We start from the raw sequence: 55,290 nt of genomic DNA on the forward strand, positions 1-55,290 counted from the left end.
GTCCTTCGGGAATGGCGCGAGAGCGACATCGCCCAACTGCTGCCGCTGCGCAACGACGTGCCGACGCAGCTGCAACTGATGACGCGCCCGCGGCCAAACTCGGCCGCGAGCGTGCGCGACTGGCTGATCGCAAAATCGAAGCAGAGCGACCTGGTGCTCTTCGTCATTGCCAGCCAGGCGGACGACAGCGTGCTGGGCTACCTGCAGTTGAACCACATCGATGCGGTCAACCGACACGCTTCGCTGGGCATCTGCCTGGCGTCGTCCGCGCAAGGCAAGGGCCACGGGCGGGCCGCATGCGAAGCCGCGTTTGCCTACGCCAGCGAAACGCTGTGCCTGCGCAAGATCACGCTGGAAGTGCTGGCCGAAAACACGCGCGCCATCGCGCTGTACGAGAAGCTCGACTTCCGCACCGTCGGCACGTTGGCCGGCCACTACCTGCAAGACAACCGCTGGCACGACGTTGTCCTCATGGAACGGATGCTGGCGTCATGAAGGTCGTGATCACACAACCGATGCTGTTCCCATGGGTCGGTCTGCTCGAGCAGATCATGCTGGCCGACGTGCTCGTCAATTACGCCGACGTGCAGTTCTCCAAGGGCAGCTTCACCAACCGCGTGCAGATCAAGGAGCCGGCCGGCACGCGCTGGATGACGGTGCCGCTGGAGAAGTTCCACCTCGGTGCGCGCATCGACGAAGTCAAACCCGCCACCAACGTCGACTGGCGAGCGCAGCATCTGCGCATGCTGGAGCAGGCCTACGAGGCCGCGCCGCATGCAAGCGACATGCTGGCGCTCGTGCGCTCCGTGTACGAAGCCGACTACACCAACATGGGCGCGCTGGCACTGGCGTCCATGCGCGCGGTGTGCCGTTATCTGGGCATCGACCTGGACAGCAAATTTGTCGACGCGCCTGAACTGGACATCCCCGGCCGCAACACCGACCGCGTGCTCGCCATCGTGAAGAAGCTGCAAGGCGACACCTACATCACCGGACACGGTGCCAAGAACTACCTGGCCCACGCCGAGTTCGAGCAGCAAGGCGTTGCCGTCGAATACATGAATTACGCCATGCGGCCGTATCCGCAATTGCATGGCGCGTTCACCCCCTTTGTCAGCAGCCTGGACCTGATTGCCAATCATGGCCCGGCCGGCAAGCAGTACATGTGCCCTCAGACCCTCCACTGGCGCGAGTTCATCCAATGAGTGAAATCGAAGCAATCCAACCCGAAGCGCCGCAAGACGTGGCGCCCGTGAAGCAGGCGGAGGCCATCCAGCAGGTTGCGCTGAGCGTCTGCATCCCGACCTACAACCGCGCCCGCTATCTCGAGAATCTGCTTGCAGAACTCGTCTCGCAGATTGGCGAGCTGAAGTTCAGCTATGAATTGCTGATCGGCGACAACTGCTCGACGGATGCCACCGAAGAAGTCGTGGGCCGTTATCAGGACAAGCTGAACATCCGGTATTTCCGCCGCCCGTCGAACCTCGGCTCGGCGGAAAACCTGAACCAGCTCTATCGCAGCGCGCAGGGCAAGTACGTGCTCTATCACGCCGACGACGACCTGCCGATCCTGGCCGAGATCAACAACAACATCGACATCTTCGAGCGCAACCCGGGCGTGGATGTCATCTTTGCGCCGTGGTTCATTCACGACCTGCCGACGCGGCAGGACGTCACGATGTTCTATCGCCAGGACGACAACTACCTGATCGAGCAGCACGATTACGCCAAGCTGCTGGCGCTGGTGTTGTCGCACCACCTCTTTCCGGAGATCTACCTGGCGCGCCGCGAGGTGATGGACCGCATCTACTTCAGCGCGCCCGAGCCGGCGTTCTACGCGTTCGTGCATGCGGCGGAAATGCTCGGCTCCAGCGCGGTGTACTTCAGCAAGACGCCGTTCTATCGCTCGGTCTCGCGCTACTTTGCCGACGAGACCCGCGCACAGGCCGGCAACGAAGAAGTGAAACACGCGTGGGACCGCTATCGCGGTGGCCTGGAATACCTGTTCGGCAAGTTCTCGCACACGCTGCCGGCAGCCGAGCGGCCGGAGTGGCTGAACGCCATCAACCAATTCGTGCTGGCGCGCATGAAGGTAGCCCTGCGCCTGCGCACGCATGAAGGCGGCAACTGGATCGACAACTACTACATCGCCAACCGCGTCCGCGCGCTGGGTGAAGTGTCCGATCTGCCGGCACCGTATGACCTGTACCGCGTCAATGCCGCGTTCGAATACGTGACCAAGCTCGATCCGTTCAAGCCCGAGCCGCCGAAGTACGCCACCTTGCGCCGCGCACCGCTGCAGGTCTTCCACCACGCGCACGGCTTTGCCGACACCGAGTTTCTGGTACTCGACGACGATGACGCCATTCCGCATCACACCATCGTCGTCACGCCGATCCCGATGGACATTGCGGTGCCGGCCGGCCGCGAAGTCCGCTTCGTGTCGGAACTCGAAACGCTCGCCAAATTCCCCTGAGTCACTGGTCACACCCACATGGATCTCTCCAACGCCCATTCCGTGGTCTCGCTGATGAACAGCGTGCTGGCGCCGTCCACTGTCGGCAGCAGCAGCGCCAGCGGCGAAACCGGCAAACCCAGCGTCGACTTCGGCTCCGTGCTCAAGTCGTCGCTGGACCGCGTCGACGCTTCACAGCAGAAAGCCGAATCCATTTCCCGCAGCTTCGAAATGGGCAATAACGACGTCGACCTGCACGACGTGATGCTCTCGCTGCAGAAGGCCAACATCGACATGCAGACGGCCGTGCAGGTGCGCAACAAGCTGGTCTCGGCCTATCAAAGCATCATGAGCATGTCGATCTGACATCACGCTGCCCCGCCGTTTTCCCCCTCACGGAGAAGGGTTTGCGGTTTCTCTTGTCATTTATATTGCACGCAATATAATTGCATCATCGATTTTTATCGATCTCCCGGCCGACATGTCGCCGACCGGGTTTCCCCATAAGAGGACCCGACCATGAAGACGCTTTACCAGACACAAGTCACCGCTGAAGGCGGCCGCGCCGGCCATGTTCGCAGCGCCGACGGCACGCTCGACCTGCCCCTCTCGCTGCCGCGCGAGCTTGGCGGCGCAGGCGGTGCCGCCACCAATCCTGAGCAACTGTTTGCCGCCGGTTATGCCGCCTGCTTTGAAAACGCTGTGCTGCATGTTGCACGTGCCAAGCAGATCAAGCTGGCATCGACTTCGGTCACGGCCACGGTCGGCATCGGCCCGCGCGAAGACGGCGGCTTTGCGCTGACCGTGTCGCTGGCGGCCACCCTGGGCGGCGTCGACCAGGCGACGGCAGAGGCGCTTGTGGCTGCCGCGCATGGTGTATGCCCCTATTCGCATGCCGTCCGTGGCAATATTGACGTCCAATTGAACACGGTCACGCGCTGAGCCCTTTCCGGGCCGATGCGGCACTCGCCGCTCGGGCGCCAGACCGTCCCCCCGGGAGTTTTCCGTGAACGACGTGCTGGCGCTCGATCAGCAGCTCTGCTTTCCTTTGTATGCCGCCGGCCATCTGCTGACGCGGCTCTACCGCCCGCTGCTGGATGAACTGGGCCTGACCTATCCGCAATACCTCGTGATGCTGGCGTGCTGGCAGCAGGCGCCGTGCGCCGTGGGTGACCTCGGCCGCACGCTGTACCTCGATACGGGCACGCTGACGCCACTGCTCAAGCGCCTGGAAGAGCAAGGCCTCGTCACCCGCACGCGCGATCCCGATGACCAGCGCCGTGTCGTCATCGAATTGACCGGCGCCGGCCGCGCACTGCGCGAGCGCGCCGCCAAGGTGCCCGAAGCCCTCGTCTGCAAGATTCCGCTGGAATTGGACGAGATCGGCGCCACACGCAACGTGCTGCGCAAGCTGCTCGACGCACTGGCCACGGCGGACGACCGCGAATGAGCGCACCGTCTGCTTCCGCCGATGTGGCGCTGGTGGTCATCGCCCGCAACGAAGCCGCCAGCATTGCGCGCTGCCTGCTCAGCGCCAAGCCGTTTGTCGATCGCATGGTGGTCCTGGATACAGGCTCGACTGACGACACCGTGGCCATTGCCGAGTCGTGCGGCGCGCTCGTCAGCCACGTGGCGTGGACGAATGACTTCTCAGCCGCGCGCAACACCGCGCTGCAGGCCGCCAATGCCGACTGGAACCTCATCCTCGACGCAGACGAATGGCTGGAAAGCGGCGGCGAGCACCTGCGCACGCTCAGCGGCGCGGAGCCGTTCGTCGGCGTGGTATGCGTCAAGAACGATACCGATGCAACCGAATCCGCCAGCCAGTTGATTGCGTGGATTCCGCGGCTGCTGCCGCGTGGCGTGCACTACACGGGGCGCATCCATGAGCAGCCGGTGTCGTCCTTGCCCGCGGCGCGCGTGCCGATCGTGGTGCGCCACGACGGCTATACCGCCGCGAAGATGCAGAAGAAAGGCGAGCGCAATACGCAACTGCTGCTCGATGAACTCGCGCATCGGCCGGACGACCCATACGTGCTGTATCAGCTCGGCAAGGAAACCGAGCTGCATCACGAAGACTACGCAAAGGCCGTGACCTACTACGCGCGCGCCTTCAGCCTGGCGGCGCCAGATGCGCCCTACCGTCGCAACCTGGCGCTGCGATATGTGTACAGCCTGGGCAAGGCCGACCGCGTTGAAGAGGCGCTCACGCAAGGCGACGTGGCCATCCAGACGTGGCCGGATTTTCCGGATCTGTGCTTTGCGCTGGGATTGGTGTTGCTGGATGCGGCGGCCAAGCAGCCTGATGAGGCAGGCGCCCGGTGGCTACCGTTGGCAGAGCAGGTCTTCAACCGCTGCCTTGAGATCGGCGATCAGCCGGAGATGGACGGCAGCGTCATCGGCCGGGGCAGCTTCCTCGCTGCCCAGCAACTGGCCATCGTGTACCAGATGCAGAGCCAAGCGCTCGCACGCAAGTCCGAGCACTATCTGACGCTGTCAAAACAGCTGCAGGACGCGTCGATTCAATAACGCGCCATGCTGCCGTAGGCGTTGCTTGCGGTGGTGGCGCGGCGCGCCGTGTCGATGCGCTTCTGCAGGCGGTCCAGGCGCGGATACACCATGGCGCGCACGCGGGCGTCATCTTCCAGAATGCGCACGAGCAGCGTGCGCTTGCGCTCCACGTCTGCGCGCGAAAGCTGCGGATGCGGTTCGGAACGGCGCAGCGCATCCACATAGGCGGCGCTTTCGCGTTCCAGCGTACTGACGACTTCCCAGTTACCCACTTCGGCCGCGCTGACCATTTCAGCGGTCAGGCGCGCAATGGCTTCGTAGCAGGTGAACAGACTTTCGCTGTCCTTGATCGGGATGTTGCGGTGCATATTGGCTCCAGTTGGGCCGAATTCAGTCAAAGGTCGTTCTTACAAACGACCGGCAGTCAGCTCACAACGCTCAGGTGGCTGTTCGCCACGGCGGCGGCCGGTTGGCCGGTCTGGCCGATGGCGAGCCACGCATCCTGCAGCGGGACCAACAAGGCGTCCACCTCTGCGAGGATCGTCAGATCGTTGTTGCCGTTGGCCACCAGCAGGCGGCGCAGCATGTAGTCGTACAGCGTGTTCAGTTGCACGGCGATGTCGCCGCCGCGCTGGTGATCAAGGCTGGCCTGCAGGCCCTGACCGATGATCGAGATCGCTTTGTCGAACGCCCGCACCTTGGCCAGCACGTCGCCGCGCTGGATGGCGGCGCCGGCCAGGTTGATGGCGGCGCGCGCGCCTTCGAACAGCATGGCGATCAGGCGGTGCGGATTGGCGTCAACCACGGACGTCTCGATGCCGACTTGCGCATAGGCACCGATGGCACGGCGTGCAGCGTACATGGAAAAGGTCCTCGCTGTGGTGTGTTTTATTTTGGGTTGTGCTCTAAACCTGAAATTGGCTTAGTTGTTGCTCGACGTCTGCTTGGCAATGGCCGCGAGCTGCGTCGTCAAATAATTGCTGGTGTTCGTCATGCTGGCCACCGCTGCCGACAACGCGTTGAACTGCGTGTAGTAGAGCGCCTGCTTGTTATCCAGGCGCGTCTTCATGGCGGTGATCTGGTCGGCAAGCGAGGTGAGCGAACTGTTGATCGCGTCGGTCTCGTTCTGCACCATGCCGCTGGACGACAGCAGGTTGGTCATCACCGTGTTGAGCTGAGCGGCGTAACCGCGCTGCACTGTGACCGTGCCGCGGGCACCCAGCGGGCCACCCGCCACCTGCACGGTCAAACCGTCGGTGGCAGAACCGCTGATCCCATACAGGTTCTGTCCCGAACCGGTTGCAGCAACGCCGTTGATGGTGCCTTGCACATCCACACCGTTGGTCGACGTGGGGCTTGCGCCGAAGAGCGACGAAGCACCGTTGCCCGACACCGACACCGCCGACACCGAGCCGAACTGGCTGTCGGTAATGCTCAGCACGCCGCCGGCATCGGCCGACACCGATGCGTTGACCTTGGCGTTCTGCAGCGTGGTCGATGCGTTGATCTGACTTTGAATCTGCGCAGCGAGTGTCGCTGCGGTATAGCTGCCGGCCGCCAGCGTCACGTTGACGGACATGCCGCTGATGTTGAACGCGAGCGTGTCGTTCACGCCTGCAGTGATAGTCGTGTTGGCGGCCGCCGAACCCGTGAGCGTGCCCTGCGTGGCCAGCTGCGTCACGTTCACGGCGTAGCTGCCGGCCTGCGTGGAGTCCGAGAACGTCGGCACGCTGACGAGCGAATCGGTGGCCGTGCCGGTGCCGGCAAACAATCCGGCCACCTGGCTGGGCGACTTTGCAATGGCAGCCGACAGCTTGGTGTTGTCGACCGACAGCGTGCCGTCGGAATTCATCGTCACGCCGACACTGCCCAGGGACTGGTAATTGCCGTTGCCGACCGCCTGGCCCAGCACGTCGGTAATCTGGTTGATGAGCGTCTTGGTGCTCACATCGCCAGCCAGCGGCCCGTTGTTGGCGCTATTGGCGGTGTCGATCTTGGTGAGCGAATTCAGTTGCGTGCGCAGCGCGTTGTAGCCGTTCACGAAGTTCGTGACGGCAGTGGTGGTGGCCGTCGGGTCGTTGGCCACCGTTACGTTCGTGCTGCCCGTCTTGGACAGCGTGAACGACGTGCCATCCACCACGTTCGACAACGTGTTGGTCGGGCTTTGCACGGCAATGCCGTTGATGGTGGCCAGGGCGTTCTGGCCCGTGGTCACCTCGGTCATGTTCTGCGTGCCGGCCGGGTCTTGCGAGAGCAGCGATTGCAGCGTCGAGTCGCCCGACACCGAAATCTTCATCTCCGAGCTGGAGCCCCCTGCGGTGGACGTCAGCACCAGGCGGTACGGGTTGCCGCTGCCGTCGTTCACGATGCTGGCCGAGACACCCATGTTGGCCGAGTTGATCGCATCACGGATGCCCGCCAGCGTGTTGTTGGACGAATCGATCGTGATGGAGCCACCGGCCAGGTTGCCGTTCTGCGTGAAGGTCGAACCGGTGTATTTCCCGCCCGAAAACGACCCGCCCGACACCGAGCCGAACGAGAACGAAATCGTGGTCGACGCACCGCTGCCGATGGCCGTCGTGGTGGACGTCTGGCCTTGCGCCGCCAGCACCTGCGATTGCGCGAGCTGCGTGACATTGACCGCGTAGGAACCCGCAGGCGCCGAGCCCGTCACCGACGCACTCAGCATCGACGAGTCGTAGCCGCTGGCCTTCATCGCGCTGTAATTCGACGCGCTGGTCAGATTGGACAGCGCGGTCTGGAAGGTCGACAGCGCACTCTTGAGCGAGCCCACGGCCGACAGCTGCGTCTGGTACGAGCTTTGCTGCGTCTGCAGCTGCGTCAGCGGCTGGCTTTCCACCTTCATGAGGCTGGTCACCAGCGAATTGACGTCGATGCTCGTCCCGATGCCGGGAATGGAGATCGGCGGAACGTAGTTGCTGGTTGAGGAGGTGGTAGTGGTAGTCGCCATGATCGGGTCCGATAAGCATCTGCGCCGGCGGAAGTCTCTCTACACAACGGCACGGGCTGCAGCTTCTTTAGGGCAGGTTATGCAGGCGCCACCCACGAAAAAGTGGGGTATCCGACCAACGAAAAAAGGCCGACGCCCCGAGGAGCGCCGGCCCTTGGCCCAACCGCCGGAGCGGCCGGACTGCATCCAACTTACTGATTAGCCCTTCAGCAGGCTCAGGATGCTGTTCGGTGCCGAGTTGGCTTGCGCCAGCATCGCCGTACCCGCTTGCTGCAGGATGTTCTGACGGGTCATGTTCGACGTTTCCGAAGCGTAGTCGGTATCGACCATGGCCGACTTGGCAGCCGACAGGGCGGTGTTCGACGAGGTCAGCGTGTTGATCGTCGAGCTCAGACCGCTTTGCTGTGCACCCAGGTCAGCGCGAGCTGCCTTCAGGCTGGCCAGGTCGGCGTCGATCTTGGCCTGGGCTGCCGTTGCGTTGGCGGTCGAAGTCACGCTCGTGCTCGACAGCGTACCGAAGCTGGCCAGGTTGGCGTTGGTCACGGTAGCGACGTCGGTCGCCGAGTTCTGGCCGTACTGGAACGTGGTCGAGGTGACCGAGCCGTCGAACAGCTTGGCGCCGTTGTAGTTGGCGTTGGTCTCGATGTTCTTGTTGGCCGTGGCCAGCTGTTGGTATTCCTTGTCCAGGTTGGCCTGGTCGGTGGTCGACAGACCGCCGTTGTTGGCTTCCACAGCCAGTTGGCGCATACGTTGCAGGTTGTTTTCAACCTGGCCCAGGTACGAGTCGGCCGTTTGCAGGTACGACTGTGCGTTGTTGGCGTTCTGGATACCTTGGGTTTGCGAGTTCAGCGTGGTGGTCAGGCTGGAAGCCACAGCGTAAGCAGCGGCATCGTCCTTTGCGCTGTTCACACGCAGGCCGGTCGACAGACGTTGCAGCGACGTTTGCAGAGCGGACTGCGATTGCGACAGAGCTTGCTGCGTTTGCAGGGACGAGATGTTGGTATTGAGGCTGAGGGACATGACGGCTCCTAAGTTTCCCGATGGTTTGTTGCCCGTGTTTGCTAATTCCGGCTAGGCCGGGCAACGTGACCTGCAACTTGAAGGGGATCAGGTCTGCGTTGTACTCAGGTTATCGGTGGCCTCTGAGGAAAGTTTAGGGTCGCCTTGACAAATTTGTGCGTCGGCGGCGGTTTGGGCTTGCGGGCGCCTGATGTCCGGCCCCCCTCCAAAAGAGGCGGTGCGCCTGCTTCTTGGCCTGCAGGGCCTCGGCTATACTCGTTCGACCAGTTCATAGGCGCCAGCATCCTTCTCTATATAGAGCGCCACACACGGCACAGATGGGGAGTTGCAAGCCCGCCAGTTCGGCCCAACAGCCTGCCGGTGGAAAGAAGAGCTCGAAGCGAGCCCGCGTTTGACCCGCAACACCCACCATGCTCAATGTCTTGATCGTCGAACCGCACGATATCGCCCGTGTCGGCCTGCGCCAGATCCTCAAGGATTCGCGCCTGGCCCGGCAGATCGAGGCCGTACCGGACCTGCGCGATGCGAATAACGACCTGCTCGCGCAGCGCGAGTGGGACGTCATGCTGTTCTCGGTGGAATCGGCCACCGGCGACGAATTCCAGACCATCAAGACCGTGCGCCAACAACATGCGCGTCTGGCCGTGCTGGCACTGGGCCGCCACCCCGAAGCGCTGCTTGCCGTCCGGGCGCTCAAGGCAGGCGCCGCCGGCTATCTGCCGATGGACGCCAGCCAGCCGCAGCTGCTGGCTGCCGTCAACGCCATCTCCAAGGGCAAGAAATACCTGCCTTCAGACTTGGTGGAAGTCCTGGCCGACAACCTGAACGTCGACTGGGACAAGCCCCGCCACGACATCCTCTCCGACCGCGAATTCCAGACGCTGCGCATGCTCGGCTCCGGCCGCACGCTGGGCGAGATTGCCGAGGCACTGCAGATCAGTGTCAAGACAGTGAGCGTGTATCGGGGGCGCGTGCTTTCGAAAATGAAGCTGCGCAACAACGCCGAGCTGACCATGTACGTGGTCAGCAACGGCCTGCAGATCTGAGCACGCTATAAGAATCGCGGGACACGCTCGCCGTAGCGGCGGGCGTTCTCGCGCACGAGGTCCTGCACCGCTGCCGGTTCCAGCGGCCGCGTGAGCAGATAACCCTGAAACTCGTCGCAGCCGACTTCGCGCAGGAATTCGAGCTGGCCGGTAGTCTCCACGCCTTCGGCCACGGTCTTCATGCCCATGGCCTGCGCCATCATGATGATGGCCCGCGTGATGGCCGCGCGCTCGGCCACATGCGGCAGGTCTTGCACGAACGACCGGTCGATCTTCAGCGTATCGATCGGGAAGCGGTGCAGATACGACAGCGATGAATATCCGGTACCGAAATCGTCCAGCGCCAGCGATACGCCCATCGCGCGCAGCTCGGTCAGCAGCGCATGCAATGACGGATCGTCGCGTATCAGGATGCCTTCGGTCATCTCCAGCTCGACCGCGTTGCCGGGCAAGCCGCTGGTCGATAGCGCGCCACGCACCATCGCACTCAACTGCCCCGAGCTGAACGCCTGTCCCGAGAGGTTGATCGACATGCGCAAGTCCGGCAGCCCGATGCGGCGCCAGCGTGCAAGCTGGTCGCAAGCGGCACGCAGGATCCAGCGGTCGATCTCCACGATGAGGCCGGTTTCTTCGGCGTCCTGAATGAACTGGCCGGGCATCATGCGGCCGAAATCGGCCGAGTTCCAGCGGATGAGCGCTTCCACGCCGACGATGCGGCCGCTGCGCACATCCACGCGCGGCTGGTAGTCGGCGTAGAACTCGTTGCGGTCGCTCGCGCGGCGCAGGCCCGATTCAATGCGGAAGCGGCGCGAGACACGGTCGTCCAGGTCGCTCGTAAAGGTCTGGAAGTTGTTGCGGCCGCGCTCCTTGGCCAGGTACATAGCGGCGTCGGCCTTGCGCAGCAGCGTGTGCGGGTCGTCGCCGTCGTGGGGTGCCACGGCAATGCCGATCGATACCCCCAGGTACAGTTCCTGCCCCTCGATATGAAACGGCGCGCTGATGGCCGAGAGGATGCGCTCCGCCACGCGCCGCGTGCCCAGGCCGTCGAGCGCTTCGAGCATGACGACAAATTCGTCGCCGCCCAGGCGCGCCACGGTGTCGGCTTCACGCGCGCAGGCCTGCAGGCGGGCCGCGACTTCGCGCAGCAGCATGTCGCCAAACTGGTGGCCCAGCGTGTCGTTGACGTTCTTGAAACGATCCAGGTCGAGGAACATGACCGAAACGCGCGAGCGGTTGCGCCGCGCGATCGCCAGGGCATGCTCCAGGCGGTCTTCCAGGGCGGAGCGGTTCAGCAAACCCGTCAGCGTGTCATGCGTGGCCAGATGCCGGATGCGCTGCTGCGCTTCGCGGATCTGCGTGATGTCGACCAGCGACACCAGCACCGAATACGGCGTCGCACCCGCTTCGGACGCCCGCGGGGAGGCCGTCATCGAGTGGCCGCCGTCGGCATACAGCGGTGTCCAGTTGCTGGAAACCCACACCGTGCGGCCATCCACGCAATGCATTCCGAAAATCTGGTTCAACTGCGGCTGGCCTTCCGCGATCACTTCCTGGTCCGGCCAGTCGGCTTCATGAATGGACGCATCAAATTCATCAACGGCAGCGTTCACCACCGTGGGCAGCAACCGTCCCACAAGGTCTTCCACCGGCAAACCGAGGAGCCGCGCGGCGCTCGGATTGGCATAGGTCACCCGGCGGTCTGCCCCGCACACAAGGATCCCCTCGGTCAACGCGTTGACCATCGACAGCAGATCCAGCTTCGGGCAGAAGCCCGGGGGCTCGCCGCGCGCAGGACAGTCGGCCGGCAAGCCATCGGCATCGACAAGCGCAAGGTCAATACGGTTGGAAAAGGGCAAGGAATTCAAGGCGGCTTCCGCAAGGCAACGCAGGTATGCAGGTATGCAGGTATGCAGGTATGCAGGTATGCAGGTATGCAGGTATGCAGGGCCGGGACGTGCCGGCGCGTTCCTTCATTACAACGGCAGGTGCGGGCAAATCTTTCGGGCCAACGTCACTTTCGCGGGGAGCCGGTCGGCTGGGCGGTCGGCCAAGCGTCTGGGGCAACGCAATGAGCACAGATAAGTGGCTTATTAATCACCCATAGAAACCGAGCCACCCCGTGCCGGACATCGCAAACGCCCGAGATAAGCGGGATTGACCGCGTTTCTTGCTGGAATGAGCTGGACAGAGCTGGGGAAGAATGCAATCCGAGAACCCGACTCTGTGCACTGCGTTGTTTTACGGTGTCTTGCGCAACCCGAGCCGGGAAAGCCCACCCCCCCTTAGTCCCCGAGTGATCCCCATGGCCGAAGCCGCTGCCGCCACTACCGCCCCCGCCCCAGCAAAGGGCGGCTCCACCAAGCTGCTGCTGATCATCCTGATCGTGCTCCTGCTCGTCGGCATGGGCGGCGCCGCCGCCTGGTTCTTCCTCGGAGGCGGCAATCACGCCGCATCCGGCCCCGCCGCACCGCCCAAGCCGAAACAGCCGGTGTTCGTGGCCATGGAAACCCTGACCGTCAATCTGCAGCCCGAAGAAGGCAACGACCGCTATCTGCAGATCGGCATCACGTTCAAGAGCTTCGACAAACATGCCGAAGAAGAGATCAAGACCTATACGCCCGAGCTGCGCAGCAAGGTCCTGATGCTGCTGGCCAGCAAGACGCCCACGGAGCTGTACCCGGCGGACGGCAAGGTCAAGCTCGCCAAGGAAATCGTTGAACTCTGCGAACACGTCTTCAAGGCTGTCGGCAAGGAATCGCCGGTGGCAGACGTCTTGTTCACCAACTTTGTGATCCAGTGACATGCTCAAGGAAGAGTTTCTTTCCCAGGAGGAAATCGACGCGCTCCTGAAGGGCGTGTCCGATGACGCGGACGACGACCCCGTCGAAGCCGCCGACCCCTCGGGCATACGCTCGTACAACCTGGGCTCGCAGGAGCGCATCGTCCGTGGGCGCATGCCCACGCTGGAAATCATCAACGAGCGGTTCGCGCGCAACTGGCGTATCGGGCTGTTCAACTTCATGCGGCGCAACGCGGAAATCTCCGTCGGGCCGGTGAAGGTGCAGAAGTACAGCGAGTTCATCCGCAACCTCGTGGTGCCGACCTCGCTCAACCTCGTGCACGTCAAGCCGCTGCGCGGCACGGCGCTGTTCGTGTTCGACCCCAACCTGATCTTCCTGGTGGTCGACAACCTGTTCGGCGGCGACGGCCGCTTCCACATGCGCGTGGAAGGCCGCGACTTTACCGACGTGGAACAGCGCATCATCCAGCGCATGCTGCAGCTCGTGTTCGAGCATTACGCCAAGGCTTGGCAGCCGGTCTACCCGATCGATTTCGAATTCCTGCGCATGGAAATGCACACCGAATTCGCCAACGTGGCCACGCCCAATGAAGTGGTGGTCACCACCAGCTTCAGCATCGAGCTCGGCAACAACGGCGGCGACGTGCACATCTGCATGCCCTACACGATGATCGAGCCGATCCGCGACCGGCTCACATCGGCCATCCAGGGCGAAGCGCTGGAAGTGGACAAGCGCTGGCTGCGGCTGCTGTCGCAACAGGTGCAGACCGCCGAGGTCGAGCTGATTGCCGACCTCGCCACGGCCAAGGTGCAGGTGTCCGACATCCTGAACATGAAGGTGGGCGACGTCATTCCGCTGGAGCTGGATGACAGCGTGACCGCCAAGGTAGACGGCGTGCCCGTCATGGAATGCAACTACGGCACGTTCAACGGCCAATACGCGCTGCGGGTCAACCGCATGCTGAATATGAGCGGCAGCGAGGCTGCCACGGAGTCTGACGATGACAACTGAACCGACCATGAACCCCGAAGCCAACGCCGACGACATCGATGTCGAGATGACGATGGAAGAGGCCATGGCCCTGGAAGCCGCGCAGCGTGCTGCGGCCAACCCGCCGGCCGCCGCGCCCGCCGCCGCCGAATCCAGCCCGGTGTTCAAGCCCCTGACGGCCGACGGCCTGGGTAGCGCGCAGCGCAACGACATCGACATGATCCTGGACATCCCCGTGCAGTTGACGGTGGAGCTGGGCCGCACCAAGGTGCCCATCAAGAATCTGCTGCAGCTGGCGCAAGGTTCGGTGGTGGAACTCGACGCATTGGCCGGTGAGCCGATGGATGTACTTGTCAACGGCTACCTGATCGCCCAAGGTGAAGTGGTGGTCGTCAACGAGAAGTTCGGTATCCGCCTCACCGACATCATCACGCCGTCGGAACGTATCCGTAAGTTGAACCGTTAAACCAGGCAATTCCGCCGTCCATCGGCACCCTGACAGCAACCAGTGCTCCCCCCGGGCAAGGTGTTGAAATGAACCATGCAGTCGATTGGGCCCGCACGCTAGGCGGGCTGTTTGTAGTGTTGGCGATGATCGTGGCGGCCGGCTGGCTGCTGCGCCGTCTGCAGCAGCGCGCGGGCATGGGCCCCGCAGGTTTGGGCCGGCGCCGCAGCCAGGTGATCACCGTGGTCGCGCAGCAGATGCTGGGCGCCCGCGAGAAGGTCGTCGTCGTCGATGTGGAAGGCACATGGCTCGTGCTGGGCGTCACGCAGCAGCACGTGCAGACGCTGCACACGCTGCCGCGCCCCGCAGAAGCCGCCTCCTCGCCGGACGACCCATCCGGCGACGGCACTTCCGGCCCCGGCAAGCCGCCCCGCTTTGCCGACGCGCTGTCCATCCAGCTCAAGCGTCACCTGACAGGGAAGTCGGAATGAACGCGCGCACCTTCCTTCGCTGCCTGATTGCACTGGCGCTGCTGGGCGCTGCGCCCGCCGTATTCGCCCAGGCGCAACCCGGTCTGCCGCTGCTCACGGGCACCGCCGGCGGCCAGAGCTATTCGCTGCCCGTCCAGACGCTGGTCTTCTTGACGTCGCTCGGGTTTCTGCCGGCCATCATCCTGATGATGAGCAGCTTCACGCGCATCATCATCGTGCTGTCGCTGCTGCGCCATGCGCTGGGCACGCAGACCACGCCGCCCAACCAGGTGCTGATCGGGCTGGCGCTGTTCCTCACGTTCTTCGTCATGTCGCCGGTGCTCGACAAGGTGTACACCGACGCCTACGTGCCGCTGCGTGACAACAAGATCACCGTCGAACAGGCCATGGACACCGCCGCCACGCCGCTGCGCCAGTTCATGCTCAAGCAGACGCGCGAGCCGGACCTCGCCCTGTTCGTCAAGATGGGCAACATGCCGGCCATCGCCTCGCCGGAACAAACGCCCATGCGCGCGCTCATCCCGGCGTTCGTCACCAGCGAGCTGAAAAGCGCGTTCCAGATCGGGTTTGCCATCTTCATCCCGTTCCTGGTGATCGACATCGTGGTGGCGGCCGTGCTGATGTCGATGGGGATGATGATGGTCACGCCGTCGATCTTCTCGCTGCCGTTCAAGATCATGCTGTTCGTGCTGGTGGATGGCTGGCACCTGCTGCTGGGCTCGCTGGCCCAGAGCTTTGTGCAATGAGCGTCGATAGGAAGCCGACATGACACCCGAATACGTTCTCGATATGGCCCGTCAGGCCATGCAGGTCGCAATGATGGTGGGCGCGCCGATGTTGCTGGTGTCGCTCGTGGTCGGCCTGCTGGTGGCGGTGTTCCAGGCCGCTACGCAGCTCAACGAGCAGACGCTGTCGTTCATCCCCAAGCTGCTGGCCGTGGCCGCCACGATGGTGCTGGCCGGCCCGTGGATCGTCGCCGTGATCGTCGACTACACGCGCGGGGTGCTGACCAACATCCCCAACTACGTGAATTGACGTCACCCAGCTGACGCAGTCGCGCAATCCACGATGATCCAATTCACCGCCACACAGCTCAACGGCTGGATCGCCATGTACTGGTGGCCGCTGGTGCGCGTGCTGGCATTCATCGCCATTGCACCGCCGTTTGCCAATACCGAGATCCCGACGTCGATCAAGGTGGCGTTCGGCGTGGTCATCACGGTGGCGCTGGCGCCCATGCTGCCCGTGCCCGCAGGCGTGTCAGTAGGCTCATACGAAGGGCTGTGGATCACGCTGGTGCAGGTGTTGATCGGGCTGGCGCTGGGCTTTTGCGTGCAGCTCGTGTTCTCGGCCGTCAGCGGTGCGGGCGAGGTGATGTCGGTGCAGATGGGTCTGGGCTTCGCCTCGCTGCTCGACCCGACACAGACCGAGAGCAGCATGCTGCTCGGCCGCTTCCTAAGCCTCACGGCCGTCACCGCCTTCATTGCCGGCGACGGCCATCTCGTGCTGCTGCACGCCCTGTTCGACAGCTTTACCGCCCTGCCCGTCTCGGCGGCGCCGCTGGGCAATCCGGGCTGGCAGACGCTGGCCGGCGGCGGCACGATCGTCTTTGCTTTGGCCCTGCGCATCGCCCTGCCCATCATCGCGATCATGATGATCGTCAACCTCGGCTTTGCAGTGCTCTCGCGCACGGCGCAGGCGCTCAACCCGTTTGCGGTCGGCATCGCCGCCACGCTGGTGGTGGGGCTGATGCTGGTCATGGTGATGATGACCTCGCTAGCGCCCGTGGTGGAGCGGTCCGTGATGGATGCGCTGGACTTGGGTGGGCGGGCGTTCAGCCAGTTCAGCACCTTGCCCCGATAGGCAGCGCCCGCCCGCAGCAATGCCTGCCGCGCGTGCGATGATCGCGGTATTCCGCCGACCGATCTTCATGGGAGTCTCACCACATGAGCCGCCGCGTTCTTGTGACGGGTGCCAGCCGCGGCATTGGCCGCGCCATCGCCTACCAACTCGCCGCCGACGGGTTTGACGTGTCCGTGCATTGCCGCAGCGGCCGTGCCGAGGCCGACGCCATCGTCGCAGACATCCAAGCAAACAACGGCAGCGCCCGCGTGCTGCAGTTCGACGTGCGCGACCGCGCCGCCTGCCGCACCCAGCTCGACGCCGACGTGGAAGCCCACGGCGCCTACTACGGCATCGTCCTATGCGCAGGCGTCACCCGCGACGCTGCCTTCCCTGCCCTGACCGACGAAGACTGGGACATCGTCCTCGAGACCGGTCTCGATGGCTTCTACAACGTCGTCCACCCGCTCACCATGCCGATGGTGCGTGCGCGCAAAGGCGGGCGCATCGTCACCATCGCGTCCGTCTCCGGGGTGATGGGCAATCGCGGGCAGGTCAACTACAGCGCCGCCAAGGCCGGGCTGATCGGTGCAACCAAGGCGTTGGCCGTCGAGCTTGCGTCGCGCAAGATCACCGTCAACTGTGTGGCGCCCGGGCTGATCGAAACCGACATGCTCGCCCACATGGAACACGTAGACCAAGCCCTGCAAGCCGTACCGATGCAGCGGGTCGGACAGCCTGCGGAAGTGGCTGCGGTGGTCGGCTTTTTGATGTCGGATGCGGCGTCGTACGTCACGCGGCAGGTGATCGGCGTGAATGGCGGGATGGTGTGATGCGCAAGGCTGCCCCACTGGGCGCCGCGCCCACGCTCAAGCATCACTTCACGCGCCGACTGGCGAGCCGCTTCGCGTTGCGCATGCATGTCGCCCTGATCGTGCTGTGGTCGCTGGCGTGGGGTGTGGCGTGCAACAAGCTGCTGCGCATGGCGGGGCTCGATGCGCCGCCGGTGCGGTACGGCGTGGCAACGGTGGCCGCCTGGCTGGCCATGCTCGCCGCCTTCAAGCTTTGGCTCGCCTATGCCGGCTTTACGCAACAGCGCCAGGTACCGCGCGAGCACAGCGAGTGGGCCGCCGACACCGCCGATGCGGCGGTGGACCTGGCGTTCGATTTTCCGCTGCCGAGCGGTGGCGGGGGCGGCGCGGACACCGTGGCCGAAGGCCTGGCATCGGCCGACGAGTTCCTGCCGCTGGCGATCGTGATTGCGGTGGTTGTGGCGGTGGTGGCCGCATCGCTTGGCGTGCTCACGTACTTCTACACGCAAGGGCCCATGCTGTTGTCGGAAGCAGCGTTCGAAGTCTTGCTGGCGGGCGGGCTCATCCGCTCCGCGCGCCGCGCGAATGACGCAGACTGGCTGCGCACCGTGGTCGTCCGAACGGCAGTGCCGTGGCTGATCGTGCTGGGCTGCGCGATTGCGATCGGCCTGCTGCTGCGCTGACGGGCGCCTGTTCGCTACCGACGTCGCGCCAGCAGATCATCCACCACCGGCACCACCGCCAGCAGCATCAGAATCGACGCCAGCGGAATCGTGGCCGTGTAGCCGAGGTGCCGGAAGCCCAACGCACCGACCACGCCGCCCACGAAGAACATCCCGAGCAAGGACGCCAGCAGACGCAGCTTGGGCCGGTTGGCCACCACGGCGGGCAGATTGTGATGCCCATGGTTCCAATACAGCGCCTTGCCGATTTCGATGCCGATGTCGGTGGCCAGACCGGTCACGTGTGTGGTGCGGATTTCCGCCTTCGAGATCTTGGTGATGATGGCGTTCTGCAGCCCCATCAGGAAGCACAGCAGCGCGACGGTGGCCGGCACGAACACGACGCGGTATTGCCCGAGCGTTGTGCCCATCAGGCCGAAGAGCAGCAGCAGCGCGGCCTCCAGCATGAGCGGCAGCGCGAATTCGCTCTGCGTGCTGCGGCGGCGCCCCCAGTTGACGAGCACCGCGGTACACGCCGCGCCGCACAGAAACGCCAGCAGCGAAGCAAAACCCGCCAACACAAGGACTACGTCGCCCAGCACGAGGTCGTCGGCGATCGCCGAGACGATGCCGGACATGTGCGAGGTGTATTGCTTGACGGCGAGGAATCCGCCCGCGTTGGCGGCGCCCGCCACAAAGGCCAGTGACTGACCGAGGCGCCGGTTGGCGTCTTCCGAGCGTTCCGGGCTGGTCAGGCGGCGAAGATACTGGATGGGCATGACCAGTCCTGACGGTAGGTGAGCCGACATGATACGCCGCGCCCTCCGACCGCCGGCCCGCGCCGCATCAAGGATTGATGTACTGGAACAGCGACATGCCCTGCATGGCCGTGAACGTCTTCTGCGCGGCCTGCAGCGACACCTGCTGCTGCGAGAACTGCGAGATGGCGCTGGTGTAATCCACCGATTGCAGCTTCGAGATCTGCTCCTTCAACTGCTCGCCGTAGTTCGAGCCGCTGCTGTTGAGCGTGGTGATCTGCGCTTGCTGCGTGCCCACCGTCACCTGCGCTTGCAGGGCGACCTGATAGGCGTTGTCCAGATTGCCCTGCGCCGTCTGCACGGCCTTTTGCAGGTTCGCGACGTCGGTGGCCTGCGTGGCCGCATTGATCGGGGTCGACAGCGCGGTGATCAGGTTCTCGTACGTCTTGAAGATGCTCTGGTTGGCGTTCGGGTTGGACGGATCCTTGTTGGGGATGCGTACGAACACCGAATCGCCCGACACCGAATTCGGCATCGAAATGTTCTGCGAAACCTGCACCACCGGCGGCTGGCCGCTGCCGACGTACTGCACCGAACCGCTGGTGCTGGTGAACGGATCGGTCGTGCCGTTGGCGCCGCCAAACAGGGCCACGCCCGAAGCATCGCGCTGGTTGGCGGTCGACAGCAGCTGCTGATACTGCTGCTTGACCTGCGCCAGCACGCCAATGCGCTGCGAATCCGTCATCAGCGAGGTGTTGGCGCCCACCAACGTCTGCTTGCCCTGCTGCAGCGTGGTCACGAGGTTGGTCAGGGCTGAAGACACGCTGGTCAGGCGCGCGTCTGTGGTGTCGCGGTTGGCTTGGTATTGGTCGTTGGCGTCCTGCGTCTGTTGCAGTTGCGCCATCTGGCCAAACGCGCTGGGGTTGTCGCCCGCGCTGTTGAGCGCGATGCCGCTCGCAATCTGCTGCTGCAATGTGAGCAGGTTCGATTGCGTGTTCTGCATCGAAGCGGAAGACGCGGCAAAGAATTGGGCGCTACTGACTCGCATGATCGGTCCGGACGAAGGGCTTTAGGACGTTATCGGCAGGCGGGACGTTTTCTTCAGTCGCCCGATCAGCCGGCAATCGACAGCAGGCTGTCGAACAGCGAATTGGCCGTCTGCATCACCTTGGCGGAGGCCTGGTAGGCCTGCTGGTACTTCATCAGGTTCATCGCCTCGTCATCGAGGTTCACGCCCGACACCGACTGCTGCTGTTGCGTGGAACTGGCCAGCAGCGCCTTCTGCGAGGTCAGGTTGGTGCTGGCGCGGTTGGCCTGCACACCCACCTGGGTGACGAGGTTGTTCCACGCCGAGCCGATCGAGGTCGTGCCGCCGTCCAGCAGATTGCTGTTGCGCAGCTTGGCCAGCGCGCTGGCGTTGCCGTTGTCGGTGCTGTTGGCGGTGTTGGCCGAAATGGTGAACGTGTCACCGTTGCCGGGCGAACCCGAGAGCGTCATCTGCACGCCGTTGAAGGCGTACGTCGCGCCCTGCGTGTACGGCGCCGTGCCGCCCGTGTACGTGGTCGACGTGCCGCCCACCGTCACGGTGACGCTGCCCGGGAACCCCGACAGCGAGCCGCCGACGGCCGAGCTGTACGTCAGGTTGATCGGCGAGGTGAGCGGCGAGCCGGCATACGTGCTGTCCACGCCCAGCGACGACACCGTGGCGCTGCCCGTGTTGTTGCTGCCCTGGTTGAGCACCACGGGCGAGGCCGCGGCCACGTTGTGATAGTCGGTGGTGAGCGTCTGCATGGTGGCGGCCGCGTTGGCGGTCGGGCGCACCAGGAAGGAGTCACCGCTGTTCATCGTGCCCGACAGGTTGAGCGTGACGCCGTCGATCGTGGTCGGCCAGCTCGTCACCGTCACGGAGGCGGAGCCGTCCGGATAGTGCGAAACGGTGTAGGCGCCGCCCTGGTACTTGACCTGGTAGTCGTAGCCCTGCCCCGCATTGGCGTTGGTGATGCTGGCTGTCAGCGAGCCGGTGCCGGTGTTGTTCGTGCTGGGCGCGACGCTCGGGCTGGCCACGGAGAAGAGATCCGTGCCCATCTTGCCGTTGGCATCCATGCCGAGCTTGTTCTGCGCATTCACGTCGGCCGCCACGGCCGTGGCCAGGCGGCCCAGGCTGTTCTGGGCCGGGATGAGCGTGTTGTTGCGGAAGTCCATCAGGCCGCCCAGCGCACCGCCGCCGAGCTGGCTGTCGTCAATGTTGACCGTGCCGCCCGGGCTCTTGTAGCCGACCGACAGTTGCGTCGGGTCGTACTGCGACGGCACTGCCGTCAGCTGGTAGCTCTGGTTGCCTTGCACCAGCGCCTGGCCGTTGCCTACATAGATGTTGAACTGGCCGTCGCCGGTCTGCACCACGCTCGCCTTGATCGACTGATTGAGCGTCTGGACGAGCTGGTCGCGCTGGTCACGCAGGTCGTTGGCCGGCTGGCCGGTCGACGCTTCCGCCTTGGAAATCTGGTCGTTCAACGAGGCGATCTGCTGCGCGGTGCCGTTGACCGAGCTGATCTGCGTCTGCACCTGCGTGTTGACCTGGTTGTTGAGCGAACTCAGCTGCCCCGCGATCGAATTGAAGCGGCTTTGCAGGCCCGCCGCAGCGTTCAGGAAAACCTGGCGCGCGGTGGTGTCCGACGGCTTGGAGGCCAGGCCATCGGCGGCGTTGAAGAAGCTGGTGAGCGACGAGCTCAGACCGCTGTTGCTGTCCGACAGATACTTGCTCAGGCCCGACACCAGGCTGTTGAGCTGGTCTGCCGCGCTGGTCGAAGCCTGGCCGCTCTGCACCTGCGCCGTCAGGAACTGGTCGTAGATACGCTTGACGGTCGTGACGTTGGCGCCCTGGCCGAGATAGCCCACGCCGGCGTACAGCGGAATGTTTTCCGTCTGTACGGCTTCCTGGCGCGAATAGCCGGGCGTGCTGGCGTTGGCAATGTTGTTGCCGGTCACTTGCAGGTTGATATCGGCAACCCGCAGGCCGGACGCGCCAATATTCAGAAGGGAGCTGCTCATAGTTGTCTCGGTGCGGGCAGCACGAAGCCGCCGAAATAAGCTCTAGAAACAACATCGGCCGACTCAGAACAAACTTGAGCCGGCCGTCGTCGTCAAAATATGCTTTTTACGTCACTCAAACGATCTGCTTGAGCACCGCCATGATCTTGTGGGCGTAGTTCGGATCGGTGGCGTAGCCCGCGCGCTGCAAACCCTTGGCGAACGATGCCGCGTCGTTGCCGTTGCCGGCTGCCACGACATTGCTGTAGCGCGGGTTGTTGGCCAGCAGGTTGGCGTAGTCCTTGAACGCCTCGGCGTACGAGCTGTAGGCGCGGAATTTCTCCTGCACCTTGTGGGCGACGCCGCCGATGTATTCGGTGGTCGTCACCGTGGCGGTCTTGCCGGACCACGAGCTGCCGGCCTTGATGCCGAACAGGTTGTGCGTGTTCGAGCCATCTTTTGCCTTGATCTCGCGGCGGCCCCAGCCGGACTCCAGCGCGGCATGGCCGATCATGAAGTTGGCCGGAATGCCGGTTTCCTGCGCGGCCTGCGATGCATGGCCGATCAGCTTGTTGTAGAAGCTGCTCATGCGCTCGCCGCGCGGCTCCGATGCCACCGTCGACAAGTCGACCTCGGGCGGCGCGCTCGGGGTCTGCGCCTGGGCATCCGCCTGCTTGCGCAGCGCGGCCAGTGCACGTTGCACGCGCTCCTCCAGGCCCGGGCGTGGCACGGTGCTGATGCCCGAGCCGTCGTCTTCCGTTCCCGGCGCAACCGCTGCGGCCATGCTGTTGAGCGACGAACGGGCGATGGCCTTGGCGGCATCGTTCGTGGCACCGGCGGCGCCCGGCAGCGCGGTATTCGTAGCCGTCGTGTTGGACAGCGCGGTATTCACCTTGCCACCCGCATCCGGGTTCACATGGTTGGCCTGACGCAGCATCTGCTTCAGGAGCTGGTCTGCCACGCCCACGCCGCGCGAGGCCATCGTCTGCGAAAGCTGCTGGTCGAGCATCGACGTGTACATCTTGCTCGACGACGAATCGAGCGGCCCGTTCTGCGGCGATGCATCGCGCATCTGCTTGAGCATCATGTTCACGAAGATCGCGTCGAACTGTTTGGCGACGGTCTTGGCGGCGCCGGTCGGGTCCGTACGCGCCGTTTGCTTGAGCGACTCGAACCCTCGGGAATCGAGCGCCAGGCGGCTGGTGAGGTCGGTTTGGTTCATCGTGGCCTCCGCAGCGTCAGATGATTTCCAGGTCGGCGCGCAGCGCGTTGGCCGCCTTCATCGCCTGCAGGATCGAGATCAGGTCTTGCGGGTTGGCGCCAATCGCGTTGATGGCCTTGACCACGTCCGCCAGGTTGGTGCCGCCCTTCACGTTGATGAGGCTGCCGCCTTGCTGCTTGACCTCGATATTCGAGCGCGCTGCGGCGACCGTCTGCCCTTGCGAGAACGGCGCCGGCTGGCTCACGACCGGGTCTGTGCTGATCGTGACCGACAGGCTGCCGTGTGCCACCGCGCACGGCTCGAGCTTGACGAGCTGGTTCATCACCACCGAGCCCGTGCGGGCGTTGACCACCACGCGTGCCGCGGCAAGCGCCGGCGTCACGTCGATGTTCTGCAGCTTGGCCAGGAAGCCGACGCGATCCGACGCCAGGGCCGGCGCGCGCACGTTGATCGTGCGGCCGTCCGCGGCTTGCGCCGTATCCATGCCGAACTGCTTGTTGATGGCGGTGACGATGTTCTGCACGGTGCCGAAATCTGTGGTGCCCGTATCGAGCTGGATGCTGCCCGCCTCGCCCACCGTGGCCTGCACGGCACGCTCCACCGTCGCACCATTGGCGATACGGCCGGCGCCGAGCTGGTTGATCTGCACCTTGCTCCCATTGGCCGATGCACCTGCACCGCCAATCACCACGTTGCCCTGCGCCAATGCGTAGAGCTGGCCGTCCACACCCTTGAGCGGCGTAAGCAGCAGCGTGCCGCCGCGCAGGCTCTTGGCGTTACCGATGGACGACACCGTCACGTCGATGGTCTGGCCCGGCCGCACAAAGGCGGGCAGCGTGGCCGTTACCACCACCGCGGCGGTGTTCTTGAGCTGGATGCTCGCGCCGGCCGGCACGTTGATGCCGAACTGCGTGAGCATGTTGTTGAAGCTCTGGACCGTGAACGGCGTCTGCGTGGTCTGGTCGCCGCTGCCGTCCAGGCCGACGACGAGGCCATAGCCGATCAGCGCGTTGTCGCGCACGCCGGCAACGGTCGTCAGATCCTTGATGCGGTCTGCGTGTGCCGTGGTCGGAACAACCGCTGAAATTGCGCTCAGTGCCACCAGGGCCGCGCCGATGATTCGATGCAAAGTCATGGCAGATCCCTCAGAACGGTGACACGGTCAGGAAGAACCGCGACAGCCAGCCCATCTGCTGCGCTTCGGCCACGTAGCCCGTGCCGCGGTATTCCATGCGTGCGTCCGCCACCTGGGTGGACAGCACGGTGTTTTGATTGTTGACGGTGGTCGGGTTGACCACGCCAGAGAACTTGATCGACTCGGTGCCTTGGCCCACGGCCATCTGCTTCTCGCCGCTCACCACCAGGTTGCCGTTACCGAGCACCTCCACCACCGTCACCGTAATCGTGGCCGTGAAGTTGTTCTGCGCACCGTTGGCGCCCTTGCTGTCGAACTTGTTGGCGTCGCTGGCCGACACGCCCAGCAAAGACAGCACGCCCGGGTTCATGCCGGCAAACGTCGGCACTGAAGCGCTCATGCTGCCCGTGCGGTTGACGCTGCCGGACGTCTGCTTGCTGGCGGCCGTGTTTTCGGTGATGACGATGGTGATCGTGTCGCCCACCATGTGCGCGCGGCGGTCTTCGAACATGCCGCGAAAACCACCGCTGCCCGATGCCACTTCCTGGTAAATCGCCCCGTTCTGGCGCGGCGCCATCACCGGCATCGGCGGGCGCGCGGTTGTCGGACCCTGCACGATCGGGGCCGGCGGCGGCAGCATGCCGCACGCCGTAGCGAGCAAGGCGGCCGTGCCGAGCACGGCCAATCGAACGATACGCACGGCGCGGCCGCTGTGCGTGAGCGAGTAAACCGGGGGGGTATGCATCGCAAAACTTCCTTAAAAACAACGCCGCCCAGCTTAGAGCTGTGACAGCTTCTCCAGCATCTGGTCCGAGGTCTGGACCGACTTGCTGTTGATCTCGTACGCGCGCTGCGTCTGGATCATGTTGACCATTTCTTCCACCACGTTCACGTTCGACGTTTCAACGTAGTTCTGGTTGAGCGCGCCCACGCCGTTCGAGCCCGGGTTGGCCAGGTTGGCCGTGCCCGACGCTTCGGTTTCGGCGTACAGGTTTTCGCCCATGCTGCGCAGGCCGGCCGGGTTGATGAAGTTCGCCAGCTGGAACGTGCCCACCTGCGTGTTGCTGGCCGTGCCGGGCGTGGTGACCGTCACAACGCCGTCCTTGCCGATCGTCAGGCTGGTGGCGTTCTGCGGCACCGTCACGGCCGGCTGCACCGGGTAGCCGCTGGAAGTCACCAGCTGACCCTGCGCGTTGATCTGGAAGCTGCCGTCACGCGTGTAGGCCAACGTGCCGTCCGGCATCTGCACCTGGAAGAAGCCGTTGCCGTTGATGGCCACGTCGGTCGAGTTGCCGGTCTGCTGCAGGTTGCCCTGCGTGTGCAGACGCTCGGTGGCGACGATGCGCGTACCGGTACCGATCTGCATGCCCGAAGGCAGCGTGGTCTGTTGCGACGATTGCGCACCCGGCTCGCGCACGTTCTGGTACAGCAAGTCTTCGAACACGGCGCGCGAGCGCTTGAAGCCCGTCGTGTTGACGTTCGCCAGGTTGTTCGAGATGACATCCAGCTGCGATTGCTGGGCGTCCATCCCGGTTTTGGAAATCCACAGGGAGCGAATCATGTTCGAGTCCTTGGTTGATTCAATTCAATGCGCCGGCCGTTCAGGCGTGGCGCAGCAGTTCATTGGCCGACTGGGCGTTCGTGTCGCTCGTGTGCAGCGACTTCATCTGCATTTCCAGTTGGCGCGAGATTTCGATCATGTTGACCAACGAGTCGGTCAGGTTGACGTTGCTGCCCTCCAGCGCCCCACCGGTGATGCGGACTTTCTCATCCACGTCGGCGTCCTGGCCGTCGCGCTGGCGGAACAGGCCGTCGGCGCCGCGGTCGATGTTCGACGGGTCGATGCTCACCAGCTTCAGGCGGCCGAGCGACACCGGCGGCGTACGGCTGTCGGCGCTGATCGCGTTGACCGTACCGTCCTTGGCAAACTGCACCGTGGTGTCGGGCGGCAGCGTGATCGGGCCGCCGTCGCCCAGAACGGGCTGGCCGGAGAGCGTCTGGATCGTGCCGTCCGGGCCGAGCTGGAAGGCGCCGGCGCGGGTGTAAGCCTCACCGCCCTCCGGCGTCTGCACGGCAAAGAAGCCTTGTCCGTCGATGGCCACGTCCAGGCTGCGGCCGGTGGTCTCGATCGGGCCGGGCGCGAGGTCCGTCCCGATGGCCGAGGCCATCACGTAGCTGCGCGTGGGCGAGCCATCGCCTTGCACACCCACCGTATGGAACGCGTCGATCTGCGCCTTGAAGCCGGTGGTGCTGGCGTTGGCGAGGTTGTTGGCGCTGGCAGCCTGTTGGTCGAACAGGTGCTTTACGCCAGTCATCGACACGTAGATCGAGCGGTCCATGCGAGTGTCCTTGGTGTGCGGTCAGTCAGCTTCAGGCAACGACGATTACATCGTCACCAGGGTCTGCAGGATGGTGTCCTGCGTCTTGATGGTCTGCGCGTTGGCTTGATACGAGCGCTGGGCAATGATCATGTTGACCAGCTCGGCAGACAGGTCCACGTTGGATTGCTCCACCGCCGACGACTGCAGCAGGCCGAACGACCCCATGCCCGGCGTGCCCAGGTTCGGGGCGCCCGAGTTGGACGTTTCCACCCACTGGTTGCCGCCGATGTTCTGCAGACCTTCCGGCGCCTTGAAGTTGGCCATGGCGATCTGGCCCAGCGTTGCCGTGCGGCCGTTGGAGTAGCGCGCGGTGACGGTGCCATCGGTACCGACCGCGTAGCTGGCCAGGCGGCCGGTGGCGTAACCGTCTTGCGTCACGCCCGGGGCGGTGTCGTTGTAGCCGCCGCCGTACTGCGTGGTGCCCGTGAAATCCATGGTGGCGATGCTCATGCCGCCAAAGGCCACGTTGACCTTGCTGGGCGACGAGGTGAGCTGGCCGCTGCTGTTGAACGTGAGCGACGTCACGGGGTTGCCGCCCGTCGGGTTGTTGCCGTCCACCTGCGAATACACGTCCCAGCCAGCGGCGGTGCGCACGTAGTAGTTGGTCAGCATGTGGGCCGTGCCCGTGCCGTCGTACACCTGCTCCGAAACGGAGTGGTTGAACGTGGCCGAGTTGGTGGCCGAGAACGGCGTGGTGGTCGGCACCGTAGCCGCGGCATCCAGGTTCACACCGAACGCGGTGTTGGTGGTGGCCAGCGGCGCCAGGTCGTTGACGGGAATCTTCAGGTTGGTCAGCACGGCGGTGTTGACCTTGCCGGTGGAATCCACGCCGTAGCCGGTCAGGTTCTGGCCCGTGGCCGAGATGATGAAACCGTTCTTGTCGGTCTGGAACTGACCGTTACGCGTGTACGACACCTGGCCGCTGGACGCATCCACCATACGGTAGAAGCCCGTGCCGTTGATGGCGATGTCCAGCGGGTTGCCGGTGTTGGTCACATTGCCCTGCGTGAACGACTGCGACACCTTGGTCACGCTCACGCCCTGGCCGATCTGGTTGTCGGATGCACCGACCAGCGAACGTGCGTACACGTCGCCAAATTCGGCGGTCGATTTCTTGTAGCCGACAGTGTTGGCGTTTGCCACGTTGCTGCCGATCACGTCGAGGTTGGCAGCGGCGGCGTCGAGACCGCTCAGGCCTTGCTGGAATCCCATAAAGTTCTCCCGTAGAAGATAAAAGCGCGGGGTCTGCCCGCAGTTGACCGGTGATTACTGAATCGATGCAACGTCGGACAGCTTGGCGGTTCCGCCAGACGCCAACACCAGCTGCATCGTGCCGTTGTTGATCGTGACGCCGGCCACCTTGTCGATGCCCAGCGCGTTACCCGTAACGACCTTTCCGCCCTGCGTGGCCGTCACCTTGATGGAGTAGGCACCGTCGGCAAGCTGGTTGCCCTTGTCGTCCTTGCCGTTCCAGGTGTAGTTGCCGCTGCCGGCCGTCATCTGGCCGAGGTCGACGGTGCGCACGGCAACGCCGGCGGCGTTCGTGATCGTGACGACAACGTCGTCGGCGCCGTTGGGCACCGAGACACCAAAGTTGGCGGCGCCCGAGGCCAGCGTCAGGTTGTTGGTCGGCACCTGCACCGTGCGGCCGATCATCGACGACGCCTGCGTGGTCGCGTTCTGCGTCAGCATGCTCGACATCGTGGTGTTCAGCTGTTGGATGCCGTTCACAGTGTTGATCTGCGCAAGCTGCGAGGTCATCTGCGAGTTGTCCATCGGGTTGAGCGGATCCTGGTTCTTCAACTGCGCCACGAGCAGTTGCATGAAGGTGTTCTGCAGGTCGTTGCCGGTGGTGATGGCCAGCTGGTTGCCCGAGGTCGTGCCCGCGGTGCTGGTCGTATTGGTTGTTGAGCTGACGGTCATGTTCGTGTCTCGCTAGGAATGTGCCGCTTACTGGCCCAGGGTTAGAGCCTTGGAGGCCATCGTCTTGGTGGTGTTGGCGACTTCCACGTTGGCCTGGTACGAGCGCGACGCAGAAATCATGTTGACCATTTCGTCCACCACATCGACGTTCGGCATGGTCACGTAGCCGTCGGCATCGGCCAGCGGGTTGCCCGGCTGGTGCATGCGCTTCATGGGGGTGACGGTGTCTTCCACCACGCGGTCGACCGACACGCCGGTGGCGTAGTCGTCAGACTCTTGCGCGGGCGAGAACACCACCTGCTTGGCGCGATACGCCTTGCCGTCCGGGCCCGTCACGCTTTCGGCGTTGGCCAGGTTGGAGGCGACCACGTTCATGCGCTTGGACTGCGCGGTGAGCGCGCTGCCAGCTACATCCATCACCTTGAATAGCGACATGTTGATTCCGATGTCTTCAAACACTGTTGCCGGCACTGCTGCCGGACCGATCCGGTGTTCTGTATGGCGGCTTGCTCCGGACCGATCTTTCCCGGCCCGGAGCGCCACACAGTTCCCGCCCCTCTTTCGCCGCGCGTGATTGCTGCGCGGTCGTCTTAATGCCTGTCTGCTGCTCTTGCTGCTCGTGCTACATCGCGCGCTAGCTGTTCTGAATGGCCGCCAGCATCGACTTGATCTTCTGCGTCACGATGCTCAGATCGGCCTCGTAACGCACGGTGTTATCGGCAAAGCGCATGCGCTCGCCGTCCATGTCCACCGTGTTGCCGTCGATGGACGGCTGCTGCGACGTGCGGTACTGCACTTCGCCCTGCAGCGCCTTGGTCTGCTGCGACAGCGATGCCTGCATCAGCGATACATCGCCGGCCGGCGCGCCATCCACCGTCAGGTGGCCTGAAGCCGTTGCCGTCATCGGCAGGCTGTTACCACCTTGCTGGCCGACCGCCTTCTGCAGCGCCGACTGAAAATCGAAGTCGCGCGCCTTGTAGTTGGGCGTATCGGCGTTGGCGATGTTGGAGGCCAGGATCTGGTGGCGCTGCGAGCGCAGGTGCAGCGCCTGCTCCTGAAAACCGAACAACTGATCCAGCTTGTCGACCATGTCTGTCATTCCTTGCGCGTGGCGTCCTGGTTGTTGCTGCCACCCGCCGGGGTTGCGTTCTGTATTGCGTGTTCCCATTGGAGGGAGATCCCGGCATCAGCGGCCCCTTCAAAACCGCCGATGCCGTCTCCAAAACCGCTGAACCGCTTGTCTTGCTGAGTTGCCGTCATGCAACCTCAGTGGAAAAGGCCTGTCTGCGAACCGATATCCGGCCGGGAAACCATTTACCGGGGCAGGCTGTACGGCCAGGAACCGCACAACGCCAGGGACTTCACCACGTTGCAAAGTCTAGGGGCCGGTGTGCAAGACCATTCGTTGGAATAAGGGGGGGATTGGCCGACATTTCCGCATTTGGCGTTCGCGCACGCGTGGCTACACTTCACCGGACTTTTGATGAAGGGGCTTTCCATGTCCACGCGGTTTGCACGCAGCGCGCACCACCCGATCCCACCCGCCGCGACGGCACTGCCGCTGGCCGGGCGCCAGCGCAAGCTGTTGCTGATGCTGGCGTTGGGCCTGCTGGCCAGCCTGGTGCACCCGATCCTGGCGCATGCACAAGGCATGGTGCGGGTGGGCTATCCGCCGGCCCAAGCCGTACAACAGCCCGCGCAGCCCACCACCATCCAGGGGCCCAACGCCATCCAGATGCAGATCCAGCAACAGCTGCAGTCGCAACTGGACATCCTGGGCGGCACGAATGAGACGGGCGCGCCACGCGCGTCGGTGGAAGTCGGCCCCGTTGATGCACGCGTGGCCAACCAGCCCTGCGACCAGATCGACCTGATGCTGCCGGCGGCCAACCGCCTGCGCGGCCGTATACAAGTAGGCGTGCGCTGCCGCTCGCCGCACGCCTGGGCGGCCTGGGTGCCGGCCACGATCCAAATCACGGGGACGTATTACGTCGCCTCGCACCAGCTGCCGCCGGGCAAGACGCTCGACATGGGCGATCTGGAAGCCCGCACGGGAAATCTTTCGATGCTGCCGGCCTCGGTCGTGCAGCAGCCGGCCGACGTGGTGGGGCGTGTACTGCTCACGAGCGTGGCCGCCAACCAGCCGCTGCGCGCCGAGAGCCTGCGCCTGCCGATCGCCGTGCAAGCCGGCCAGACCGTCAAGCTCATCGCCGAGGGCGGCGGCTTCCAGGTCAGCAGCGACGGCCGGGCCATGAACCAGGCGGCCGTGGGCCAAGTCGCCCAGGTACGCACCGCCAACGGCAATGTCGTCTCCGGCATTGCGCAGTCCGCCGGCGTCGTGGCAATCCAGTTTTAAGACCAAATTGATAACGGCAGATCACTTTGCTACTGTGATGCGTGATCGATACCTGCCGCTAAAGTTTGGGCCGGGGTTGGCCGATATGGGTGTTAGGATGAACGCGCTCTTCGGAGACACCCGTGAAAATCAACCATATCGTGAACAACACGCCGGCCGTTGCGCCGACCAAGGACGCTGCGTCCGGGTCGACGCGCGCGACCGGCTCGTCCCCGGCCGCTACGACGGCTTCGGGCACCACGCGCCACAGCGGCGATGCACCGTCGCTGTCGGTCCAACAAGTCTCGCGCCAAGTGGGCAGCGGCGACTTCGACGCCGCACGCGTCGAGCAGATCCGCAGTGCCATCCAGAACGGCACGCTGAAGATGGACGCCGGCAAGATCGCCGATGCGGCGCTTTCCGACGCGCAATCGCTGCTCTCCACGCGCTCCAAGAGGGTCTGACGCGGGGTTCCCGTCGTCCGTCCCCTGTATTTTCTGACGCCGCCGGTCCGAGGGTTTCCGACCCTCGACTGATCGCGGCGGGGCGGCGTGCCGGCCGGCGGCTGCCCAAGCTTCCAAGCCTGAGCCTGAGGTAGCCACCATGGACAACACACTGCTGATCCGCACCCTTGCCGACGAGCAGGAACTGCTGCGCGCAGCCACCCACACCCTGGATGCCGAAGCGCAGGCGTTGCGCGATGGCGACATGGCCGAGCTCGAGCGCATCACCCAGACCAAGCAGAAACAGCTCACCGCCTTGGGCGAGGCCGACCGTGAACGCCGCCTTTGGTGGGCCCAGCACGGCGGCGCCGATCCGTACGGGCTGGTCAAATACCTGCGCACCGACGAAACCGCCAGCCGCCTGTTCGACGAGAACCTGGCCCTGGCCCGCCTGCTGCGCCAACGCAACATCGACAACGGCACCCTGATCGACCTGCGCCTGCGCGCCACGCAGAACGCGCTGTCGGTCCTGCACGCCGCCAACAACGGCGGCGGCACACCGTACGGCCGCGACGGCAAACAGCCGCTGTCGATGCCGCGCTTCTCGGTCGTCGCGCAATAAGCCACCACAACACGCTTTTTGGGTACAAATGCCGCGCTTTACGCTCACGTCAATGGGCGTGAAGTGGGGCTAGCTGCTGCTGCCCGATCCTGCTATCTATAGGGGGGTCTAGCACACCACCGATCGGGGTAAACAAAAAGGTTTACATCCCATTGATGGGTGCAACATGCATGCTGGGGATTTATTCTGCGATTTTGGCGGGGTTAATCCTCCGCGCCTGGCGACATAAACAAGAAAAACCGGAAGGAAATTGCGTCTGAAATGGCGTGCAAGGTTTCGGCCCGGTGGCACTGCATTGTGGTGACCGCCGGTTGAACGGGGAAATATACCGAGACCGCACGCCAGAAGCATTTCCACAAGCACGGCCACATTGATTTTGGACCGGCTGGTCCAAATAGACGGGGCAACACGCTGATTCCGGAAATGGGCAAACAAACCATAACCAGACAGGCGGCGCAGTGAAATCAATCGTAGTGGAGGCACACCCTTTGGTGCGTGCCGGCGCGACCCATGTGTTGCAATCCTTGCCGGCCATCACCGAAGTGGTCAGCGTCGAGCCGGACGAAGCCCTCTTTGAAAACCTCGCGGCGCATGCGGACGCCGAACTGGCCCTGATCGGCCTGCCCCTGCCGGGCATCGACGATCTGCCGGCCCTCTCCCGGCTGCTGCAACAGCCGCATCCCCGACACGTCGCCGTACTGGGCGAAACCGATTCCGCTGCGCACGTGCGTACGCTGATGCAATTGAATGTCTCTGCCTATCTGCTGAAAAGCTATTCCGGCAAATTGATTGCAGCAGCATTGGAATTGGTGCTCGCGGGCGGCCGTTATGTACCGGCATCCATCGTACTGACACGGCCTGAAGCCATTGCAGCGGGTTCGGCCAACGGTAATGACGATGGTGCATTGCTCGGCCTGACGCAGCGTCAATATGAGATTCTCGTCTTGCTCTCGCGCGGGCATCCGGTCAAAACGATCAGCCGCATGCTGAGTATTTCCGAGGCGACCACGAAGGCGCATATCAACGCGCTGTATCGCCGGCTGGAAGTGCGCAGCCGTACCGAGGCCGTCTTCGTTGCCACGCAGCGCGGCGCCATGCTGCTGAATCAGCCGAACATCGGAGCGGAGCCCTCGTCGCCCGTCTCAGCGCCGCTGCGCCTGGCGCGCACCGGCTGACGCTCCGCCCTCCAGCTTCTGCGCATAACAAAAAACGGCGCCCGAATCCGGACGCCGTTGCAAATGTCCACCCACGCTGTCGAGACGCGGGCGGTGACAAGGAAAAGCAGAACGCGAAAGGCTTAGAACTTTGCGCGGATGCCTACACCAAAGGTGTCGGCCGTCGACAGGTCCGACACCTTGTCGCGGAAGTACGCCGCATACACATCGGTGCGCTTGGACAGCGAATAGTCGTAACCGACCGCCCACGTGTTGCGCTTCACGTCAGCCGCGCCCGAGGTCTTCGTGTACGCGTACGACGCCAGAACGCTGCCCGGGCCCACCGGAATCGACACGCCGAGCTGACCGCCGTTGCTCTTGGCGTCGCCGGTGCTGATCGTGTTCTTGATGTACTGGTACTGGCCGTACAGCTTGACCACGCCAAAGTCATACGTCGCGCCCAGCTGGGCCGCCGTCTGGCGCGCGAAGCCAGCCACGAGGCTGTTCAGGTCGCCTGGCGCGCCGTCGTAGCGCACCTGCTGGAAGGCCGCCGTGGCTGCAAAATTGCCGCGGAAGTACAGCAGGCTGCCGCCCCACTTGTTCTGGCCGTTGTGGCCGGCTTGCTCACCCGCGCCGTAGATCAGGTTAGCCGTCAGGCCGCCCATGTCCGGGGTGGAATACATGATCGAGTTGTCCCAGCCCGAATCCCCCACCAGGCCCGAGATACCTGCGGCGCCCGAACGGCCGTTGCCGAGGTAGGTGTGGAACACCATCGGCGAGAACGTGTACGAATCGATGAACGGGTTAAACAGGATCGTCGAAACGAAGTACGGCGGGGTGTTACGACCGAGCTTGATCGAGCCCCAGCTGTTCGACTGCAGGCCGACGAACGAATTACGGGCGAAGAAGTGGTCGCCATCAAAGCGGCCGGACTTGCCCGTGTCGGGGCGGAAAAACGCTTCCAGCGTGAAGATCGCCTTCAGGCCGTTGCCCAGGTCTTCGCTGCCCTTCAGCCCCCAGTACGACGTCGACATGCCGCCGGAGTTGACACCCCAGGCGCGGTCCTGGCCGAGGTTCTTGGTGGCACCCGCCCAGGCATCCACCTGGCCGTACAGCGTCACGGACGATTGGGCCTGTGCCGCGCCTGCGGCCAACCCCGCAGCGGCAGCCAGCACGGCCAGCGAAAAACGTCGCTTGAATTGCATTATTGATTTCTCCCTCTTGTGGTTCCGGTGTGTTGAATCGACTGAATCAGCGTTGAGGCGGCAGGTGGCTCAACCCGCCGCCGCTGAGATGGCGCCGTGAATGCAACTGCCGTGCCAATACGTTGTCGGCAAAGCGTCGCTTCACAAATGAATGTGTTTCCCGGGAAGGGGCGCAGACTAGCTTGAATACCCCAGGCGGACAAGTCCCCATCGCGGGGTGTGTGGCGCCGTTTCTGCACCGGTCTGGCGCAGTGCGCTTTCAGTCGTTTTGAAGCACGCGGATGTCGACTTCGCGCGTGTAGCGCTCGGGGGAAAAGTCGCAGTATGTGAGGGAGATGGGCACGTCGGCCAGGCTGTAGCCGATGCGGCGCACGCGGACCAGCGGCACGCCCGCCTCCACACCGAGCTGCGTGGCCTGGTGGGCATCGGCCACACAGGCCAGCGGCGCCTCGCGCGAGCGCGCGATGGTCAGGTTGGCGCGCTGGAAGACCTGCACGAACAGGCGATCTTCAAAGTCGCGCGCCTCGAGCATCGCCGCGAGCCGGGACGTCAGCCACGTACGCAGCAGCATGATGGGCTGCCCCTCCACCTGGGCGCGGCGCTCGACAAACGCCACCTGCGCGCCCACCACCAGGTCGAGCGCGGCCGCCACGGTCGCGTCGGCCGCCTCCAGTCGAAAAGCACTGACCGTATAGACAGCGCCCGGCACGTATTCCAGCGCGGCATCCGACTGGCCCGGCGCATACAGGACCGGCCGATGCGGTCCCACGCGATCCAGCACCACGCTGCGCTGCCCCCGCGAGCGCTTGAGCAACCCACGCGCCGCCAGCTCGTTCAGTGTCCGGCGCGCCGTCAAACGCGAGACGCCGTAGCGCTGGGCGACTTCGTTCTCGCTGGGCGCGATGCTGCCGGCCGGCAGCGTTCCGTGCAGGATGTCGAGCCGAATGCGGTCGGCCAGTTCGAGGTATTTGGGCAGGCGAGGCGTCATGCCGTCGTTATACAGGAACGATCATCGCGCGCAGCAACGCAAATGGCCCACCGGGGCGGGTGGGCCATTTGCGTTGCACGCTTGCGCGCGCGTCAGGCAGAGCCTGAAAGATCAGGCGATCAGGAATTTATCGCGGTTCTTGCCGATCCAGGCCGGAGCGCGGCCGCGGCCGGACCACGTTGCACCCGTCTTCGGATCACGGTACTTGGCCGGCACCGGCGCTTTCGCACCGGCACGACGACCGCGACGCTGAGCCAGGCCCAGGTCTTCAGCCGTCAGGCCATATTCGGCAACCGTCTGGCGCACTTGCTGGATCACCGCTTCCAGTTCCTTGGCGCGCGCAGTTTCGATCTGCTCTTCCAGTTTGGCCTTTTGTGCAATCAATTCCTTGTATGTCGCCATATGCGCTCCCAATAAATTCTGGTGTGAAGTCTGGTGTGGATCAGATATTAGATCAATTGTATTCATAACTGAAATCAAATTTCAACGTTTTTGATCATTCCCCTTCAAACCGCCCCTAAGCCAGCAATCAACTCTTGGCACACCGGATGCTCAGTTTCAACCGGAAAGTCGGATTGACGCATGGGATTAGCGTACGCGATCATGCAGGGCCGCAAACTGGTATCGCGCTGCATTTCAGTGCCACCACCATAGCAAGCGCCGCCGGGTCCCGCAATTCCGGTTTTTGCCGCAAGCAGCAATCTGCAGCATCGCAGCAGTACAGCAACGCAACATCAATTCATACATAAGCCGCCGGCCCGGCATGCCACTGCACCGCGATGACATCTGCCATGGCCAGCCCATTTGGTGCGGCGGTAAAACGATTCAAAGCGTCACCCGCCTGGTTGCAGTTGGATGAGACAACGATGAATTCGCCCTTGCCGCGTCGCTTTTACTATCTGCTTTTGGTCTTTGGTGTACTGGTTGGCATCTTGTTTGTCGCCGCGACCTTTTTCTTTCCCGAACGCTCGGTCGAGCGGATCAGTGCGTATTTCATCCTGACAATGGGAACATGCGTTTTGATGTGTGCAATCGGGTTGGCACTGACGCATCGCTGGATCGATCAGCATTTCGCCGTGCAGGAAAGTGAGAATGGTGCGGAGGCTCAAATGGAACCTGCGCGCGCGTCCGAGCCTCCGCAAACCGTTTTGAAATCCGCCACCGACCCCGGCAACAATGGAACCGGCAAAACCGATTCCCGATGTGTTGTATCGGCCACAAACTAGGCTTTGCGCCGCGCACGACTTTTGCGCATCATGAAGAGCATTGCCCCCGACCTCCGGTAGCCGGCGTTCTCGCGGCCAGCGTGGCGTGAAGTCGATGCTGAGTGAGATGTCGGGCAATACCTCAGGTTGGAGCGTGGGATGCCAGACGAAATTTCCTACCCGCTGTCGGCGCAAAGCCTTCCGGTTCCGCTCTATGTGGTCCTCGAAGGCCGCATCGTCTTTGCCAATGCGGCCGGCGTTTGCATGGTGCGGGCACTTTCGTCCGACCAACTGCTCGGCGAGCCCTTCTCGCGCTTCTTCCAGGACGTTCCCGCATGGCTGGAAACCCGCCCCGGGGAAGACGCCGATGCAACGCAATCCGAGGCTCAGACCGTTCCGGCGGCACAACTGATCTCCGCCCTTTCTGCTGGCGATTCCAACGAGGTGGTCAGCGTCCGGTTGACAGTCACGCCGACCCGCTTTGATGGGCTGCCGGCGCAGCAGGTGGTCGTGCACGGATTGCCGCTGCCGCTCGATGCGCAATTACCCGGCAAGGCCGGCGAGCGCGTCCTGAGCGCCGAAGCGATTGGCGCAGCGCTGCCGCACGAGCATCTCGATCATCTGCTTTCCACGCTGCCGTCCGCCGCCTCGCTCGGCGAGCGGCTGCATGCTGCGCTGCGGGCGCTGGAAGCAGCCTTGCCTTCGACGCTGTGCGTGGTGGTGCGGGTCGTCTCCGGGCGGGCGAGGCTCTATGGCACGCAGCGCGCCAGGGCAAAGCTGGCATTGCGCGACGACCATGCGACGCACTTGCCTACCGGAACGCATGGTGAGTTCGATATCGAACTCGCACGCATCGCGCCGCTGCTCGACGAGCTGGCCCCCATCGAACTGGTGCGCGAGGCCAATGCGCCCGCGCCTTTGCGCGAAGCAATCGTCCGCGTGCTGGATACCGCGCAGCCGACATGGCTGTGCCGCATCCCGGCCCAGCATGGCGGCATGGCCGTCGCCGACGATCTCCTGTGCCTCTTCTTCCCCGCTGCCAACCCGCCTGACGACGCAGCCTTGCGCGCGGAGTGCGGCCGCTACATCGCCGCGCTGGTCAAGCTGCTGCGCCTGGAGAACGAATATCGCCAGACCCGCGAGTTGCGCGATCAGTATCGGCTGGTCGTCAACCATCTGAGCGAGGGCGTGCTGACGCTGTCCACCGATGGCCGAGTGCTGTCGTACAACCGCAGCGCGGCCGAGATCCTGCGCATGTCGGGCGCGTCATGGAAAGGCCGCCCGCGTGTTGCGTTGAACGACATGATGTTGGGCGAAGACGGCGCCATCCTGCCGCGCGCCGCATGGCCCTCCACGCTGGCGGCGCGCACGGGGCGCGCCATCAGCAACGTCGTCGTGGGCGTGCCGGCAGGCAACGGGCAGATCGTGTGGCTGCGCGAATCGGTGCTGCCGATGTTTTCGCCGGACAGCGCGTCGCCGCACGCGGTGCTGGTCATCTTTACCGACATCACGGCAGAGCGTTCCGCCTACGAGCAACTGCGCCTGCTGGAGACCAAGGATTCGCTCACCGGCCTGCCCAATCGCGCGGCGTTCATCGAGCGGCTCGATGCGCGGCTTTCGCTGCCTTCCACGGGGGAATCGGCCCTCTTGTATATCGGGCTGGACCACTTCAAGACCGTGAACGAGGCGATGGGGCACCACATGGGGAACCAGGTGCTGAACATGGCGGCGCAACGCATCCGCGCCCAGGCGGGCCAGCGCGCGCTGCTGGCCCGGCTGGGCGGCGACCAGTTCTGCGTGGCCATCGACGACCCGAACACCGCCGACGGACTCGCGCAACAGGTGCTCGACGCGCTGGCCCGCCCCTTTACCGGCGGCGAACGCGAGGTGCATCTGTCAGCCAGCATCGGCGTGGCAGCCTACCCGGAAGACGGGGGCGATGCGGCCACGCTCGTCAGTCATGCAGAAGCCGCCATGTACCGCGCCAAGGAAAATGGCCGGAACCGCATCACCCGGTATTCGCGCGCGCTCGAAACGCAGATGCTGCGCCGCTTCACACTCAACGAGCGCATGCGGCGCGCGCTCGGGCGCGGTCAGGTGCGGCTGGTGTATCAGCCGAAGTACGCACTCGACTCAGGCGAACTGGTGGCCGTTGAAGCCCTGATGCGATGGTCCGACCCGGAGCTTGGCGCGGTGTCGCCCACCGAGTTCATCGACGTGGCGGAGGAGTCAGGCTACATCCTCGAACTCGGCCGCTGGGCGCTTATGCAGGCCTGCACGCAAGGCGAGGCATGGGCGCGCAAGTTCGGCTTCACCGGCCGCATGGCGGTGAACGTGTCCGCGCGGCAATGCGATGCGGGCGTGATCGAGCGCGACGTCGACGAGGCGCTCAAGGCGTCCGGCATGACGCCGAGCCGGCTGGAGCTGGAGTTAACGGAAAGCGTGCTGCTGGCCGACCGGCAATCGACACAGCGTCTGCTGATGAGCCTGGCCGCGCGAGGCGTGCGCATCTCGCTCGATGATTTCGGCATCGGCTTTTCATCGCTGTCGTATCTGCGCAGCTTGCCGATCCATAACATCAAGATCGATCGTTCGTTCATCAGCGGCGTGCCTGGGGTGCCCGACTGCGTGGCGCTCACCAAGACGATCATCGCAATGGCCCGCGCGTTGAACATGACCGTCACAGCCGAAGGTGTCGAGACCCCCGAGCAATCGGCCTTTTTGTCTGCGCATGCTTGCGACGAAGTGCAAGGCTTCCTGTTTGGGCGACCGCTGGAAGTGTCGGCACTGGAAGACTTGCTACGCACCCGAAGCCGCGCACAGGCATAAAAAAACGGACCCGAAGATTTGACCTCGGGTCCGTTGTTCTCGGGGTCGACCCGCAGGCCGACCGAATATCAACGCGTCGATACGTTGCCGACCAGGCCGCCCAATGCGGCACCGCCCAGCGTGGCGCCCGGGCCGCCAATCAAAGCAGCGCCGGCCAACCCACCCACACCCGCCCCAATGGCGGTATTGCGTTGACGTGCCGTCATGTCGGCACAGCCGGTTGCCGTCAGCAGCGTGGCACCGGCCAGCAGAATCGTCAGTACCCGAACCATGTTCTTCTCCTTGAATGCGTCGGTCGCGATCAAGCCATCGCGTATCGAAAGTCTGATCAAGGGGCCCGCGACATGCTGTTTCAAGTTGTAATCAATCGTTGCAATGTGCAGGCGCCCCCCAACCGCAAGCCCTTGCCACATTCGCGAGCAGCGCCGATCAAAAGCCGTCGCCACGCGGCTCGGATGGTGTTTCCCACAGACTTATCCACATGTTCTGTGCATAACCTGCGCCACCGGCGCAGACCCAAGTCACAAAAGGGCTTGACGGGTTTCGACAAACGTGCAGATCACGTAAAACGTGTGCGCGCGGCCCGAGTTATCCACATCGATGAAGGCTGTTACATCGTGCAACAAACCCTTTTCCGTCAACCGCTTGCGGGGGATTCTGCAAGCGGTGTGCGCGCTGCTGTGGACAAGTTGTGCCGGGGAAGCGCCGGGATTGTTGGTCAACCATCGCCGAAGCCGACGCCCACAGGCGAGCATCGGGCCTAAAACGCCCGCACGTGGACGTTTGACGCTCGACCATGCGCTGCCGATGGTCGGCGTCCACCCTCAGCGGGCGGAATACGACTCTCAAACAGTCGCCTTCGGCTGTCAGACCTCGAAATTTTCGACCTCCGACAACCGGCCTCGAGCCTCGGACGGTCGCGCTTCAGCCTCAACGGGTGAACGTTGGGTCTTTGACGGCGACGCTCGGCCCTTAAAGCTCCGATGGGTCGGATGTTTTTGGGCCGAGCTCGGGCCTCTGAGGGCCGTACGCCACTGTTTGACGGTGACGTGCGGGTGTCGGACGGCCGAAATCGAATGTTTGAGGTCGGGGCACCGACCCAACACTGCGGCACTCAGCAAACTGCAGGCAACCTGCGAGACGCGCAGCACCAAATCTGCGTGCCTGAGCGTCGATCGCCGCATGCGTCGGGCCGACATGCGCCGTGCGTGCTCACGCTTTCGAGCATGTCTGGCGGACCAGCACGGCGCTTCGTTTGAAACCAACCCAGTGAGATCACCGGGCCAGATCGGCCGGCGTGTCGACATCGCGCAGGATGCCGGCGTCTTCGGTGTCGATGCGGATAAGCTTGGCGGGATCGATCAGCCGCCGCGCGCCCTCGTCGCCGTCGAGCGAAGTCAGCCCCGCGAAAAAATCGGCGCCGAAGCCGATGGGATGGCCCCGCTGCCCGGCATGAAAGGGCGCAACGCAACGGTGCGGGTCCACTGCGTTGGCGATTTGGCTGATGGTGTCAGAGGCAATCCACGGCATGTCGGCCAGGGCGATGATCCACCCGCCGGCTTGCGGGCGCGCGGCCACGCCGCCAGCCAGGCTGGCGCCCATGCCGCGTGCGGCGTCGGGGCAGCGCAAGACTTCGCAACCGGCCTCGGCCAACAGCGCGGCCAGTTGATCGACCTGCGCACCATGCGTGGCAGCGGCGGGCACCACTGCCACCACGTCGCCCAGTGCCTGCTTCAGGTGCCGCGCGGCCTGCACCGCCACGGGCGTTCCATCGGGCAGCGGGGCGAGCAGCTTGTTGGCCACGCCCGCCGCATCAAACCGGCTGCCACGGCCCGCGGCCAGCAACACGCCAACAACAGGCCGCTGCCGCATCAGACCACCTCGGTCTTGAGGGTGACTTCCACGTTGTTGCGCGTGGCGTTCGAATACGGGCACACCTGATGCGCCTGCGCCACCAGCTTCTCCGCATCGGCTTGCGACAGCCCGCTGATCCGCGCCGTCAGCCCCACCTTCAGGCCGAAACCGCCTTCATCGCGCGTGCCGATCCCCACATCGCAGTGGATCTCGATGTTGCTGGGATTGAGCTTGAGCATGCTCTTGGCGACAAAGTCGCACGCCGAGCCGAAGCACGCGGCATAGCCGGCGGCGAACAGGTCTTCGGGCGTGGTGGTGTTGGGCTTGCCGGGCCCGCCCATGGCCTTCGGCACTGACAAGTCGTGCGAGACCTGGCCGTCTTCGGTCTGGGTGTGGCCGTTGCGGCCGCCTGTGGCCTTGGCGTGGGCGGTGTACAGGATATTCAATGCCATGACATGCTCCTCCGGGGGGTAAACAACGCACTCGCGGACGCAAGAATCGGTCCGCAAAACGGGACGGTGACGACGCTGCACGAACAAGAAAGCCGGCACACATCACTGCATGCCGGCTTCAATTTCATCACGCGATGATGACAACTACACCGTGTCGAACGGCAGCTTGCGCTGACGCTTGCCGGTCAGGGTGAACAGCGCGTTGGCCACCGCCGGTGCAATCGGCGGCGTGCCGGGTTCGCCCAGGCCGGTCGGGTTGTCTTCCGACGGCACGAAGAACACGTTCACCGGCGGCGCGTCCGGCATGCGCACGGGCGGGAAGTCGGTGAAGTTGCTGTTCTTGGTGGCGCCGTTTTCGATGTCGATGGCAAAGCCCGGCTGGATCATCGCCAGGCCAAACACGCAGGCACCCTGGATCTGCGCTTCCGCGCCCATCGGGTTGACCACGCGGTTGGCATGCACACCGGCCGTGACACGATGCACGCGCGGCTTGCCCTGGTCGACCGACACCTCCACCACATACGCCACCACCGACTCGAACGACGCATGCACCGCCACGCCCCAGGCCTGGCCCTTGGGCAGCTTGCGCTTGCCGTAGCCGGACTTGTCGACAGCCAGCTGCAGTGCCGCGCGGTGGCGTTCATGCTCCTTGCCGGTAAAGCGCGCGAGACGGAAAGCGACCGGGTCCTGCTTGGCCGCGTGCGCCACCTCGTCCACCATCGTTTCCATCACGTAGGCCGTATGCGTGTGGCCCACGGAACGCCACCACAGCACCGGCACGTTCACGTCCGGATGGTGCACCGTCAGCTGCATCGGGAAGCCGTAGTCGTTTTCGATCACGCCCTCGACCATGGTCTCGTCCACACCGTTCTTGACCATGAAGGCTTCGAACGGCGTGCCCTTGAGGATCGACTGGCCGACGATCACGTGGTCCCAGCCGACGACCTTGCCGCTGCTGTCCACCCCCACGTTGACGCGGTGCAGATGCATCGGGCGGTAGTAGCCGCCGCGGATGTCGTCTTCGCGGCTCCAGATCACCTTGACGGGGCCGTTGTGCCCGGCTGCCGCATAGGCTTTCGCCACGTTGGCGGCTTCCACCACGTAGTCCGACGTGGTGATCGCGCGCCGGCCAAAGCCACCGCCCGCCATCATCGTGTTCAGCTCGATCTTCTCGGGCGATACGCCGAGCACCTTGGCAATCGCGCCCTGATCGATGGTCTGGAACTGCGAGCCGACCCACACCTTGGCGCCCGTGGTCTTGCCACCGTCTTTCTGCAGATCGATCGTGCAGTTCAGCGGCTCCATTGGCGCGTGCGCGAGATACGGAAATTCGTAGTCCGCCTGGATGCGCGTTGCGGCGGATTGGATGGCGCTCATGTCCGCAGCCTTGGCCACGGTGCCGGGCTGGCCGGCGAGCTTCTTGTACTCCGCCATCAACGCCGGCGTGGACACCGTCGAGCCGGCGTCTTCCCACGTGACCTGCAACGCGTCGCGGCCCTGCTTGGCCGGCCAGTATCCGTCGGCGATGACGGCGACACCCGTGCCGCCCCGGTCGGTCGGGATCTGCAGCACATCGACCACGCCCTTCACCGCCTTGGCCGCTGCTGCGTCGTACTTGGCCACCTTGCCGCCAAAGCGCGGCGGGCGGGCCAGCACGGCCACCTTCATGTTGGGCAGGCGCGTGTCCAGGCCAAACTTGAGCGAGCTGTCGAGCTTTGCGCGCGCATCGAGGCGCGGCGTGGGCTTACCGACAATACGGAACTGCGACGGGTTCTTCAGCGTGACCTGCGCCGGCACCGGCAGCGCCATCGCGGCCTGAGCAAGCTCGCCATACGTAGCGCGGTGGCTGCCCGACGTGACCACACCATTGGCGGTGCGGCATGTCGACGGATCGACCTTCCAGCGCTCGGCCGCTGCCGAGATCAGCATGGCACGCGCGCGACCGCCCAGTTCACGGTATTGCTGGAACGAGTGGTTCAGCGCCGTCGAGCCGCCCGTCATCTGGATGCCGAAGCCCGGATCCTTGTACGGATCGCCCGCGGGCGCCAACATGCCGCGCACGTTGCGCCAATCCACGTCGAGTTCTTCGGCCAGCGCCATCGGCAATGCCGTGTGTACGCCCTGACCGAATTCCAGCCGGTTCACCGCCACAGTGACGGTGTTGTCCGGCGCAATGATGATGAATGCCTGCGGCGGCGAGGGCGGCTTGGCCTTCGCGTCCTGCGCGCCCGCCAGCACCGGGGCCACGCCAAGCGCCAGCCCGCCGCCGGCCAGCGTCGTCAGCTTCAGAAAGCTACGTCGATCAAACGTTGCCGCACCGGCATCCGCAGACGCCGGTTGATGTTGCGCGCCGCCACCGGCCAGCGCTTCAAGATTTCGAATACGCATCGTGAATTCTCCGGTGTGGCTCAGGCCAGCGATTTCGCCGCGTCGTGAATGGCCGCGCGAATGCGTTGGTACGTCGCGCAGCGGCAGAGGTTGCCGGCCATTGCGCTGTCGATATCGGCGTCGGTCGGCTTCTTCTTGGTGCGCAGCAAACCCACCGCGCTCATCATCTGGCCGCTCTGGCAGTAGCCGCATTGCGCCACGTCGTGCTTGACCCAGGCGTCGAGCACGGCCTTGCCGACCTTGTCATCGGCGATGTGTTCGGACGTGGTGATCTGCTGGCCGGCCACCGCAGAGATCGGCAGCACACAGCTGCGCGTGGGCTGGCCGTTCAGGTGCACCGTGCAGGCGCCGCACGATGCGACGCCGCAACCGAATTTCGTGCCGGTCAGACCGAGGTTGTCGCGCAGCGCCCAGAGCAGCGGCGTGGCCGGATCAGCATCGACTTCCACCGGTTTGCCGTTGATGTTCAACGTGACCATTGGGGGATTCTCCTTGTGGGGCGTGAGGGAGTCTTGCCGTTATAGACCCTTTGATATAGCGGCCTGGCGGCATGGACGGGGTGTATTAAAGCAGGTTCGGATAGGTTCTGCTGGCGCCCACGTCACACGGTTTCCTGCGGGCAGCACACGTTTTCGTGGGCTCTGGATCGGGTGTTTCATCTGCTGCGAAAAAACCGTCCGGAACCGCCCAGGCAGCTTGACAACACCCCGCCGTCACCATCACTATCGCCAAATGCATTCTCAGCAGACCACCCTCCGTACCGCTCCTGCCCGCACCCTCTCGTGCGTGCGCGGTCTGCTATCCGCTTCTCTACTACGCGTGTAAGCGCGTAGATCTCTCTTTCCCCCTCGTTCCGGTGTTTGACCGGTCCGTGCCCCAGCGGCGACGGGCCTTGTGTGTGGCGCAGTCCGTGCGCCGAATCGTTGGAGCTTTCTCATGCCCGCCTCGATCCCGCTTTCGCTACGACTACCGACCGGTTGCCAGACCACGCGCCCGTGGCTGTCTGGCCGCCACCTCCCGAACCCGATTCCGGCCACCCCGGACGCTGCCCGCGCGGCCGTCCCCGTTGTACGAAACCGATCTCGATCTCACAGGACGCACTCACCATGTTGAAGAACCCCGCCACCAAGTACCGCCCCTTCCCCGCCATCGCCCTCGCCGATCGCACCTGGCCCAACAAGACGATCACCCGTGCCCCGATCTGGATGAGCACGGACCTGCGCGACGGCAACCAGGCGCTGTTCGAGCCCATGAACGCCGAGCGCAAGATGCGCATGTTCAAGATGCTCGTGCAGATCGGCTTCAAGGAAATCGAAGCCGCTTTCCCCGCTGCCTCCCAGACCGATTTTGATTTTGTCCGCGAGCTGATCGAGGGCGGACACATCCCCGACGGCGTGGCCATCGAAGTGCTCACGCAGGCCCGCGAAGACCTGATCCGCCGCACGATGGAATCGCTGCGCGGCGCCAAACGCGCCATCATCCACGTCTACAACGCGACCGCGCCGGTGTTCCGCCGCACGGTGTTCAACACCGACCGCGAAGGCGTCAAGCGCATTGCCGTGCAAAGCGCCAAGCTGATCCGCGAGATTGCGCAGACGATGCCCGAGACGCAGTGGACGTATCAGTACAGCCCCGAAGTCTTCAGCGGCACCGAGCTGGATTTCGCGCTGGAGGTCTGCAACGCCGTGACCGAAGTCTGGGAGCCCACGCCTGAGCACAAGATCATCTTCAACCTGCCTGCCACGGTGGAGATGGCCACGCCAAACATCTACGCCGACCAGATCGAATGGATGCATCGCAACCTCGCGCGCCGCGATTCGATCATCCTCTCCGTGCATCCGCACAATGACCGCGGCACTGCCGTGGCAGCCGCTGAACTGGCCGTGATGGCCGGCGCCGATCGCGTGGAAGGTTGCCTGTTCGGCAATGGCGAGCGCACGGGCAACGTGGATCTCGTCACGCTCGCGCTGAACCTGTACTCGCAAGGCATCGATCCTGAGTTGGATTTTTCGCACATCAATGACGTGGCACGGACCTGCGAAGATTGCACGCAACTGCCGGTGCACCCGCGTCACCCGTACGTGGGCGACCTGGTGTTCACGGCGTTCTCGGGCTCGCACCAGGATGCGATCAAGAAGGGCTTTGCGGTGCAGAAGCCCGATGCGCTGTGGGAAATGCCCTACCTGCCGATCGACCCGGCCGACGTGGGCCGCACGTATGACTCGATCATTCGCGTGAACAGCCAGTCGGGCAAGGGCGGCATCGCCTATCTGCTGGAATCGGGCTACGGCGTGGCCATGCCCCGCCGCCTGCAGGTGGAGTTCAGCAGCACCGTGCAGCAGCTGACCGATGAGAGCGGCCGCGAAGCCACGGGCGCCGACATCTGGGCGCTGTTCCAGCAGACCTATCTGCGCGGCGATGGCGCCATCGGCTACGTATCGCACCGCCTGACCGAGCGCGATGACGGCAGCCAGCACATCCGCCTGGTGGTCAACATTGCAGACCGCGAGCACATTTGCGAAGGCAGCGGCAACGGGCCGCTCGATGCGCTGGTGCATGCGCTGTCGCACGTGCTGACTGCGCCCGTGTCGATCCATCACTACGAAGAGCGCGCGCTGGGCCAGGGCGCCAATGCCGATGCCATCGCGTTTGCAGAAATGGCCGCGCCGGGCGTGGCAGGCAGCGTATTCGGCGTGGGCGTGGATGCCAATCTGACGACGGCGTCGATCCGCGCGGTGGTGGGCGGGGTCAATCGCCTGATCGCACGCGCCGGCCACGGCATGCTGCGCAGCGGCAAGAGCGAGGCACAAGCGGTGTAAAGCCCAAGTCGGGCTCACGCAGTGGAGCGCGAGTTGCTAAATTGGAGAGATGACGCTCGGGCCACGCCCGGGCTCATCACTTTCCAAGCGCGCCCGCGTGCACATCCACTGCCACAGGAGAACCGACATGACCACTCGTCCGACCGCGAAAGAGAATGCCAAGCGTTTTGCCAGTGTGATCCAGGCGCTGCAGGCATGCGAGGCCGCTTGCACTCATTGCGCGACGGAATGCGGCAAGAACGGCCACGCTGAAGCCAGGGCGCGCTGCATCAGCGTGTGCACGGACTGCGCGGAATATTGCGCCCTGACGCGCAAATTCCTCGAGCGCAACAGCGAATTCGCAGAACTGCTGCTGGAAGACTGCGCCGAGATCTGCTCCCAGTGCGCGGAAGAATGCGATCATCACGGCCAAGGCCATTGCAGCGCCTGTGCAACTGCCTGCCGCGCCTGCATGGACGCCTGCCTGAAAGTCGCCGGCGTCGAAGCGGTCACCGCCGAGCCGACTGTCTTCTGATTCTTTTTTCAACGCGTATGAAAATTGGCGAACTCGCCCAGCGCACGGGCATCAGCATCGAGACCATCCGCTTCTACGAAGCGCAGGGCCTACTGCCCCCGGCTGCGCGTGCCGCCAACAACTACCGCGTCTACACACCCGAGCATGTCGAGCAGTTGGCCTTCATTGCGAAGTGCCGGTCGCTCGACATGGCGCACACTGAAATCCGCCGGCTGCTCGAGCTGCAGGCCAATCCGCAGGCCTCGTGCGAAGAGATCAACAACCTGCTAGACGAGCACCTGCGTCACGTTGAAGCGCGCATCGCCGAGCTGACCGATCTCAAAGGCCAGATCGAGGCGATCGGCCAACGCTGTACGACAGCCGCATCCGTGGCCGAGTGCGGCGTGCTGCAATCGCTGCACGAGGAACCCGTCGCCGCCCCTCACCAAGGCCACAGCCACGAACATGGCGAGGGCGAACACGCGCACCGGCATATTCGCGGCGTGCATCGCTGAGTTGTCTTTTTCCAGCCCGCACACGTCACTTTGACGTGCGCATTGACGTGCGATACTCGCCGCATTTCACAACACGTGGGTGGGGCGATGAAGACAAAGCAAGCTGCTGCAGCACGATTCCAGCTTCGACAACGCATGGCATGCGCGGCGCTTGGCGCCATCGCGTCTGCCGCGGCTGTCATGGCGCAGGCAGCGACGCCTTCACGCATCACCGATGTCACGTTGTACCCGGATAGCGCCACCGTCGTGCGCACCGCCACGGTCGCGCCGGGCGCCCGGAGCGTAGAGCTGGCCTGCCTGCCAATGACGTTCGATGCAGACAGCCTCCGCGTGGAAGGCGACAGCAGCATCCGCGTGGGCGATGTGCGTGTGGAAAGCGTTCCCAGCGAAGGCAGCGGCTGCGCCAGAACAGCGCTGGACACACAAATCCGCGCACTGGAAGACCAGCGCGCCGCGCTTGGCGTGCAGATCCAGGCGAATGCGCTGTCGGCGAGCTACCTGAAGGCCGTGAGTGAACGCACGGGCGGCGATGGCCGCGCACCGGCCACCGATTTTTCCACGCTGGGCCGCGCCACCGACGCGCTGGCCCGCAACGCGCAAGACGTCTTCACCCGCCAGGAACAACTGAAGAAGCGCGACGCTGAACTGAAGGCGCAGCTCGACGCGCTGCAACGCACCCACGGCTCGGCATCGAGCACGCTGCGCACCGTGCGCATTGCCGTGGCGGCACCGCGCGGCGGTGAATTGCGCGTCAGCTATCAGACATCGCGTGCGGGCTGGCGGCCGGCGTATCAGGCGAGCGTGGATTCGGTGCGTTCGAACGTGGTCGTCGAGCGGCAAGCCACGCTTGCGCAATCCACCGGTGAGGACTGGCGCGGCGTGCATCTGCGCCTGTCGACCGGCCAGCCGCGCAACACGCCACGCGGCCCGGAACCGTATGCGTGGCAACTCGATATTCAACCGCCGCCGCAGGCCATGCCCTACCCCGCCGCACCCGCAGCGGCGATGGCGCCAGCGCCCAAGGCCAGATTCGGCCGGAACAATGAGCAACGTGAGGCCGATGGCGAACCGCTTTTTGAAGTGAACGCCGTCCAGACCGCGTTTGCCACGGAGTTCGACGTGCAAGGCGCGACCGAACTGCCCTCCGACGCGCAGAAGGTCACCCTCACGTTGGCGAGCGAAACGCTGCCCGCAAAGCTTGCCGCGCGCAGCACGCCGCGCATGGACGCCACCGCCTACCTGGTCGCCACGGTGGACCGCCCGCAAGGCATCTGGCCCGCCGGCAACATGCAGTTGCGCCGCGATGGCGCGGTGGTCGGCAGCACGCAGTGGAATCCGGCCGGCGAAGACCAGAAGGTCACGCTGCCATTTGGCCGCGATGATCTGGTCAGCGTGGTGGTGGAAACGCCGAAGACCTTCCAGCGCAGCGTGGGCCTGCTGGACAACCGCAACGAGCGCCAGTTGGCGGCGCTCTACACCGTACGCAACCGCCACCGCGACGCCATCGACGTGCAGATTTTGGAGGCCACGCCGGTCAGCCAGTCCGACGATATCAAGGTGCGCTCGACCTTCACGCCGGAGCCTGCCAAGCGCAACTGGGAACGCCGCGCCGGCGTGATCGCGTGGGAGCAGACCATTCCGGCCGGCGAGAGCGCGCGCTTCTCGGCTGACTACCTCATCACCTATCCGAAGGATGCGCGGATTACAGGGCTGCGCTGATCGCGTCGTTCCCGCACGCGCGCCGACAGGTCAGACGCGCGTGCGCATCACCCGCAGCCCGTTGAACACCACCAGCAGGCTCGCGCCCACATCGGCAAAGATCGCCATCCACAGCGTTGCGTCGCCCATCACGGCCAGCGCCAGGAATACCGCCTTGATGCCCAGCGCCAGCACGATGTTCTGACGCAGCACGGCCACCGTGCGACGGCTGATGCGGATAAAGCTGGCGAGCTTGCGCGGGTCGTCGTCCATGATCGCCACGTCGGCGGCTTCCAGCGCGGTGGCCGTGCCGGCGGCGCCCATGGCGAAACCGATGTCGGCGCGCGCCAGCGCCGGGGCGTCGTTGATACCGTCGCCGACCATACCGACGAAGCCGTGTTGCGCCGCCAGCTCGCCCACCACGCGTTGCTTGTCGGCAGGCAGCTGCTCTGCGTGCGCGGTGTCGATGCCGACCGTCTTGGCGATGGCCTGTGCGGCGCGGCGGTCGTCGCCGGTGAGCATGACGGGCGTCACGTCCAGCGCGCGCAATGCGGCGATGGCCTCGGCGCTTTCGGGGCGCTCGCGGTCGCGCACGCCAAACAGCGCCACGGCACCGTTCGCATCGCACAGCGTGACGGCAGACATGCCTTCGGCTTGCAGCGACTCGGCAGCGGCACGCCAGGCGGAGGTGTCGAAGCCACGCTCTGCGACGAGCGCCGCGTTGCCCAGATGCCAACGTACGCCGCCCAGCGTGCCGGCAACGCCACGGCCCGGCAGCACCGACAGGTCTTCCACGGCATTTGCGTCGACCGCGCCATGCTCCGCCGCGGCCTGAACGATGGCCACGGCAATCGGGTGCGTGGTGTTGGCATCGAGCGCTGCGGCCACTGCCAATGCATGCAACTGCGTCGCGTCGGTCGCGGCATTCAGATCCGCAACAGCGCGGCGTGCGCCGTCGGGCAACATCACCGCATCCAACACCGGGCGGCCTGCGGTGAGCGTGCCGGTCTTGTCCAGCGCCAGCGCGCGCAGGCGCCGGCCGCTTTCCAGATACACACCGCCCTTCACAACGATGCCGCGGCGTGCGGCGGCGGCCAGGCCGCTGACGACCGTGACCGGCGTGGAGATGACCAGCGCGCACGGGCAGGCGATCACCAGCAGCACGAGCGCGCGATAGGTCCACGCCAGCCAGCCGTCGGCCGTGACGAGCGGGCCGATGACGGCCACCGCCAACGCCAGCAACATCATCGCGGGCGTGTAGATGGAAGAGAACCTATCGACAAAGCGCTGCGTGGGCGCGCGCTGCGATTGCGCTTGCTGGATGGCCCCGGCGATACGCGCGAGCGTGCTGTCCGCAGCCAACGCCGTGGCTTGCGCCTCGACCACGCCGTCGGTGACGATCGTGCCGGCGAGGATAGAGTCGCCAACGGTTTTTTCCACCGGCAGGCTTTCGCCGGTGACGGGCGATTCGTCCAGCGCGGCGCGGCCGCTCACGATGCGCCCGTCGACCGGCACGCGGCTGCCGGTGCGCACACGCAGGCGCGCGCCGACGGCAACGCTGTCGACCGCCACATCGCGCCAACCGCCTGCGCCATCGACCAACTCTGCGGTGTCCGGCGCGATGGCCGTCAGCGCGCGCACGGCATCGCGGGCCCGCACCAGCGCGCGGGCCTCGATGGCTTCTGCCACTGCAAACAGGAAGATCACCATGGCCGCTTCGGCCCACTTGCCGATCAGCAGCGCGCCGATGACGGCCACCGCCATCAGGAAGTTGATGTTGAACGTGAGCGCGCGCACGGCAATCCAGCCCTTGCGCAGCGTCGGGCCGCCGGCCAATGCAATGGAGGCTAACGCCAGCGCGAGCACCGGCCACGCGTGATCGCCAAGCGACCAGGCGATGGCCTCGGCGCCGAATGCGGTCACGCCACCGATGCCGAGCAGCCACGTGCGGCGCGAGATGCGGGTCGGCTCAGCGGGTGTGGCGGCCAGGCGATCGCGCTGCTCGAGCACCTCGCCGTCCATGCCGATGGCGCGCAACGCTTCCAGGAAGGGCGCCACATCGTCAACGGTGTGGTGGATGGTGAGATGACGCTCGAGCAAATTGAAATCCAGCGCGACGACGCCATCCGCACTGCCCAGCTTGGCGCGGATCATGCGCTCTTCAGTCGGGCAATCCATCTGTTCGATTCGCACGACGGTGCGGCCGGTGGCGGCTGCGCGTGCGGCGGCGTCAACGGGGGCAGCCGCTACCGGCGCGTGGCCGTGACCATGATCGTGGTGGTCATGGTCGTGATCATGATGACCATGGTCATGGTCATGGGCGTGTTCAGCGACGTCACTGGCGACCGGTTGCGCATGGCCGCAGCAACCGCCGCAACCGGAAGCTTCCGGCTTGGCGTGGTCGTGGACAGGCAGGGTGGAGGCGAGATCGGGTTTCATGCCTCCATTCAAAACCCTGAAGAAGCTTCAGGGTCAAGCCCCGCATTCCGGCCACTCAAATGAGGTCTTTCATCCACTTGGCGACGATGGCGCGGGCTTCCGGCCAGTCGCCCAGGCCCGATTCGGCATTGATATGGCCGCGTGCACCCATGTCGACCGGTTCCGCTCCCCACGCTTCGGCTTGGCCGTGGCTCCAGGCAGCGTTGCTGAACGGATCGTCGGTGCTGAAAACGAGCACGGCGGGAAATGGCAGACGCTGCTGCGGAATGGGCCGAAAATCCGCCAGCTCCGGCGGCATGTCGGCACGGTCGAGCTGCGGCGGCGCGACCAGCAAGGCGCCGCGCACGCGTACCGCACGGGGGGAAGTGGCCGCCCAATGTGCCGTCAGCACGCAGCCGAGGCTGTGCGCCACCAACACGACATCGCCCGGCGCAGCGCTCACTTCGGCTTCCAGCGCAGCCACCCAGTCAGCACGCTTCGGGGCAAACCAATCGCGCTGTTCGACGCGGCGGTCGCCATACGCGCGTTCCCAGCGCGATTGCCAATGCGCCGGGCCGGAGTTCTGCCAGCCCGGCAGGATCAGGACGGTGGGGGTAGCGCTCACGTTGGCTCCGTCAGTGGAAGGTTGGATTGGATGCAGAACATTCTGCCGCGATTTGGCGGGCGGCGTTGGCGTCACTCATCGACAAAACCGCTCAATCCATCCAAATATTCTGTTTCACAGGCAGATTGGCAGCTTCTAGAGTCGCTCTGAAATCCCGCCAACAGGGATTCCGAATCCAAAAAAAACTCGGAGGAGACCATGCTCGCACTGCTCGGGCTGCTGACCATCGTCGCGCTGTTTGTCGTCATCCTGACCAAACGCATGTCGCCGCTGGTCGCGCTCATCGCCATTCCCGTCATCGCCGCGCTCGTGGGCGGCTTCGGGCTGAACACCAGCAAGTTCATCATCGGCGGCATCAAGGACGTCGCGCCCGTGGCGGGGATGTTCATCTTCGCCATCCTGTACTTCGGCATCGTCACCGACGCCGGCATGCTCGACCCGATCATCGACCGCATCCTGCGCACCGTGGGCAGCCGGCCGCCGCGCATCGTGGTGGGCTCGGCGCTGCTCGCGCTGCTGATTCACCTGGATGGCTCGGGCGCGGTGGCGTTTCTGATCACCATTCCGGCCATGCTGCCGCTGTACGACCGGCTGGGCATGGACCGCCGCATCCTGGCGTGCGTGACGTCGATGGCGTGCGGCGTGAACTTCCTGCCGTGGACGGGGCCGATGATCCGCGCATCCGCATCGCTGCACATGCCCGTGACAGACATCTTCAACCCGCTGATCCCGGTGCAGATTGCGGGGCTCGCTTTCGTGTTTGCATGCGCATGGCTGCTGGGCAAGCGGGAAGAAAAACGCCTGGGCCTCGCCCACCACGCCGATGGCGCGCAGGTCGTCGCGCGCCCGCTCTCAGATGCGGAACAGGCGCTGCGCCGCCCGCGCAATTTCTGGATCAACCTCATCCTCACCGTCGTCGTGATGGGCGTGATGGTGAGCGGCAAGGTCGACCCGGTGGTGATGTTCATGCTGGGCGTGGTCGCCGCGCTGCTGATCAACTACCCGAACGTCGATCAGCAACGCCAGCGCGTGGACGCCCACGCCAAAGCCGCATTGATGATGGCGAGCATTCTGCTGGCCGCCGGCGTGTTCACCGGCATCATGAGCAAATCCGGCATGCTCACCGCGATGGCGAAGACGGCGGTCGATTTCATTCCGCCCGCCATGGCGCACCACATTCCGGTGGTGCTGGGCGTGCTGTCGATGCCGCTGTCGCTGCTGTTCGATCCGGATTCTTTCTACTTCGGTGTGCTGCCCGTCGTGGCCGAAGCGTCGAAGATGCTGGGGGTGGCGCCGGTGCATGTCGCGCAGGCCGCCGTGCTTGGCCAAATGACTACCGGCTTCCCGGTCAGCCCGCTCACACCGGCGACCTTCCTCGTGGTGGGCCTGTGCGGCATCGAGCTGGCCGACCATCAGAAATTCTCGATCCCTTTCCTGTTCGGTGCCTCGCTGCTGATGACCGCAGTTGCCGTGGTGCTGGGCGTGCTTCCGTGGTGATGGCATGAACACCGAGTTGAAAAGACTGCGCATCGGCGGCGGCGCCGGTTATTCGGGCGACCGCATCGAACCGGCGCTGGAACTTGCAGAGCACGGCGACATCGACGTGCTGATGTTCGAATGCCTGGCGGAGCGCACCATCGCGCTCGCGCAGCAGGTCCGCCGCAAAGACCCCTCGCACGGCTACGACCCGCTGCTCGAAGCGCGCATGCGTGCCGTGCTGCCGGCGTGCGCGGCACGCGGCATCCGCATCGTCACCAACATGGGCGCGGCCAACCCGCAGGCGGCGGCGGAGCGCACGCGCGACATCGCCCGCGAGCTGGGCCTCAAGCTGCGCGTGGCGGCTGTGACGGGCGACGACGTGTTGGACCTGCTGCAAACCCGCGGCCACGACTTCACGCTCATGGATGGCGGCGCCCCGGTCGCGTCGCTGCACGCGCGCATGGTGTCGGCCAATGCATACCTCGGCGCGCAGGGCATTGTCGATGCGCTGGCGCAGGGCGCGGATGTCGTCATCACGGGGCGCGTGGCCGATCCGGCGCTGGCGCTTGGGCCGCTGGTCCATGCCTTCGGATGGCGCATGGACGACTGGCACCGCCTGGGCTGCGGCACGCTGGCCGGCCATCTGCTTGAATGCGCCGGGCAAATCACGGGCGGCTACTTTGCGGACCCCGGCATCAAGGACGTACCCGACCTCGCTCGTCTGGGCTTCCCCATTGGCGAAGTCGGTGAAGACGGCTCGGTGCGCATCACCAAAGTCGCCACGGCCGGCGGTCTCGTCACCGAAGCCACGTGCAAGGAGCAGTTGCTGTACGAAATCCATGACCCGGCGCGCTACCTCACGCCGGATGTGGTGGCGGACTTCTCCAACGTGCGCATGCACGCCGACGGCAAAGACAGCGTCGTCATCGAAGGCGCCACCGGCACACCGCGCACGGGGCAGTTGAAGGTTTCCATCGGCTATCTCGACAGCTACATCGGCGAAGGCCAGATCAGCTATGCCGGCCCCAATGCGGTGGCGCGCGGCAAGCTGGCGCTCGACATCGTGCGCGAGCGGCTGGCGCTTACCGGCGTGCAGATGACGGAAACGCGCTTCGAGCTGATTGGCGTGGATGCGCTGCATGGCGCAGCCCTCTCCCGCACCGATGCCGAACCGTACGAAGTGCGCGTGCGCGTGGCTGCGCGCACTGAATCGATGGCCGAAGCCGTCCGCATCGGGAACGAAGTCGAAACACTGCTGACCTGCGGCCCGTCCGGC

General features: G+C 64.6%; 58 protein-coding genes (2 of these 58 cut by a window edge). 30 read left to right on the forward strand and 28 right to left on the reverse strand.

What is annotated here, in order from left to right:
* From R2669_RS15865 to R2669_RS15895, 7 genes are all read left to right on the forward strand, one after another.
* Positions 1-495, forward strand: the 3' portion of a protein-coding gene (locus R2669_RS15865; RefSeq protein WP_027679890.1) for a GNAT family N-acetyltransferase. Its footprint begins 21 nt before the window's first position; the window shows 495 of its 516 coding nt (coding positions 22-516); the start codon falls outside the window, past its left edge; its stop codon occupies positions 493-495.
* Positions 492-1,205: a WbqC family protein gene (locus R2669_RS15870; protein WP_316901153.1), complete on the forward strand. Its 714-nt coding sequence runs from the start codon at positions 492-494 to the stop codon at positions 1,203-1,205. Before R2669_RS15865 ends, R2669_RS15870 begins: the two co-directional genes overlap by 4 nt.
* Entirely contained in the window at positions 1,202-2,476 is a 1,275-nt protein-coding gene (locus tag R2669_RS15875) for a glycosyltransferase family 2 protein (RefSeq protein WP_316901154.1), read from the forward strand. The genes R2669_RS15870 and R2669_RS15875 overlap by 4 nt, the downstream gene beginning before the upstream one ends.
* A gap of 18 nt (positions 2,477-2,494) precedes the next feature.
* Complete coding sequence (gene fliE, locus R2669_RS15880) at positions 2,495-2,821, forward strand: flagellar hook-basal body complex protein FliE (protein WP_316901155.1); 327 nt, start codon at positions 2,495-2,497, stop codon at positions 2,819-2,821.
* Between the two features lie 153 nt (positions 2,822-2,974).
* Positions 2,975-3,397 (forward strand): organic hydroperoxide resistance protein, encoded by a 423-nt coding sequence (locus R2669_RS15885; RefSeq protein WP_065855853.1) that lies wholly within the window; start codon positions 2,975-2,977, stop codon positions 3,395-3,397.
* 64 nt (positions 3,398-3,461) lie between these two features.
* Positions 3,462-3,905: a MarR family winged helix-turn-helix transcriptional regulator gene (locus R2669_RS15890; RefSeq protein ID WP_316874622.1), complete on the forward strand. Its 444-nt coding sequence runs from the start codon at positions 3,462-3,464 to the stop codon at positions 3,903-3,905.
* Complete coding sequence (locus tag R2669_RS15895; protein WP_316901157.1) at positions 3,902-4,984, forward strand: glycosyltransferase family 2 protein; 1,083 nt, start codon at positions 3,902-3,904, stop codon at positions 4,982-4,984. Before R2669_RS15890 ends, R2669_RS15895 begins: the two co-directional genes overlap by 4 nt.
* On the opposite strand, the gene R2669_RS15900 is transcribed toward R2669_RS15895, so the two are convergent.
* The 4 genes from R2669_RS15900 to R2669_RS15915 all read right to left on the reverse strand — a co-directional run bounded on the left by R2669_RS15900 (position 4,978) and on the right by R2669_RS15915 (position 8,957).
* The gene (locus R2669_RS15900; protein ID WP_027679883.1) at positions 4,978-5,334 is read right to left on the reverse strand and encodes a flagellar protein FliT; all 357 of its coding nucleotides are present in this window, start codon (positions 5,332-5,334) and stop codon (positions 4,978-4,980) included. The two genes, R2669_RS15895 and R2669_RS15900, sit on opposite strands and share 7 nt — an antisense overlap.
* Before the next feature lie 56 nt (positions 5,335-5,390).
* Positions 5,391-5,828, reverse strand: a complete 438-nt coding sequence (gene fliS / locus R2669_RS15905) for a flagellar export chaperone FliS (RefSeq protein ID WP_316874624.1) — start codon at positions 5,826-5,828, stop codon at positions 5,391-5,393.
* A gap of 60 nt (positions 5,829-5,888) precedes the next feature.
* The gene (gene fliD, locus R2669_RS15910) at positions 5,889-7,937 is read right to left on the reverse strand and encodes a flagellar filament capping protein FliD (RefSeq protein WP_316901158.1); all 2,049 of its coding nucleotides are present in this window, start codon (positions 7,935-7,937) and stop codon (positions 5,889-5,891) included.
* Between the two features lie 198 nt (positions 7,938-8,135).
* On the reverse strand, positions 8,136-8,957 hold the full coding sequence (locus R2669_RS15915; RefSeq protein ID WP_102065407.1) for a flagellin N-terminal helical domain-containing protein: 822 nt from the start codon (positions 8,955-8,957) through the stop codon (positions 8,136-8,138).
* 410 nt (positions 8,958-9,367) lie between these two features.
* On the opposite strand from R2669_RS15915, the gene R2669_RS15920 reads away from it, so the two are divergent.
* Positions 9,368-10,003: a LuxR C-terminal-related transcriptional regulator gene (locus R2669_RS15920; RefSeq protein WP_316890675.1), complete on the forward strand. Its 636-nt coding sequence runs from the start codon at positions 9,368-9,370 to the stop codon at positions 10,001-10,003.
* Positions 10,004-10,008: 5 nt separating this feature from the next.
* Here R2669_RS15920 and R2669_RS15925 read toward each other — a convergent pair whose 3' ends face one another.
* Complete coding sequence (locus R2669_RS15925; RefSeq protein ID WP_316874859.1) at positions 10,009-11,745, reverse strand: sensor domain-containing protein; 1,737 nt, start codon at positions 11,743-11,745, stop codon at positions 10,009-10,011.
* A gap of 560 nt (positions 11,746-12,305) precedes the next feature.
* On the opposite strand from R2669_RS15925, the gene fliL reads away from it, so the two are divergent.
* The 9 genes from fliL to R2669_RS15970 all read left to right on the forward strand — a co-directional run bounded on the left by fliL (position 12,306) and on the right by R2669_RS15970 (position 18,067).
* On the forward strand, positions 12,306-12,803 hold the full coding sequence (gene fliL / locus R2669_RS15930; RefSeq protein ID WP_147213698.1) for a flagellar basal body-associated protein FliL: 498 nt from the start codon (positions 12,306-12,308) through the stop codon (positions 12,801-12,803).
* Position 12,804: 1 nt separating this feature from the next.
* Positions 12,805-13,815, forward strand: coding sequence for a flagellar motor switch protein FliM (fliM, locus tag R2669_RS15935; RefSeq protein WP_147213699.1), 1,011 nt, complete (start codon positions 12,805-12,807; stop codon positions 13,813-13,815).
* Positions 13,805-14,260: a flagellar motor switch protein FliN gene (gene fliN / locus R2669_RS15940; RefSeq protein ID WP_147213700.1), complete on the forward strand. Its 456-nt coding sequence runs from the start codon at positions 13,805-13,807 to the stop codon at positions 14,258-14,260. The genes fliM and fliN overlap by 11 nt, the downstream gene beginning before the upstream one ends.
* A gap of 68 nt (positions 14,261-14,328) precedes the next feature.
* A complete protein-coding gene (fliO, locus tag R2669_RS15945) occupies positions 14,329-14,730 on the forward strand; it encodes a flagellar biosynthetic protein FliO (protein WP_316874629.1) in 402 nt (133 codons plus the stop codon).
* The gene (gene fliP, locus R2669_RS15950; protein ID WP_316874630.1) at positions 14,727-15,476 is read left to right on the forward strand and encodes a flagellar type III secretion system pore protein FliP; all 750 of its coding nucleotides are present in this window, start codon (positions 14,727-14,729) and stop codon (positions 15,474-15,476) included. The genes fliO and fliP overlap by 4 nt, the downstream gene beginning before the upstream one ends.
* A 19-nt stretch (positions 15,477-15,495) precedes the next feature.
* The gene (fliQ, locus tag R2669_RS15955) at positions 15,496-15,765 is read left to right on the forward strand and encodes a flagellar biosynthesis protein FliQ (RefSeq protein ID WP_004631435.1); all 270 of its coding nucleotides are present in this window, start codon (positions 15,496-15,498) and stop codon (positions 15,763-15,765) included.
* 33 nt (positions 15,766-15,798) lie between these two features.
* Entirely contained in the window at positions 15,799-16,593 is a 795-nt protein-coding gene (fliR, locus tag R2669_RS15960) for a flagellar biosynthetic protein FliR (RefSeq protein ID WP_065855877.1), read from the forward strand.
* An 83-nt stretch (positions 16,594-16,676) separates the two neighbouring features.
* Entirely contained in the window at positions 16,677-17,405 is a 729-nt protein-coding gene (locus R2669_RS15965) for a 3-ketoacyl-ACP reductase FabG2 (RefSeq protein ID WP_316901159.1), read from the forward strand.
* On the forward strand, positions 17,405-18,067 hold the full coding sequence (locus R2669_RS15970; protein ID WP_147213703.1) for a hypothetical protein: 663 nt from the start codon (positions 17,405-17,407) through the stop codon (positions 18,065-18,067). The genes R2669_RS15965 and R2669_RS15970 overlap by 1 nt, the downstream gene beginning before the upstream one ends.
* Positions 18,068-18,081: 14 nt before the next feature.
* Here R2669_RS15970 and R2669_RS15975 read toward each other — a convergent pair whose 3' ends face one another.
* The 13 genes from R2669_RS15975 to R2669_RS16035 form a co-directional block, all read right to left on the reverse strand.
* Positions 18,082-18,825, reverse strand: a complete 744-nt coding sequence (locus tag R2669_RS15975) for a YoaK family protein (RefSeq protein ID WP_316874635.1) — start codon at positions 18,823-18,825, stop codon at positions 18,082-18,084.
* Between the two features lie 67 nt (positions 18,826-18,892).
* Positions 18,893-19,852 carry a flagellar hook-associated protein FlgL gene (gene flgL, locus R2669_RS15980; RefSeq protein WP_147213705.1) on the reverse strand — a complete coding sequence of 320 codons (960 nt, stop codon included), beginning with the start codon at positions 19,850-19,852 and terminating at the stop codon, positions 18,893-18,895.
* A gap of 65 nt (positions 19,853-19,917) precedes the next feature.
* Positions 19,918-21,852, reverse strand: coding sequence for a flagellar hook-associated protein FlgK (gene flgK / locus R2669_RS15985; RefSeq protein WP_147213706.1), 1,935 nt, complete (start codon positions 21,850-21,852; stop codon positions 19,918-19,920).
* 115 nt (positions 21,853-21,967) lie between these two features.
* The gene (gene flgJ, locus R2669_RS15990; protein WP_147213707.1) at positions 21,968-23,053 is read right to left on the reverse strand and encodes a flagellar assembly peptidoglycan hydrolase FlgJ; all 1,086 of its coding nucleotides are present in this window, start codon (positions 23,051-23,053) and stop codon (positions 21,968-21,970) included.
* A 16-nt stretch (positions 23,054-23,069) separates the two neighbouring features.
* Positions 23,070-24,188, reverse strand: a complete 1,119-nt coding sequence (locus R2669_RS15995; protein WP_316901161.1) for a flagellar basal body P-ring protein FlgI — start codon at positions 24,186-24,188, stop codon at positions 23,070-23,072.
* Between the two features lie 10 nt (positions 24,189-24,198).
* Entirely contained in the window at positions 24,199-24,933 is a 735-nt protein-coding gene (locus tag R2669_RS16000; protein ID WP_147213709.1) for a flagellar basal body L-ring protein FlgH, read from the reverse strand.
* A 33-nt stretch (positions 24,934-24,966) separates the two neighbouring features.
* The gene (flgG, locus tag R2669_RS16005; RefSeq protein WP_316890669.1) at positions 24,967-25,749 is read right to left on the reverse strand and encodes a flagellar basal-body rod protein FlgG; all 783 of its coding nucleotides are present in this window, start codon (positions 25,747-25,749) and stop codon (positions 24,967-24,969) included.
* Positions 25,750-25,789: 40 nt separating this feature from the next.
* Positions 25,790-26,527, reverse strand: coding sequence for a flagellar basal-body rod protein FlgF (gene flgF / locus R2669_RS16010; RefSeq protein ID WP_147213710.1), 738 nt, complete (start codon positions 26,525-26,527; stop codon positions 25,790-25,792).
* A 45-nt stretch (positions 26,528-26,572) separates the two neighbouring features.
* Positions 26,573-27,781 (reverse strand): flagellar hook protein FlgE, encoded by a 1,209-nt coding sequence (gene flgE, locus R2669_RS16015; RefSeq protein ID WP_147213711.1) that lies wholly within the window; start codon positions 27,779-27,781, stop codon positions 26,573-26,575.
* 54 nt (positions 27,782-27,835) lie between these two features.
* Positions 27,836-28,492 (reverse strand): flagellar hook assembly protein FlgD, encoded by a 657-nt coding sequence (locus tag R2669_RS16020; protein WP_147213712.1) that lies wholly within the window; start codon positions 28,490-28,492, stop codon positions 27,836-27,838.
* A 27-nt stretch (positions 28,493-28,519) separates the two neighbouring features.
* Entirely contained in the window at positions 28,520-28,927 is a 408-nt protein-coding gene (gene flgC / locus R2669_RS16025; RefSeq protein ID WP_004631403.1) for a flagellar basal body rod protein FlgC, read from the reverse strand.
* 199 nt (positions 28,928-29,126) lie between these two features.
* Positions 29,127-29,582 (reverse strand): flagellar basal body rod protein FlgB, encoded by a 456-nt coding sequence (gene flgB / locus R2669_RS16030; protein ID WP_316901480.1) that lies wholly within the window; start codon positions 29,580-29,582, stop codon positions 29,127-29,129.
* Between the two features lie 5 nt (positions 29,583-29,587).
* The gene (locus tag R2669_RS16035; RefSeq protein ID WP_316901163.1) at positions 29,588-29,752 is read right to left on the reverse strand and encodes a hypothetical protein; all 165 of its coding nucleotides are present in this window, start codon (positions 29,750-29,752) and stop codon (positions 29,588-29,590) included.
* A 238-nt stretch (positions 29,753-29,990) separates the two neighbouring features.
* Between R2669_RS16035 and flgA the strand changes: the two genes are divergently transcribed.
* From flgA to R2669_RS16055, 4 genes are all read left to right on the forward strand, one after another.
* Entirely contained in the window at positions 29,991-30,848 is an 858-nt protein-coding gene (gene flgA, locus R2669_RS16040) for a flagellar basal body P-ring formation chaperone FlgA (protein ID WP_316901164.1), read from the forward strand.
* Positions 30,849-30,970: 122 nt separating this feature from the next.
* Entirely contained in the window at positions 30,971-31,291 is a 321-nt protein-coding gene (gene flgM, locus R2669_RS16045; RefSeq protein WP_316901166.1) for a flagellar biosynthesis anti-sigma factor FlgM, read from the forward strand.
* A 139-nt stretch (positions 31,292-31,430) separates the two neighbouring features.
* Entirely contained in the window at positions 31,431-31,892 is a 462-nt protein-coding gene (locus R2669_RS16050) for a flagella synthesis protein FlgN (RefSeq protein ID WP_147213715.1), read from the forward strand.
* A gap of 458 nt (positions 31,893-32,350) precedes the next feature.
* Positions 32,351-33,067: a LuxR C-terminal-related transcriptional regulator gene (locus R2669_RS16055; protein ID WP_147213716.1), complete on the forward strand. Its 717-nt coding sequence runs from the start codon at positions 32,351-32,353 to the stop codon at positions 33,065-33,067.
* 122 nt (positions 33,068-33,189) lie between these two features.
* Here the strand turns inward: R2669_RS16055 and R2669_RS16060 are convergent, their stop codons facing one another.
* The 3 genes from R2669_RS16060 to R2669_RS16070 all read right to left on the reverse strand — a co-directional run bounded on the left by R2669_RS16060 (position 33,190) and on the right by R2669_RS16070 (position 35,641).
* Positions 33,190-34,251: a porin gene (locus tag R2669_RS16060; protein WP_316901167.1), complete on the reverse strand. Its 1,062-nt coding sequence runs from the start codon at positions 34,249-34,251 to the stop codon at positions 33,190-33,192.
* A 259-nt stretch (positions 34,252-34,510) separates the two neighbouring features.
* Entirely contained in the window at positions 34,511-35,239 is a 729-nt protein-coding gene (locus tag R2669_RS16065; RefSeq protein WP_316901169.1) for a GntR family transcriptional regulator, read from the reverse strand.
* A 111-nt stretch (positions 35,240-35,350) separates the two neighbouring features.
* The gene (locus R2669_RS16070; protein WP_009240021.1) at positions 35,351-35,641 is read right to left on the reverse strand and encodes an H-NS histone family protein; all 291 of its coding nucleotides are present in this window, start codon (positions 35,639-35,641) and stop codon (positions 35,351-35,353) included.
* A 389-nt stretch (positions 35,642-36,030) separates the two neighbouring features.
* Between R2669_RS16070 and R2669_RS16075 the strand changes: the two genes are divergently transcribed.
* Positions 36,031-36,465 carry a hypothetical protein gene (locus tag R2669_RS16075; RefSeq protein WP_316901171.1) on the forward strand — a complete coding sequence of 145 codons (435 nt, stop codon included), beginning with the start codon at positions 36,031-36,033 and terminating at the stop codon, positions 36,463-36,465.
* Positions 36,466-36,603: 138 nt separating this feature from the next.
* On the forward strand, positions 36,604-39,273 hold the full coding sequence (locus R2669_RS16080; protein ID WP_316901172.1) for a putative bifunctional diguanylate cyclase/phosphodiesterase: 2,670 nt from the start codon (positions 36,604-36,606) through the stop codon (positions 39,271-39,273).
* 68 nt (positions 39,274-39,341) lie between these two features.
* Here the strand turns inward: R2669_RS16080 and R2669_RS16085 are convergent, their stop codons facing one another.
* The 5 genes from R2669_RS16085 to R2669_RS16105 form a co-directional block, all read right to left on the reverse strand.
* Positions 39,342-39,545: a YMGG-like glycine zipper-containing protein gene (locus tag R2669_RS16085; protein ID WP_009277078.1), complete on the reverse strand. Its 204-nt coding sequence runs from the start codon at positions 39,543-39,545 to the stop codon at positions 39,342-39,344.
* A 1,003-nt stretch (positions 39,546-40,548) separates the two neighbouring features.
* Positions 40,549-41,145, reverse strand: coding sequence for a nucleotidyltransferase family protein (locus tag R2669_RS16090; protein ID WP_316901174.1), 597 nt, complete (start codon positions 41,143-41,145; stop codon positions 40,549-40,551).
* Positions 41,145-41,579 (reverse strand): organic hydroperoxide resistance protein, encoded by a 435-nt coding sequence (locus tag R2669_RS16095; protein ID WP_027679850.1) that lies wholly within the window; start codon positions 41,577-41,579, stop codon positions 41,145-41,147. The genes R2669_RS16090 and R2669_RS16095 overlap by 1 nt, the downstream gene beginning before the upstream one ends.
* 144 nt (positions 41,580-41,723) lie before the next feature.
* Entirely contained in the window at positions 41,724-43,967 is a 2,244-nt protein-coding gene (locus tag R2669_RS16100) for a xanthine dehydrogenase family protein molybdopterin-binding subunit (RefSeq protein ID WP_316901175.1), read from the reverse strand.
* Between the two features lie 20 nt (positions 43,968-43,987).
* Entirely contained in the window at positions 43,988-44,446 is a 459-nt protein-coding gene (locus R2669_RS16105; RefSeq protein ID WP_147213721.1) for a (2Fe-2S)-binding protein, read from the reverse strand.
* Positions 44,447-45,073: 627 nt separating this feature from the next.
* Between R2669_RS16105 and leuA the strand changes: the two genes are divergently transcribed.
* From leuA to R2669_RS16125, 4 genes are all read left to right on the forward strand, one after another.
* Positions 45,074-46,786: a 2-isopropylmalate synthase gene (gene leuA, locus R2669_RS16110; protein ID WP_316901177.1), complete on the forward strand. Its 1,713-nt coding sequence runs from the start codon at positions 45,074-45,076 to the stop codon at positions 46,784-46,786.
* Between the two features lie 127 nt (positions 46,787-46,913).
* Positions 46,914-47,300 (forward strand): four-helix bundle copper-binding protein, encoded by a 387-nt coding sequence (locus R2669_RS16115; RefSeq protein WP_316901179.1) that lies wholly within the window; start codon positions 46,914-46,916, stop codon positions 47,298-47,300.
* A 17-nt stretch (positions 47,301-47,317) separates the two neighbouring features.
* Positions 47,318-47,794, forward strand: a complete 477-nt coding sequence (cadR, locus tag R2669_RS16120) for a Cd(II)/Pb(II)-responsive transcriptional regulator (protein ID WP_102065455.1) — start codon at positions 47,318-47,320, stop codon at positions 47,792-47,794.
* A gap of 87 nt (positions 47,795-47,881) precedes the next feature.
* Positions 47,882-49,513 (forward strand): mucoidy inhibitor MuiA family protein, encoded by a 1,632-nt coding sequence (locus R2669_RS16125; RefSeq protein WP_316901181.1) that lies wholly within the window; start codon positions 47,882-47,884, stop codon positions 49,511-49,513.
* Positions 49,514-49,543: 30 nt separating this feature from the next.
* Here the strand turns inward: R2669_RS16125 and R2669_RS16130 are convergent, their stop codons facing one another.
* Complete coding sequence (locus R2669_RS16130) at positions 49,544-51,670, reverse strand: heavy metal translocating P-type ATPase (protein ID WP_316901481.1); 2,127 nt, start codon at positions 51,668-51,670, stop codon at positions 49,544-49,546.
* Between R2669_RS16130 and R2669_RS16135 the strand changes: the two genes are divergently transcribed.
* The gene (locus tag R2669_RS16135; protein WP_316890981.1) at positions 51,578-51,994 is read left to right on the forward strand and encodes a hypothetical protein; all 417 of its coding nucleotides are present in this window, start codon (positions 51,578-51,580) and stop codon (positions 51,992-51,994) included. The genes R2669_RS16130 and R2669_RS16135 overlap by 93 nt on opposite strands.
* Here the strand turns inward: R2669_RS16135 and R2669_RS16140 are convergent.
* Positions 51,987-52,535, reverse strand: a complete 549-nt coding sequence (locus R2669_RS16140; protein ID WP_316890656.1) for an RBBP9/YdeN family alpha/beta hydrolase — start codon at positions 52,533-52,535, stop codon at positions 51,987-51,989. The two genes, R2669_RS16135 and R2669_RS16140, sit on opposite strands and share 8 nt — an antisense overlap.
* A 198-nt stretch (positions 52,536-52,733) precedes the next feature.
* Here R2669_RS16140 and R2669_RS16145 point away from each other — a divergent pair, with 198 nt between their 5' ends.
* Positions 52,734-54,032 (forward strand): CitMHS family transporter, encoded by a 1,299-nt coding sequence (locus R2669_RS16145; RefSeq protein ID WP_027679842.1) that lies wholly within the window; start codon positions 52,734-52,736, stop codon positions 54,030-54,032.
* Positions 54,033-54,036: 4 nt separating this feature from the next.
* Positions 54,037-55,290, forward strand: the 5' portion of a protein-coding gene (locus R2669_RS16150) for an acyclic terpene utilization AtuA family protein (RefSeq protein WP_316901183.1). The gene runs 102 nt beyond the window's last position; 1,254 of the gene's 1,356 nt are visible here — the first part of the coding sequence; its start codon is at positions 54,037-54,039; its stop codon lies off the right edge, out of view.

The sequence above is a fragment of the Ralstonia edaphi genome (assembly GCF_958350185.1).
Classification (GTDB): domain Bacteria; phylum Pseudomonadota; class Gammaproteobacteria; order Burkholderiales; family Burkholderiaceae; genus Ralstonia; species Ralstonia edaphi.

Coding starts and splice junctions, on each gene's coding strand:
- R2669_RS15870 (WP_316901153.1), top strand. CDS start 492: ATGAAGGTCGTGATCACACAACCGATGCTGTTCCCATGGGTCGGTCTG.
- R2669_RS15875 (WP_316901154.1), top strand. CDS start 1,202: ATGAGTGAAATCGAAGCAATCCAACCCGAAGCGCCGCAAGACGTGGCG.
- fliE (WP_316901155.1), top strand. CDS start 2,495: ATGGATCTCTCCAACGCCCATTCCGTGGTCTCGCTGATGAACAGCGTG.
- R2669_RS15885 (WP_065855853.1), top strand. CDS start 2,975: ATGAAGACGCTTTACCAGACACAAGTCACCGCTGAAGGCGGCCGCGCC.
- R2669_RS15895 (WP_316901157.1), top strand. CDS start 3,902: ATGAGCGCACCGTCTGCTTCCGCCGATGTGGCGCTGGTGGTCATCGCC.
- R2669_RS15900 (WP_027679883.1), bottom strand. CDS start 5,334: ATGCACCGCAACATCCCGATCAAGGACAGCGAAAGTCTGTTCACCTGC.
- fliS (WP_316874624.1), bottom strand. CDS start 5,828: ATGTACGCTGCACGCCGTGCCATCGGTGCCTATGCGCAAGTCGGCATC.
- fliD (WP_316901158.1), bottom strand. CDS start 7,937: ATGGCGACTACCACTACCACCTCCTCAACCAGCAACTACGTTCCGCCG.
- R2669_RS15915 (WP_102065407.1), bottom strand. CDS start 8,957: ATGTCCCTCAGCCTCAATACCAACATCTCGTCCCTGCAAACGCAGCAA.
- R2669_RS15920 (WP_316890675.1), top strand. CDS start 9,368: ATGCTCAATGTCTTGATCGTCGAACCGCACGATATCGCCCGTGTCGGC.
- R2669_RS15925 (WP_316874859.1), bottom strand. CDS start 11,745: ATGGTCAACGCGTTGACCGAGGGGATCCTTGTGTGCGGGGCAGACCGC.
- fliL (WP_147213698.1), top strand. CDS start 12,306: ATGGCCGAAGCCGCTGCCGCCACTACCGCCCCCGCCCCAGCAAAGGGC.
- fliM (WP_147213699.1), top strand. CDS start 12,805: ATGCTCAAGGAAGAGTTTCTTTCCCAGGAGGAAATCGACGCGCTCCTG.
- fliN (WP_147213700.1), top strand. CDS start 13,805: ATGACAACTGAACCGACCATGAACCCCGAAGCCAACGCCGACGACATC.
- fliO (WP_316874629.1), top strand. CDS start 14,329: ATGAACCATGCAGTCGATTGGGCCCGCACGCTAGGCGGGCTGTTTGTA.
- fliP (WP_316874630.1), top strand. CDS start 14,727: ATGAACGCGCGCACCTTCCTTCGCTGCCTGATTGCACTGGCGCTGCTG.
- fliQ (WP_004631435.1), top strand. CDS start 15,496: ATGACACCCGAATACGTTCTCGATATGGCCCGTCAGGCCATGCAGGTC.
- fliR (WP_065855877.1), top strand. CDS start 15,799: ATGATCCAATTCACCGCCACACAGCTCAACGGCTGGATCGCCATGTAC.
- R2669_RS15965 (WP_316901159.1), top strand. CDS start 16,677: ATGAGCCGCCGCGTTCTTGTGACGGGTGCCAGCCGCGGCATTGGCCGC.
- R2669_RS15970 (WP_147213703.1), top strand. CDS start 17,405: ATGCGCAAGGCTGCCCCACTGGGCGCCGCGCCCACGCTCAAGCATCAC.
- R2669_RS15975 (WP_316874635.1), bottom strand. CDS start 18,825: ATGCCCATCCAGTATCTTCGCCGCCTGACCAGCCCGGAACGCTCGGAA.
- flgL (WP_147213705.1), bottom strand. CDS start 19,852: ATGCGAGTCAGTAGCGCCCAATTCTTTGCCGCGTCTTCCGCTTCGATG.
- flgK (WP_147213706.1), bottom strand. CDS start 21,852: ATGAGCAGCTCCCTTCTGAATATTGGCGCGTCCGGCCTGCGGGTTGCC.
- flgJ (WP_147213707.1), bottom strand. CDS start 23,053: ATGAACCAAACCGACCTCACCAGCCGCCTGGCGCTCGATTCCCGAGGG.
- R2669_RS15995 (WP_316901161.1), bottom strand. CDS start 24,188: ATGACTTTGCATCGAATCATCGGCGCGGCCCTGGTGGCACTGAGCGCA.
- R2669_RS16000 (WP_147213709.1), bottom strand. CDS start 24,933: ATGCATACCCCCCCGGTTTACTCGCTCACGCACAGCGGCCGCGCCGTG.
- flgG (WP_316890669.1), bottom strand. CDS start 25,749: ATGATTCGCTCCCTGTGGATTTCCAAAACCGGGATGGACGCCCAGCAA.
- flgF (WP_147213710.1), bottom strand. CDS start 26,527: ATGGACCGCTCGATCTACGTGTCGATGACTGGCGTAAAGCACCTGTTC.
- flgE (WP_147213711.1), bottom strand. CDS start 27,781: ATGGGATTCCAGCAAGGCCTGAGCGGTCTCGACGCCGCCGCTGCCAAC.
- R2669_RS16020 (WP_147213712.1), bottom strand. CDS start 28,492: ATGACCGTCAGCTCAACAACCAATACGACCAGCACCGCGGGCACGACC.
- flgC (WP_004631403.1), bottom strand. CDS start 28,927: ATGTCGCTATTCAAGGTGATGGATGTAGCTGGCAGCGCGCTCACCGCG.
- flgB (WP_316901480.1), bottom strand. CDS start 29,582: ATGGTCGACAAGCTGGATCAGTTGTTCGGTTTTCAGGAGCAGGCGCTG.
- R2669_RS16035 (WP_316901163.1), bottom strand. CDS start 29,752: ATGACGGCAACTCAGCAAGACAAGCGGTTCAGCGGTTTTGGAGACGGC.
- flgA (WP_316901164.1), top strand. CDS start 29,991: ATGTCCACGCGGTTTGCACGCAGCGCGCACCACCCGATCCCACCCGCC.
- R2669_RS16050 (WP_147213715.1), top strand. CDS start 31,431: ATGGACAACACACTGCTGATCCGCACCCTTGCCGACGAGCAGGAACTG.
- R2669_RS16060 (WP_316901167.1), bottom strand. CDS start 34,251: ATGCAATTCAAGCGACGTTTTTCGCTGGCCGTGCTGGCTGCCGCTGCG.
- R2669_RS16065 (WP_316901169.1), bottom strand. CDS start 35,239: ATGACGCCTCGCCTGCCCAAATACCTCGAACTGGCCGACCGCATTCGG.
- R2669_RS16070 (WP_009240021.1), bottom strand. CDS start 35,641: ATGGCGACATACAAGGAATTGATTGCACAAAAGGCCAAACTGGAAGAG.
- R2669_RS16075 (WP_316901171.1), top strand. CDS start 36,031: ATGGCCAGCCCATTTGGTGCGGCGGTAAAACGATTCAAAGCGTCACCC.
- R2669_RS16080 (WP_316901172.1), top strand. CDS start 36,604: ATGCCAGACGAAATTTCCTACCCGCTGTCGGCGCAAAGCCTTCCGGTT.
- R2669_RS16085 (WP_009277078.1), bottom strand. CDS start 39,545: ATGGTTCGGGTACTGACGATTCTGCTGGCCGGTGCCACGCTGCTGACG.
- R2669_RS16090 (WP_316901174.1), bottom strand. CDS start 41,145: ATGCGGCAGCGGCCTGTTGTTGGCGTGTTGCTGGCCGCGGGCCGTGGC.
- R2669_RS16095 (WP_027679850.1), bottom strand. CDS start 41,579: ATGGCATTGAATATCCTGTACACCGCCCACGCCAAGGCCACAGGCGGC.
- R2669_RS16100 (WP_316901175.1), bottom strand. CDS start 43,967: ATGCGTATTCGAAATCTTGAAGCGCTGGCCGGTGGCGGCGCGCAACAT.
- R2669_RS16105 (WP_147213721.1), bottom strand. CDS start 44,446: ATGGTCACGTTGAACATCAACGGCAAACCGGTGGAAGTCGATGCTGAT.
- leuA (WP_316901177.1), top strand. CDS start 45,074: ATGTTGAAGAACCCCGCCACCAAGTACCGCCCCTTCCCCGCCATCGCC.
- R2669_RS16115 (WP_316901179.1), top strand. CDS start 46,914: ATGACCACTCGTCCGACCGCGAAAGAGAATGCCAAGCGTTTTGCCAGT.
- cadR (WP_102065455.1), top strand. CDS start 47,318: ATGAAAATTGGCGAACTCGCCCAGCGCACGGGCATCAGCATCGAGACC.
- R2669_RS16125 (WP_316901181.1), top strand. CDS start 47,882: ATGAAGACAAAGCAAGCTGCTGCAGCACGATTCCAGCTTCGACAACGC.
- R2669_RS16135 (WP_316890981.1), top strand. CDS start 51,578: ATGACGCTCGAGCAAATTGAAATCCAGCGCGACGACGCCATCCGCACT.
- R2669_RS16130 (WP_316901481.1), bottom strand. CDS start 51,670: ATGGATTGCCCGACTGAAGAGCGCATGATCCGCGCCAAGCTGGGCAGT.
- R2669_RS16145 (WP_027679842.1), top strand. CDS start 52,734: ATGCTCGCACTGCTCGGGCTGCTGACCATCGTCGCGCTGTTTGTCGTC.